The following is a 57671-nucleotide window of genomic DNA, read 5'->3' on the forward strand; positions in this document are numbered from 1 at the left end:
CTGAGCGGCGGTGCGGCGGTCGCCAAGCTGAGGACGGAGGCGGTCGGCGGGCCGGTCGCGCCGTCCTTGGCCGAGCCGACCGTGATCGAGGCCTGGGTCATGGACGTCGACAGTCCCGGAGAGCGCGGCGCGCGGATTGTCGTGGCTCCGGTACGGATCAGGGGTCTTGCGCCCGAGACGACGCCGGTGAGGTTGCGGGCCACGGTACGGGGCGAGCCGCCGGCGCCGGGCGAAGCCGTGCGGCTCTACGGCATTCTGAATCCGCCGCCGGCGCCGGCCAGCCCGGGGGCCTATGACTTTGGCCGCAACGCCTATTTTCAAGGTATGGGCGGGACGTTGTTTTCGCTGGGCGAGACGCGGCCCTCCGCTCTGTCTGAGCCGCCGTGGCGGGTGCGTATGGCGATGAAGATCAACGCCGTGCGCTATGCTCTGGCGCAGCGGATCGTGGCGCGGCTGGGCGAGCGGACGGGCGGGATCGCCGCCGCCATGACCACGGGGCACGAGACTTGGATAGGGCGCGAGGATCTGGACGCCATGCGCGATTCCGGGCTGGCGCATATCCTGTCGATCTCGGGCTTGCACATGGCCATCGTCGGCGGTTTCGTCTTCTTCGCCGTGCGGTTGGGCGTCGCCGCCTGGCCATGGCTGGCGCTGAGGGTGTCGGGCAAAAAGGTGGCGGCGGTCGCGGGTCTGATCGCGGTCGGGACCTATCTGGTGGTTTCAGGCGCGCCGCCGCCGGCCGAGCGGGCGGCCATCACCGCCTCCATCGCCTTCGTCGCCATCCTGCTGGATCGGCAAGCCGTGACCATGCATGCCTTGGCGGTGGCGGCCTTCGCTGTCCTGCTGCTTCAGCCCGAGGCCATCGTCACGCCGGGGTTCCAGATGTCGTTCGCCGCGACGGCGGCGCTGGTGGCCCTGGTCGCGGTCTGGCCGCGCCGGATCAAGGAGATCGCCGCGCCCTGGCCCATCGTGGCGGCGCAAAGGCTGGGCAGCTGGCTGTTGGCCGCCTGCACCGCCAGTCTGGTGGCGGGCATGGCGACGGGGCCGTTCGCGATGCAGCATTTCAATCGGACCGCCATGTATGGACTGGTCGCCAATCTGGGGACGGCGCCGGTCGCGGACTTCATTCTGATGCCGGCCTTGGCGCTGGGCGCAGCGCTGGAGCCGTTGGGGTTGGGCGCGCCCTTCCTGTGGCTGGCGGGGAAGGGCGTCGATCTGATGCTGGTCATCGGCCACTGGACGGCGGGGCTGCCGGGCGCGGTGCGGACCATCGCCAGCGCGCCGGCGGCGGCCTTACCGGTCGCCTTCCTCGGCATCCTGTTCATCTGCCTGTGGCGCGGGCGGTTGCGGTGGCTGGGGCTGCCGCTGGCGGCGGCGGTGTTGATCTGGCCGAGGCCAGCAGCGCCCGACATCTGGATCGGCGACGGCGGGACCAATGCAGCATGGCGTCAGGATGAAGCGGCGATCGTGGCCAGGCCCGGCGTGCGGCAGTTCGCGGCGGATCTGTGGTCGCGGCGTCGGGGACTGGCACTGACGCCGAGGCCGGACGAGGGCTGGACCTGCAAGCGGTCATTCTGCGCACCGGCAACCAGCGAGGCCGGGCCGGTCGCACTGTGGTGGGGCAAGAAGGCGCCGACGGCGGATCAGGTGGACGCGATGTGCCGTTCGGCAGAGGTCGTCAGCAGCCGCGCCGAGCTGGCGTCCTTGCCGTTGTCATGCGGGGGGCGGCTGGTGCTGGACGGCATGGATTTCGCGCGCGGCGGCTCGGTGGAGCTGTGGCGCGTGGGCGCGAGTTGGAGGGCGGTGTGGGCGGCCGACGTGCGGGGACAGAGGCCCTGGACACGTCAGGCCGATCCCGACTTCAGTGATAGCGGCGGATAAGGCCGACAAGCTTGCCCTGAACCGCGACCTGATCCGAGCCGTAGATCTTGGTCTCGTAGTTACGGTTGGCGGGCTCCAGCGCGATCGAGGCCCCCTTCTTGCGCAGGCGCTTCAACGTGGCCTGCTCGCCTTCGACCAAGGCCACCACGATCTCGCCGGACGAGGCGTCGGCGGTCGATTTGATAATGACCATGTCGCCGTTGAGGATGCCCGCCTCGATCATCGAGTCGCCCTCGATCTCGAGCAGATAGTGTTCGCCCGCGCCCAGCATGGTTTCCGGCACCGGATAGCGGGCGGTTTCATGCTCGATGGCGTCGATGGGCGTGCCGGCCGCGATCTTGCCCATCAAGGCCAGTTCGCGAGTGTCATTGGCGGGTTCAGCCGCCTTGGCACGACCGCCGCCCTCGATCACGCCGGGCTTGAAGCCCGCATGGCCGCGCGGCGCGCCTGCGGTCGCCTGTTCCGGCAGCTTGACGACTTCCAGTGCGCGGGCGCGGTGGGCCAGACGGCGGATGAAGCCGCGTTCCTCCAGCGCCGTGATCAGGCGGTGGATGCCCGACTTGGACGCCAGATCCAGCGCCTCCTTCATCTCGTCGAAGGAGGGCGAGACGCCCGTTTCCTGAATCCGTTCGTGAATGAACATCAGGAGTTCGTGCTGCTTCTTGGTGAGCATGGGCGCAAGGCTTCCAGAACAAGGCGTGAACCGTTGAGAATGTTCTGTAAGTGTTCTTGCCTAATGTCAACTTAACGACGGCGTTGGCAATTCAGGCTCGGGCCATTGGAGGATGACGGCCCGGTGTGCATTCTCATGCGTGTCACGACCATATCGTCTGGAACCACGAAGCTTGTGGGCTGACAACGCCTACGCCTTAGCGCAGCAACGCCCTCGTCGCCGCTTCCACATCGTCCTGACGCATCAAGCTTTCGCCGACGAGGATGGCCTGGGCGTGGGAGTCGGCTACGCGCTGGACGTCGTCAGGCGTGAAGATGCCGCTTTCGGCCACCAGCAGGGCCTTGACCGGGCTGAGCATGGACAGGCGCTCGGTGGCGTCGAGGTCGACCTCGAAGGTGCGAAGGCTGCGGTTGTTGACGCCGACCAGATCACCCCCCAGCGCGCAGGCGCGGGCCATCTCGGCCTCGTCGTGGGTCTCGATCAGGGCGTCCATGCCGAAGCGTTCGGCCTCGGCCAGCAGGTCGGCGGCCAGGGCGTTGTCGATCATGGCGAGGATGATGAGGATGCAGTCGGCGCCCAGGGCGCGGCTCTCGGCCACCTGCCAGGGATCGACCAGGAAATCCTTGCGCAGGCAGGGCAGGGCGACCGCGTCGCGGGCGGCGGCCAGGAAGGCGTCGTCGCCCTGGAAGCTGGGGCCGTCGGTCAGGACGGACAGGCAGGTGGCGCCGCCGCGCTCATAGGCCCTGGCGAGCGCGGGCGGATCAAAGTCGGCGCGGATCAGGCCCTTGGACGGACTGGCCTTCTTGATCTCGGCGATCAGGGCGGGGCGGCCGGTTTCCTCGGCGACCCGTTCCAGAGCGGCGCGGAAGCCGCGCGGGGCCGAGGCCTGCGCGGCGAGGGCCTCGATGGCGCCCTGAGAGGTCGCAAGCTTGCGGGCGGCCACGTCGTCGCGCTTGTAGGCGGCGATCTTCGCCAGAACGTCGGTCATGCGGCCTCGGGGTCGATAGGGGTGTTGGTGACGCGCACCAGGGTCTCTAGCGCGCGGGCGGCGCGACCGTCGTCGATGACGGCGGCGGCCAGTTCGGCGCCTTCACGCAGATTAGCGGCGCGGTCGGCCACGACCAGGGCGGCGGCGGCGTTCAGCACGACGATGTCGCGATAGGGACCGGATTCGCCCGCCAGCAGGGCGGTTAGCGCGGCTGCGTTGTATTCAGCGTCGCCGCCGCGCAGGTCGTCCAGCGTCGCCAGCGGCAGTCCGGCGTCGGCGGGGGTGATAGTGAAGCGGCGAACGGAGCCGTCCTTCCACTCGGCCACCTCGGTCGAACCTGTGGTGGTCAGTTCGTCCAGACCCTGACCGTGGACGGTCCAGGCGCGCCGCGCGCCGAGACGGCCCAGGACCTCGACCAGAGGCTCCAGCAGGGCGGGATCATAGACGCCCATGACCTGACGGTTTGCATGCGCCGGATTACAAAGCGGACCGAGAAGATTGAAAACCGTACGGAAACCGATCTCTGCCCGCACCGGCCCGACGTGGCGCATGGCCCCGTGATAGGTCGGGGCGAACAGGAAGGCGATGCCGGCCTGATCCAGAGCGCGGGCCTGTTGCGGGATGGTGGCGTCGAGGTTGACGCCGAGCGCGGCCAGGACGTCGGAGGAGCCGGATTTGGAGCTGATAGCGCGGTTGCCGTGCTTGGCGACCTTCAGCCCCGCGCCTGCCAGAACGAAGGCGGCCGCCGTCGAGACGTTATAGGTGTGCTGGCCGTCGCCGCCGGTGCCGCAGGTGTCGATCACCTCGTCGAAGGGGTGGTCCAGCGACAGGGCGGCGTCGCGCATGGCGGTGGCGAAGGCGACGATCTCGTCCACCGTCTCGCCACGGATGCGCAGGGCGGTTACGGCGGCGGCGACCTGTGACGGGGTCGGTTCGCCGCGCAGGCAGGCGGAGAAGAAGGCGTGGGCTTCGTCCGGCGTCAGAACGCGCCCGTCCACCAGCTTGCCCAGCAGAGGCTTGAAACCGTCCATGGCCTCAGACCGTCGCCAGTCGCTTGACGCCCGCCAGATCGAGGAAGTTGGCGATCATGTCGTGGCCGTGCTCGGTGGCGATGGATTCCGGATGGAATTGCACGCCGTGGATCGGCCGGGTGCGGTGGGCCAGACCCATGATCTCGCCGTCAGCGGTCCAGGCGGTGACCTCCAGTTCATCCGGCAGGGTCTCGCGACGCACGGCCAGCGAGTGATAGCGCGTGGCGGTGAAGGGCGAGGGCAGGCCGGCGAAGACGCTGCGGCCCTCATGCAGGATCGGCGAGGTCTTGCCGTGCATCAGGGTCTTGGCGCGGATCACCTCGCCGCCAAAGGCCTGACCGATGGCCTGATGGCCCAGGCAGACGCCGAAGATCGGCATGTCCAGCGGCGCGGTTGTGATCAGCTGCAGACAGATGCCGGCCTGATCGGGATCGCAGGGACCGGGCGACAGCAACACGGCCTCGGGCTTCAGCGCCCAGGCTTCTTCCACCGTCAGGTCGTCGTTGCGGACGACATGCGTCTGGGCGCCCAACTCCGCGAGGTAGTGGACGAGGTTGTAGGTAAAGCTGTCGTAGTTATCGACGACGAGGATCATGTCAGGGTTCTTAGGACGGGAGGGACGACGCGCCAAGCAAAGGCGGACTGAAAGCGGACGTTAAGCTGTCCGCGCGATACAGGAGCATCGCCATCGGAAGAAATCCGTCTTGACCCGCTTAGAAGCCATACGCGACGCCCAGGCCCTGCTCGACGAGCCGGCCACAGAACAACCCAAGCCGCTGCGGCTGCTGGCGGCGGCGGCCTTCGCCGCGACGGCGGCGGTGATGCTGGCGGGGACCATGGTCGTGGGCCCCGGCGTATCGTTCGACCAGGGCTCCACGGTTTCCAATCCTTAGATCTTGCCGTCGGCGCCCAGGTTCGCGGCGTTTTGGCCGCGAGTCGTTGCGTTGAAACGCCACGAGTCCTCGGCCGCCTTCATCGGAGCGCGGGCCTTGGCCAGGGTCTCGGCGTATTCAGCCACAGGATCGCTATCGGCGACGACGCCGGCGCCGGCCTGAACGAAGATCTTGTCCTTGGCGAACATGGCGGTGCGCAGGACGATGCAGATGTCCGCTTCGCCGTTGGCCGAGATGTAGCCTACGCCGCCGCCATAGCCGACGCCGCGCTTCTCGGTTTCCAGTTCGTCGATGATCTCCATGGCGCGGACCTTCGGCGCTCCGGACAGGGTGCCGGCGGGCAGGGCGGCCAGAAGCGTGTCCACCGCGTCCAGTTTGGGATCGGCGGCGCCATGCACGTTGGAGACGATGTGCATGACCTGGCTGTAGCGTTCGACGACGAAGCTTTCCGTCACCTCGACCGAACCCGGAGATGAAACCCGACCCACGTCGTTGCGCCCCAGATCGAGCAGCATCAAGTGTTCGGCGCGTTCCTTGGGATCGGCCAGAAGCTCGGCTTCGAGCGCCTTGTCCAGTTCCGGCGTAGCGCCGCGCGGGCGAGTGCCGGCCAGCGGTCGGATGGTGACGCGACCGTCCTTCAACCGGACCAGGATTTCCGGGCTGGACCCGGCCAGCTGGAAGTCGACGTAGTCGAGGAAGAAGAGATAGGGCGACGGGTTGCCGCGACGCAGCGAGCGATAGAAGGCGAACGGGTCCTGATCCCACGGCGCCGAGAAGCGGTGCGCCAGCACGACCTGGAAGATGTCGCCGGCGGCGATGTAGTCCTTGGCCTTGGCCACCATGGCGTCGAATCCAGCGGCGTCGACGGGTGAGTGGAAGTCGGGCGCCGGGACCGGTTCGGCTTCGCGCTGGATCGGCAGGGGGCCACGCAGGCGGTCTTCGAAGTCGTCGAGGCGGGCGATAGCCGCCCTGTAGGCCGTGTCCGCATCAGCACCGCTGTCGGGATAGGCGGCGGCGATCAGAACGATCTCGTGCTTCACCGAATCGAAGATGGCGACCAGCGACGGGCGCGCCATGACGGCGTCGGGCAGGTTCAGCGGGTCAGGGTTTGCTGGGCCAAGCGGCTCCAGCAGGCGCACCATGTCGTATCCGAAGACGCCAAACAGACCGGCGGACATGGGCGGCAGATCGTCGGGCAGGTCGAACCGGGTGGCGGCGATCAGGGCGCGCAGGGACTCCAGCGCCGGGCGGTCTTCGGCGGTAAAGCGATCGGCCAAAACCGCATCGCCGCGCGCCATTTCGGCATGACCGTCGCGGCAGCGCCAGACCACATCCGGCGCCAGGGTCACGAAAGAGTAGCGACCGTTGACGGCGCCGCCCTCGACCGACTCGAAGAGGCTGGCGTAGGGACGCCCGTGCCCGACCTTGAGAAAGGCCGAGACGGGTGTCTCCAGGTCGTCGATCAAGCGGCGAACGACGACCTGGGGGCGGCCTGTCATCAGGCCAGAGATAAACGCGTCGCGTTCAGCCTGATGTTCGACGCCTGCGCTCATTTCTTGGCGGGCGCGGGGGCCGGAGCCGCCGGAGCGGCGGCCGGCGCTTCGATGCCCAGAGCGACCAGCGCGGCGGCCGGGTCATTCTTCGCCTTCACTCGTGCGGCGGCGGCAGCGAAGCTCTGCTCGACCATGGCGTTGGCCAGGGCTTGCGTCAGGCGCGGACGGACCTGTTCCACCAGCGGCGCGGCGAGAGCGGGGACGGCAGCGTGGATGGCGTCGACATGGCCGACCACGAAGCTGTTTTCCGACTGCGCGCCTGTAAAGACCTGGCCCTTGCCCTGGCCGAACAGGCCACGAAGGACGCCTTCGCCGAGTTCGGTCTGGCTGGCCTGGCTCTGCTGGACGGCGGTGCGGGTGGTCAGTTGAGCGCCGGCCGACGCCGCCACCTTGGCGATGTCTTCGCCAGCACGGATGCGACCCGCCAGTTCCTCGGCCTTGGCCGACAGGCGGCGAGCGTTTTCTCGCAGCGTCCATTGCTGGGCCAGCGGCGCGCGGACCTCGGCCAGGGTCGGCAGGGAAGCCGGACGAATATCGTCCACGCGGACGGCGAAATACTGACCTTCACCAGCGTCGATGATATCGCTCTCGCCACCCTTGGACAGGGCGTAGGCCGACTCGAAGATCTGGCGCGGAGCATTCAGCGGCTGACCGTCGGGCAGACGGCCGTCAGCGGTGAAGGGCGGCAGTTGCACCAGGCGGGCGCCGACCGATTGTGCGGCGTCGGCCAGGTTTTTCCCTTCCTGACGAGCCTTCTCGTACTTCTCGACCTTGGCGTAGGTCTCGCCCTTGACGTCTTCGGCGCGCAGTTCCTGAATCAGGGCGTCGCGCACGCTTTCAAGAGTCGCCGGAGCACCCGCAGCGATGCCGGTCACCTTGGCGACGGTGAAGCCCAGTCGACCCTGAATCGGGTTGGAAACCTGATTGGCGGGCAGGGCGAAGACAGCAGCGCCGACGGCGGGGTCGCCCAGAGCGCTTTGCGGGGTGTCGACGTAGTTGCTCACTTCGATCTTGTTGGCCGAAGCGACTTCAGCCGGGGTCTTGCCGGCGCGCAGGTCGGCGGCCACACGGTCGGCGGCGGCCTTGTTCGGTACGGTCAGAGTAACGAAGGTGCGCTTTTCCGCATTCGACAGGGCGGCCTTGCGGAACTCGAAACGCTCGCGAATGCGCTCTTCGGTAATCGGCGTCGGCTGGCTGTTGGGGCCGGGGTTGAACAGCACGATCGAGATCATGCGGAACTCGGGGCGACGCAGTTGGGCGGCGTTCTCGTTCAGGAATGCCGTGAGTTGAGCGTCGGTCGGCGCGGGCGCCGAACCGGCCATCGCCTGGGTCACGGTGAACCAGCGACCATCGCGGCTTTCCAGCGCCTGACCCGCCAGGAGCGCGCCATAGATGCGCGGCACGCGCGCGCCGGCGAAGACGCCGGCGCCGAACTGGCTCGCGACATATTGGTCACGCAGATCCTGCTCCAGCATTTCCGAGGTCATGCCCTGAGCGGCCAGGGCCTGCTCATAGCGATCCTGGTCGAACTGGCCTGACACCTGGTTGAAGAAGGCGGGGATCTGGCGGATTTCCTTCAGGACCAACTCCTTGCCGGGACGAATTCCAGCATTCCAAGCCCAGGCGAGGAAGCCCAGGCGCTGCGTCTGGCTTTCCAGGAACTGGGTGTGGATGTTCTCCTTCACCATGTCTTCGAACGACACAGGACGACCGGCCTGCTCCTGAAGATTGGCGCGCACGCGCTCAAAATCCGTACGGAACTGCGGGCCGCCGACGCTGCGCTCACCGGCGTCGATGACGTGTTTCGGACCGAAGCTCGAGAAGACATCTGATTGTGCGCCGACAATCAGGAAGCTGAGGATGATCAAGGCGAACAGGCCCGCAGCCCATTTCGACTTGGAGAAGTTGCGGAACAGCGTGATCATCGAGAGAGAACCTGACGAGGGCCGGCGTCAAAGGGGCGCCACGCTCGCCTATAGGGGTAGTCCCTAGGGCGCCGCAAGCGCACCTCACCCAACATCTTGGCTTCCGCGACAACGGCGCCTAAACAGGCCGCATGAAACAATCTGTGAAGCTGGTCGCCGGCAACTGGAAAATGAACGGTCTGGGCGCGAGCCTGGGCGAGGTCGAAGTCATGGTGAAAGCCTTGCAGGAACAGGCTGCGGCGTGTCGCGTGGCCCTGTGTCCGCCCGCGACTCTCATCGAGCGGATGTCGCGCGTGGTTGAGGGGAGTGCTGTGGAGCTCGGGGGGCAGGACTGCCACGCTGAAGGCTCTGGCGCTTTTACGGGTTCGGTTGCCGGCGCCATGCTGGCCGACGCCGGGGCGACCCTGGTGATTCTTGGACACTCGGAGCGCCGTGCCGGATTTGGCGAGACCGATGCCGATGTCGCCGCCAAGGTCGAGGCCGCCTTGGCCGCAGGTCTGGAACCCATTATCTGCATTGGCGAGACCCTGGCTGAGCGTGAAGCCGGGCTGGCGGTCGAGGTCGTCAGCCGACAGGTCGCCGGTTCGCTGCCGGAAAGCCTGACGGGCAAGGCTTTTGCGGTCGCCTATGAGCCGGTCTGGGCAATCGGCACCGGCTTGACCCCGACGCTGGAGCAGATCGAGGAAGTCCACGCCGCTGTACGCGCCGCCATGGTCGCCAAGCTGGGCGAGGATGGAGGCCGGGTCGCGCCGATCCTCTATGGCGGTTCAGTCAAGCCATCGAACGCGGCGGAAATTCTGGCTGTGGCCGAGGTCGGCGGCGCCCTGGTCGGCGGCGCCTCCCTGAAGGCTGAGGATTTCCTGGGCATTATCCGCGCCGTCTAGGCGAGGATTTCGGACCACTATTCGTTCGGCGTTTGCCCCGGTCCCGCATCGGTGTTAGACGCCGCCGCTTGATCGGCGCATCTGCGCGCCCACATGATTGACACCATGCTCCAGACCATCTTGCTCGTCGCCATGATCCTGATCTCGGTCGCCCTGACGGCCGTGATCCTGCTGCAACGCTCCGAGGGCGGCGCCCTGGGCATGGGCGGAGGCCCGTCGGGCTTCATGACCGCGCGCGGCGCAGGCAATCTGCTGACGCGGGCCACGTCGATCCTGGCGATCGCCTTCTTCATCTGCGCTATCAGCCTGACGGTCGCCGGCAACTTCGCCCGCGGTTCGCGTTCGGTGATCGACGCCGACGCCGTTGGCGCCATCGCACTGGGCAACGAAGAGCAGGCTGCACCCGCCGAACCGGCCACCCCGACGCCGGCCGCTCCGGCCGCGCCGTCGCTGGATGATCTCGAGGCCAGCCTGCCGGCGGCTTCGACCCAGGCTCCCGCTCCGGCGCAATAAACCGCCGACAGCGACGAAATCCCGGAAAGCGCGCCGCAGGGCGCGCTTTCTTCTTTTGTTCAACAGTTGTTTTGCGTCGGGCCATGCTCCCGCCGCGAATCATGGAGTAAGGTGTCCGCCCATGGCTCGCTATGTGTTCATCACCGGCGGCGTGGTTTCCTCGCTAGGAAAAGGCCTCGCCTCCGCCGCTCTCGGCGCTCTTTTGCAGGCTCGAGGTTACAAGGTCCGCCTGCGCAAGCTGGACCCTTATCTGAACGTCGATCCGGGGACGATGAGCCCCTATCAGCACGGCGAGGTCTTTGTGACCGACGACGGCGCCGAGACCGACCTCGATCTGGGCCACTATGAGCGGTTCACGGGCGTGTCAGCCGCCAAATCGGACAACGTCACGACCGGTCGAATCTATTCGACGATCCTGGAGAAGGAACGTCGCGGTGATTATCTGGGCGCGACCGTTCAGGTGATTCCGCACGTCACTGACCAGATCAAACAGTTCTGCCTCAGCCCGGCCAAGACTGATGACGGCGAGGAAGTGGACTTCGTTCTGGTCGAGATCGGCGGCACGGTCGGCGACATCGAGGGCCTGCCCTTCTTCGAGGCCATCCGCCAGCTGGGCCAGGATCTGCCACGCGGCCAATCCTGCTTTGTTCACCTGACCCTGCTGCCGTTCATCAAGACCGCCGGCGAGATGAAGACCAAGCCGACGCAGCACTCGGTAAAAGAATTGCGCTCCATCGGCATTCAGCCGGACATCCTGCTGTGCCGCTGCGAACAACCGATCCCTGCTGAGGAAAAACGCAAGATCGGCCAGTTCTGCAACGTGCGCGAGAGCGGCGTGATCCAGGCGATGGACTCGGCAGACATCTACGCCGTCCCGCTGGACTATCACCACGAAGGGTTGGACAGCGAAGTCCTGGCTCACTTTGGCATCACGGACGCGCGCCAGCCTGATCTGTCGGGGTGGCAAGAGATCGTACGGCGTCGTCTGCACCCGGACGGCGAAGTCACCATCGCCGTGGTCGGCAAGTACACCGTCCTGAAGGACGCCTATAAGTCCCTGATAGAAGCCCTGCATCACGGCGGCGTGGCCAACAACGTCAAGGTCAACATCGATTGGGTCGAGGCCGACACTTTCGAAGGCGACCCCGAAGCGTGCGAACAGCGTCTGCAGGGCGCTCACGCCGTGCTGGTGCCCGGCGGCTTTGGCGAGCGCGGAGCGGAAGGCAAGATCGAGGCGGCGCGTTTCGCCCGTGAGCGCAAAATTCCATACTTCGGCATCTGCTTTGGCATGCAGATGGCGGTGATTGAGGCTGCGCGGAACCTGGCGGGCTTCCCCAAGGCGACGTCGACCGAGTTCGGCCCTGCCGATGAACCCGTTGTCGGTCTGATGACAGAGTGGACGCAGGGCAATCAGCGCGTCCTTCGCCAGCAGGGCGGCGACCTGGGCGGCACCATGCGTCTGGGCGCCTACGACTCGACATTGAAGGCGGGATCAAAGATCGCCGAGATATACGGTGCTACTGAGATCAGCGAGCGCCACCGTCACCGCTACGAGGTGAACATCAATTATCGCGACGCGATCGAGGAGAAGGCCGGACTGGTCTTCGCCGGTCTTTCGCCTGACGGCGTCCTGCCGGAAACGGTCGAACGTCCGGACCACCCCTGGTTCATCGGCGTCCAGTACCACCCGGAACTGAAGAGCCGTCCGTTCAAGCCGCACCCGTTGTTCGCCAGCTTCATCGGCGCCGCCCTGGTGCAAAGTCGGTTGGTCTAGCCGCTCACGCACGCTTGTTGCTGCGTTCATCCAGTGTTGTGCCAATATGGGTCGCAAATCACTGGATGACGCGGATGGCGGGCGAAATTCTCTACTTCTTACACCGGCACTTCAGAAGGTTTTTGGCGCTGGGACTGTTCGCCAGCGTGGGCCTTCTCGGAGCGATCGGCGTGAACGTCGCCCTGCGCCTGCTGCACGCGGGTCTGTAGCTCGCCGCTGCGCCATTCGCAGGGTTTTTTGCTAGTGGTTTGCGCCCTCAAGGTCGGAGAGGATTGGGCAATCGGGGCGATCATCGCCCGCGCAGCAACGGGACAGGTCACGTAGCGAGTCGGCCATCGACTGCATCTCCTTGATACGGGCGTCGAGGTCGGCCACGTGCTTTTCAGCCAAGGCCTTTACCTCACGGCTCGGGCGGTTGTGATCGCGCCACAAGGATAAGAGGCGGCCGATTTCCTCGACAGAAAAGCCGAGGCTACGAGCACGGCGGATGAAACGCAGATCGTTCAGATCGCGTTCGCTGAAGTCGCGATAGTTGCTTTCAGTCCGTTCGGAGGGCCGGATCAGGCCGACGGACTCGTAATAGCGGATCATCTTGGCTGAGACACCCGTCGCTTGAGAAGCCTTGCCGATATTCATCAGACCGTTCCCTCTATCCGGAGTTTGAAGGCGCGCAGGCGCAGGGCGTTCAGCACCACGCTGACGCTGGACAGGGCCATGGCCCCCGCCGCCAGCATGGGCGACAGCATGTAGCCGAAGGCAGGGTACAGGACGCCCGCTGCAACCGGGATCAGCATGATGTTATAGCCAAAGGCCCAGGCCAGGTTCTGGCGGATATTGGTCATGGTGGCGCGCGACAGGCCGATGGCGCTGACCGCGTCGCGCAGGTCGCCGCCGGTCAGGACCACGTCGGCGCTCTCGATAGCCACGTCGGCGCCACCGCCGACCGCCAGACCGACATCGGCTGAGGCAAGCGCAGGCGCGTCATTGACCCCGTCGCCGACGAAGGCGACGCGGCGTTCGCCGGTCTGGAGCGCATTGATGGCGGCGACCTTGCCGTCCGGCATGACCTCGGCGTGGACTTCGTCGATGCCCAGCAGGCGGGCGACGGCTTCGGCGGTGCGGCGGTTGTCGCCGGTGATCATGGCCACCTTCAGCCCCAGACCGTGCATGGCCTGAATGGCGGCGGCCGTGGTCGGCTTGATCGGGTCGGCCACGGCGATGACGGCGGCCAGCTGTCCGTCGATGGCGGCATAGAGGGGCGTCTTGCCCCCGTCGCCAAGACGAGCGGCGGCGTCAGCGAAGACGGCGACGTCGTGGCCCAGCTCGGCCATGTAGCGGTCGGCGCCGACCTCGACGCGGCGGCCCGCCACGACGCCCGCTACCCCCTTGCCGGGCACGGAGTTAAAGTCTTCGGGCCGGGCGACGCTGAGACCCCGCGCGGCGGCGGCTTCGACCAGGGCGCGGGCCACGGGATGTTCCGATTGGCCCTCGACGGCGGCGACGAGGGCGAGGACGTCATCCTCGGCAAAGCCGTCAGCCACGTTCAAGTCGGTCAGCTCGGGGCGGCCCGCCGTCAGCGTGCCGGTCTTGTCGAAGGCGATGACCTCGACCCCTTGCAGGGCCTGCAGGGCCTCGCCCTTGCGGAACAGGACGCCCAGTTCGGCGGCGCGGCCCACGCCGACCATGATGGAGGTCGGGGTGGCCAGACCCATGGCGCAGGGGCAGGCGATGATCAGCACCGACACGGCGGCGACCAGGGCCATGCCAAAGGCCGGATCAGGTGCGAACAGATACCAGACGGCGAAAGTCAGGACGGCCACGCCCATGACCACGGGCACGAACCAGCCGGTGATGCGATCCACCAGGGCCTGGATGGGCAGCTTGGCGCCCTGGGCGGTTTCGACCATCCGGACGATCTGGGCCAGCACGGTTTCGGCGCCAACCTGTTGCGCCTTGAAGCGGAAGGCGCCCGTGGTGTTCAGGGTGCCGCCGACGACCTTGGCGCCTGTGGTTTTTTCGACCGGGATAGGTTCGCCGGTCAGCATGGATTCGTCGATCCAGGACGAACCCTCGGTCACCACGCCATCGACGGGGACGCGCTCGCCGGGACGGACGACGATGATGTCGCCGGCCTGAACGGTGTCGATCGAGACGTCCTGCTCGACGCCGTCACGCACCACGCGGGCGGTCTTGACCTGCATCGACATCAGGCGGCGGATGGCCTGGCTGGTCTGACCCTTGGCGCGGGCCTCGATCCAGCGTCCGACCAGAATCAGCGTGACGATGACGGCGGCGGCTTCGAAATAGACATTGGCCGTACCGGACGGCAGCAGGGCGGGGGCGAAGGTCGCCACAGTCGAGAAGGCCCAGGCCGCGCTGGCGCCCAGCACCACCAGGGAGTTCATGTCTGGCGCGCGGCGCAGCAGGGCAGGCACGCCCTTGCGGAAAAAGATCAGCCCCGGGACGAACAGAACAAAGGTGGCGAGAACGAAACTGATGATCCGCCAGTTCTGCGTGCCGATGGTCTGTTCCAGCCAATCATGCATCCCCGGCACGAAGTGCGAGCCCATCTCCAGCACGAACAGGGGCAGGGTGGCGGCGCCCGCGATCAGGACGGCCCGGCCCAGGTTGCGAATCTCGGCGGCGCGGGCGGTCTGTTCACGGTCGGCGGTGTCGAGGCCAGTCTGTTCCGGCTGCTCCAACACATAGCCCGCCTGCTGCACGGCGGCGGCCAGATCGCGGAAGGCGACGGCTCCCGAGAGGAAGCGGACTGTGGCGCGCTCAGTCGCCAGATTGACGCTGGCGCTCAGTACGCCGGGCACGGCGGCCAGGGCTTTCTCTACGCGACCGACGCAGCTGGCGCAGGTCATTTCGCGCACGGGATAGACCATTTCTTCCTCCATTGGCTCATAGCCAGCGGAGCGGATGGCGGCGGCGACCTCGGCGGGAGACCCGTTCATGTCCATGATGACGCGCGCTCGCTCGGACGCCAGATTGACGTGCGCCTCATTGACGCGGGGCACGGCGCGGATGGCCCTTTCAACCCGGCCAACGCAGCTGGCGCAGGTCATTCCGATCACAGGAAAATCAAGGATTCTGGGGGAGGTGGTGGACATTGGCAGACCCTTTCGTCGTCAGAGCCTCTCCCCTCTAAAGCTTCCTGTCATGGGAAGGTCAACGTCCCGTCGCGATGGTCTATCCAGCCGGCCATGTTGTTTCCGAAAGGATGAGTTGAGCATGGCGAGAAGCGCTCTTGATCGTCGAACGCTGCTGCGCGGCGCGGCCCTGGGCGGCGGCGTCTTCAGCCTTCAGGGGCTGCTGCCAGCCTGGGCGCAAACCGGATCGCCGGGCCTGCGCGCCGATCTGCCGACGCTGACGGGGCCGAACATCGACCTGACGGTGCGCGACAGCAGCTTCACCGTCGGCGGCCGCACCGGCCATGCCTTCACCGTCAACGGCCTGCTGCCCGCGCCTCTACTGCGGATGCGCGAGGGCCAGAACGTGCGGTTGTCGGTGACCAACACCCTGGACGAGGACACCTCGATCCACTGGCACGGCCTGCTGCTGCCGTTCCAGATGGACGGCGTGCCGGGCGTCAGCTTCCCCGGAATCAAGCCGCGCGAGACCTTTGTCTATGAGTTCCCACTCAAGCAGTCGGGCACCTACTGGTATCACAGCCACTCGGGCCTGCAGGAGGCCATGGGCCACTATGGTCCCATCGTCATCGACCCGGCGGGCGTCGATCCGGTCGGCTATGACCGCGAGCATGTTCTGGTCCTGTCGGACTGGAGCTTCATGCATCCGCACGAAATTCTGGCCAAGCTGAAGAAGAGTCCCGGCTACTTCAACATGCAGAAGACCACGCTGGCGGGCCTGCTGGACGGGTCGGACGGCATGGATCTGGCTGAGCGCCGGATGTGGGGCGGGATGCGGATGGACCCGCGCGACATCCTGGACGTCAACGGCACCACCTACACCTATCTGATCAACGGCCACGGTCCGCAGGAGAACTGGACCGGTCTGTTCAGGCCCGGCGAGCGGGTGCGTCTGCGCGTCATCAACGCCTCGGCCATGTCGATCTTCAACGTCCGTATTCCGGGTCTGGCCATGACCGTGGTTCAGGCCGACGGCGAGCACGTCCGCCCGGTCGAGGTGGATGAGTTCCAGATCTCGGTGGCCGAGACCTATGACGTCATCGTCCGCCCGCTTGAGGACCGTGCCTACACCATCGTCTCCGAAGCCATCGACCGTTCGGGCATGGGGCGCGCCACCCTGGCCCCGCGCTTGGGCATGACCGCCGAGGTGCCGCCGCTGCGCCAGATGCCGAACCTGACCATGAGGGACATGGGGATGGGCGGCATGGATCATGGCTCGATGGCCGGGATGGATCACTCGGCGCATGGAGGTGCCGCTGCGCCGATGGACCACGGCGCCATGAGCATGCGTGACCCGAACAACGCCCCGGCTGACATGGCCGTCGGGGTCGGGGTGGACGCCATCGCGCCCGCTCCGGCCAACCGCCTGGGCGACCGCCCGCAGGGGCTTCAGGACGTCGATCACCGCGTGCTGGTCTATACCGACCTGCGCTCGCTGACGCCGAACACGGACACCCGCGCCCCGTCGCGTTCGATGGAAATCCATCTGACCGGCAATATGGAACGCTTCATGTGGGGCTTCGACGGACGCAAGTTCTCGGAGCTGGTCGAGCCGATCCGGTTCGAGCTGAACGAACGGGTGCGCGTGACCTTGGTCAACGACACCATGATGGCCCACCCGATCCATCTGCATGGGCACTTCTTCGAGCTGGTCAACGGCCACGACGGACATCAGCCGTTGAAGCACACGGTCAATGTGGCGCCGGGGGGCAAGGTCACCTTCGACCTGACCGCCAATGCGCCGGGCGACTGGGCCTTCCACTGTCATCTGCTGATGCACATGCACGCGGGGATGTTCAACGTCGTCACGGTTCGTCCGCTGGAAGGAGCCGCCCGATGAGCCGCGCCCTGTTCGCCGCCGTCGCCGTTCTGCCCCTGATATTGGCCGCTGGTTCCGCCGTCGCCCAGAGCCACGAGGGGCACGCAGGCCACCGCTCTCAAGCCGCGCCCGCCCGCCCGTCGCAAGCCCGTCCAAGGCCCGTTGCCAAGCCGCGCGCCGTCGCGTCAAGACCGGCTGCGCCTGCGGCGGCGGCGGACCTGCACGCCGGGCATGACATGAGCGGAATGCAGACCGCTCCGGTGACGACGCCCGCCGTTGATCCGCACGCGGGTCACAACATGGCGCCGGCTCAGGCCGATCCTCATGCCGGTCATGCCATGAACGCGGCCCCCGTGGCTGTGGTGGACCCGCACGCTGGTCACAACATGAGCGGGACATCGGCGGCTCCTGTTCAGACGCCCGCCGGTGACCCGCACGCCGGGCACGACATGTCGACCACGGCCGGCGTTCCCAACATCCCGACCAGCGTGGACGCTGTCGGCGGACGGATGGTCGAGATGCCGCCGCCGGTCGCCGCCCGCGCTGCGCCCGCCCATGCGGCGGACCTGCTGTTCGACCCCGCCGTCATGGCGGCTTCGCGCAAGCAACTGCTGGTCGAGAACGGCGACGTGCGCACGACCGCCGTCATGATCGATGCGCTCGAGGCCGGGTTCGGCGACGGCGAGAAGAGCTATTCCTGGAACGCCCAGGGTTGGACGGGCGGCGACATCAACCGCTTCTGGTGGAAGACCGAGGGTGAGGGCGCCTTTGACGGCAAGCTGCACGACGCTGAGGTTCAGGCCCTTTACAGCCGCGCCGTCGCTCCCTTCTGGGACTTGCAGGCCGGAGTGCGTCAGGACTTCCGTCCTGACGGTGACGACACCACCCATCTGACCGTCGGAGTTCAGGGCGTCGCCCCATATTGGTTCGAGGTGAGCGCCGCCGCCTTCCTATCGACCGAGGGCGATCTGACCGCTCGCGCCGAGGCGGAATACGATCAGCGCATTACGCAGAAGTGGATCCTGCAACCTGCCATCGAGATCGCCCTTTCGGCCAGCGACCTGCCTCAGCTGGAGATCGGCGCTGGCCTGACATCAGTCTCGGCTGGGTTGCGCCTGCGTTATGAAATCCGCAAGGAACTCGCCCCCTACGTCGGCGTCGAGTGGAAACGCTCGCTGGGCGATACGGCCGACTATGTTCGAGCGCGTGACGCCGATCCCGAAGCGGTCAGCTTTGTGGTTGGGGTTAAGGCCTGGTTCTGACATCATCTGCCGATTACGGGAGCGGACGAGGCAATGAGCGAAGCGGGGGATCGGCGTCAGGGCATTCAGTCGGTAGGAATCGGCCTGCGTGTTCTGGAAGTCCTGGCGTCGCAGAACGGCGGCGCGGCGTTGGGGGCCATCGCCCAGGCCTCGGACCTTTCGGCGTCTCAGGCTCACCGCTATCTCGCCAGCCTGATCGCGGCGGGCATGGCGCGTCAGGATGCGGCGACGGGGCGATACGAGCTGGGGCCGGGCGCTCTGCGTCTGGGGCTGGCGGCCCTGTCGCGTATGGACAGTTTCCGCGAAGCGGCGATCGCGCTGGGCGACTATGTCACGGAAACGGGACGAACGGTGCAGATGGGCGCTCTGGGCCCGACCGGGCCGATCGTGGTGCGCTGGATCATGGGGACGCCCGCCATCTCGACCTCGCTGATGGTCGGATCGCCGCTACCGTTGCTGAGTTCGGCCACGGGTCACGTGTTTCTGGCCTTCCGGCCCGAGGCTGCCACGCGGCAGATGGTCGAACGCGAAACCCAACCGCAGTTTCAGCCGGTCGACGTCGAGGCTCTGCGCGCGCGTGTCCAGCGTGACGGTTATTCCGCTGTCCGCGGCGATCTGATCCCTGGTCTACGGGCCACCGCCGTACCGATCTTCGATTTGCAGGGCGAGGCGGTCTTCACCGCCACGGTGCTGGCTACCGACGTGTTCAAGCCGGAACATGACGATCAGGCGCGCGAACGCCTGATCGAAGTGTGCGACCAGATCACATTGGCGACGGGCGGGGTGCGCCCGTCGATCTGAAAGTTCAGGCGGCGGCTTTGCGGAGGTCAGTCGCCGGATCTGCCGCCGTTTCCGCGATCAGGACCTTGCCCATCAGTCGTCGCGCCGTGGCGAAGTCGCGAGGTTGATCCAGGCAGACCGCACCCACCAGGACGCCGTCGCGCAGGTATAGACGTGAGGCATCTCCGCGCGCCACGACTGTATCGCCAGATGCCGGATCGCCCAGGATTTGCAGGTTATGCCCGCACTGGGCCGTCCAGAACCAGGGCGTGGGCTCGGTCTCGGCGGGCTTGCCCAAGATGGCGAGGGCGGCGGCGCGAGCCGAGGTCTGGGCGTGGGCCCAGGTCTCCATGCGGGCGGCGGCGCCGTCGCGGACGCGCGCGGCCAGATCCCCCACGGCGAAGATGCGGTCATCGGCGGGCGAGCGGTAGTCGTCGCCGACGAGAACCCCGCCCGCCACCGGCAGGCCCGCCGCCTCGACCATCTCGGTCGCGGGGATGATGCCAATGCCGACGACGATCAGGTCGGCCTCGACGTTCGAGCCGTCGTCCATCTGCGCCAGAACCGAGCCGTCGGGGGCGTCTTCCAGCGACTGCAGAGACCGGCCCAGTTTCACCTCGACGCCGATACGAGCGTGAGCGGCGGCCAGCCACTCGGCGGCCTCGGCCGGTACGTTGCGCCCCAGCAGCCGCTCGCCCGCCTCGATCACCGTGGCGGTCAGGCCGAGGCCGCGCAGGGTCGACGCCACTTCCAGACCGATCACACCGCCGCCGATCACCAGGGCGCGGGCGTCGGGCTTGGCCGCCGCCGCGATGGCGCGAGCGTCGTCTGCTGTGCGCAGGTAGCGGACGGCCGGATGGTCGGGCAGGGGCAGGCGACGCACCCGACCGCCCATGGCCAGCACCAGCGTGTCGAAGGGCTCGAACGAACCGTCGGCCAGTCGAATCTCTCCCGCATCGCGGTCGATGGCGACGGCTTCGGCGCCCAGTTTCAGGACCACGCCCAGTTCGGCCCAGCGTTCCGCAGGCGCCAGCCAGACCGGATCCGCCTCGGCGCCCGACAGATAATCCTTGGACAGGCTTGGACGTTCGTAGGGGGGGTGAGTCTCGTCCCCAACAATCAGGATGGACTCCGAAAAGCCGAGCTCGCGCAAGGCGATAGCGGTCGCGCCGCCGGCGTGTCCGGCCCCCAGAATGACGATGCGTTCAGCCATTTGTGATCTCCAAATGTCGTTGCACTAGATGCAACGCGTTTGACATAGATCAAAAACCACGACACCAATGCGGTCAACGACGACATGAGATCGCCGCTTCGAATTCTTTGTCCGGGAGCTTTCAGTGAACATCCCCGTACGCCCGCCGGAGGGCGCAACCAGCCGCGCGTGGCCGGCCGACGTCGACGCCGCCGTGCCTTACTGGGTCTATACGGACCCTGCGATCTACGCCGAGGAGCTGCAGAAGATCTGGTACGGACCGCACTGGCTCTACGTTGGCCTGGAGTGCGAGCTGACCGAGGTTGGCGACTGGAAGACGACGACCCTGGGTGAGAAGCCCTGCGTCATGGTCCGCTCGGGCGAGGACGAGATCTCGGTCGTCGAGAACCGCTGCGCCCACAAGGGCGTCAAGTTCTGCCAGACCCGCACCGGTCATTCCAAGGAGCTGATCTGCCCCTATCACCAGTGGTCATACGCTCTGAATGGTGACCTGCAGGGCGTGCCCTTCCGTCGCGGCGTCAAGCGTCAAGGCGGGATGCCGTCGGACTTCGACCCCAAGGATCACAGCCTGAACAAGCTGCGCGTCGAAGTGGTCAACGGTGTGGTCTGGGCCACTTTCTCGGACGAGACGCCGCCCTTCCGCGAGTACCTCGGCGAGAAGTTCTGGAAGCACTACACCCGCGTATATGACGGCCGGAAGCTGGAGGTGCTGGGTTACAACCGTCAGCACATCCCGGCCAACTGGAAGCAGATGCAGGAGAACATCAAGGACCCCTATCACGCGGGTCTGCTGCACGTCTTCTTCGCTACTTTCGGCCTGTTCCGCGCCGACCAGAAGTCCGCCGTCGATATCGACGACGAGGGCCGCCACGGCATCCTGATCTCGCGCAAGGGCGAGCAGGAAAAGTCCGAGGCCATGGCCGACATCCGCAACTTCCAAGGCGATTTGGTGCTGGAAGACCCCCGCGTCATGGACGTGGTGCAGGAATTCCCGGGCGAGGAAACCGTGGGGATGATCACCATCTTCCCCAGCGTGATCCTGCAGCAGCAGGTCAACAGCCTGACCACGCGCCAGATCGTGCCCAAGGGCGTGGGCGGATTCGACTTCCACTGGACCCACTGGTGCTACGCCGACGATACGCCGGAGATGCGTCTGCGCCGCACGCGCCAGGCGAATCTTTTCGGTCCGGCCGGCTTCGTCTCGGCTGACGACGGCGAGGTTCTGGAGATGACCCAGCAGGGTGCTACCGGGTCCCCGGACGAGCACTTCATCCTGCAGATGGGCGGCCGCGAGATCGCGCCGACCGATCACCAGGTCACCGAGACGGCCGTGCGCGGGATGTATCGCTACTGGCGCAAGGTGATGGGCCTGTGAGCGAGATCATGACTATTGCTCGTGACGAAGTCCGCGATCTCTATGACGCCTATTACAAGACGCTCGACGACGTCGATCTGCACGCCTGGCCCGACTTCTTCACCGAGGACTGCCTCTATCGGGTGATCCCGCGTGAAAACTACGATGCCGGCTATACCCTGTGCACCATGCAGGCCGAGAGCCGGGGCATGCTGAAGGACCGGGTGACCGGCCTGACGCGGACCCAGATGTATGCGCCGCGCTACTATCGCCGCTTCCCCACCGCGCCGCGCGTGACGGCTCAGGACGCGGGAGGCGTCAGCGTCCGTCACAACCTGCTGGTGGTGCAGACCCTGGTCGACAAGCAGTCGGACATCATCCTGTCCGCGGTTTGCCATGACCGCATCGTCCGCGACGGCGACCGCCTGCGCTTTTTCGAGCGCATCGTCGTCTTCGATTCCGAAATGATCCCCAACAGTCTGGTGTACCCCGCATGACCGAAGCCGCGACCCTGTCGTGGGTGGCGACTTTGCCGCCCTCGGCCCTTGATGAACATGGCGTGGCCAAGGCCAGCGCCAACGGCCTGAACGTCGCCCTCTATGTTGTGGAAGGCGAGTATTTCGCTACCGCAGACCTCTGCACCCATGGCGCGGCCAGCCTGTCGGACGGCTTCCTAGACGGCGAGCTGATCGAATGCCCGCTGCATCAGGGAACCTTCAATGTGAAGACCGGCGCCCCGGTCGACGCCCCGTGCTCGGTCGCCGTGCGCAGCTTCCCGGTGAAGCTGCAGGACGGCCTGCTGCACGTTGGCATGGAGGGCTGAGATGAGCGAGGTCCTGTCCAACGATCAGCAGTCCCAGCTGAACGCTCTATATGAGCAGATGGAGCCGGAAGGCCTCTATCCACTATGGGAAGTGCTGTCGGCCCTTGTGCTGCCCAAGCCGGACTCTCCGGCCAAGGTGCACAAATGGTCCTATGACAACGCTCGCGACTACCTGATGCGCGCGGGTGACCTGATCAGCGCCAAGCAGGCCGAGCGCCGCGTGCTGATCCTCGAGAACCCCGGCCTGCCGGGCCATTCGGGCATTACGCCCAGCCTCTACGCTGGTCTGCAACTGATCCTGCCGGGCGAGATCGCCCCGGCCCACCGCCACGCCCAGTGCGCCCTGCGCTTCGTCATGGAGGGGGGCGGCGCCTATACCTCGGTGGATGGCGAGAAGGCGGTGATGCAGCCCTTCGACCTGGTGCTGACGCCTGGCGGCCAGTGGCACGATCACGGCAATCCCACCGACACGCCGATGATCTGGCTGGACGGGCTGGATATCCCGACCGTCCGTCACTTCGACGCCAGCTTCGCCGAGGGATATTCGGAAGATCAGTTCCCGGAACAGGCCCCGGCCGGCGACAGTCTGAACCGCTATGGCCGCAACATGCGCCCACTGAAGGGCCACACCGCAGATCGGCGTCCGGCGCATCAACCTCTGTTCCACTACCCCTACGCCGAATGGCGTCCGGCCCTGGACGCCATGGCCGAGAGCGGCGCCGAGATCGACCCGCATCTGGGTCACGCCCTGGAGTTCATGAATCCGATCGACGGCGGGCCGATCATGGCCACCATCTCGGCCCATGTGCGCCTGCTGCCGGAAGGCTTTGAATCCAAACCGCGCCGCTCGACCGACGGAACCATCTTTGTAGTGGTCGAAGGAACTGGCGAAGCGGTCATCGAGGGCGAGACCATCGCCCTGAAGCCGCGCGACATCGTCGTCGTGCCGTCGTGGAAATCGGTCGCCTTCAAGGCGTCCAGCCGACTGGTCCTGTTCGGATACTCCGACAAGGCCTGTCAGGAAAAACTGAACCTGTACAAGGAAGAGAACGCATGAGCCTGCTGTTCCAACCGCAAGCGCCCGTGCTTGCCCCGACCAACACCGGGGACGAATTCCCGGTCCGCCGCATCTTCTGCGTCGGCCGCAACTATGCCGCCCACGCCCGCGAAATGGGTCGCGACCCGGACCGCGAGCCGCCCTTCTTCTTCACCGCCTGGGCCGAGACCGTGGTGCCGGACGGAACGACGATCGCCTATCCGTCCAAGACCGAGAACTTCCACTATGAGGCCGAGCTGGTCGTCGCCATCGGCAAGGGCGGTCGCGACATCGCTGTGGAGGACGCGCTGGACCACGTCTGGGGTTACGCCACGGGTCTCGACATGACGCGCCGCGACCTGCAGTTGGAAGCTCGCGCCCAAGGCCGACCGTGGGACACGGGCAAGAACGTCGAGCAGTCGTCGCCGCTGGGCCTGATCCACAAAGCGGGCGAGGGCTTTGATCCCGAAAACGGCAAGATCGAGCTGACAGTCAACGGCGAGGTCAAGCAGTCGGCGGACCTGGCCGACCTGATCTGGCCGGTGGCGGACATTGTCTCCTACCTGTCGGGTCTGTGGGAGATCCAGCCCGGCGACCTGATCTACACCGGCACCCCCGCCGGCGTCGGCGCCGTGGTCGAGGGCGACGCCATGGTCGTGGCCATCGACGGCTTGACCCCGCTCAACATCAAGGTCGGCCCCCAGGCCGTCTGACCTTTCCAAGCATCATCAACATATGGAGAGGCGCGCGACAGACGCGCCCTCCACGGAGGACTACAAAATGGCAGCCATGGGTGAGGGGGGCGGAAACGCCGTCATCGACCGGGCCAAATTCGGCCCGCTACAGTTCGGCGTCACGGCGCTGTGCTTCATCATCGCCATGCTCGACGGCTTCGACACCCAGTCGATCGCCTTCGTCGCGCCCAAGATCGCCGAGGACTGGGGTCTGGCGCCGTCGGCGTTCGGTCCGATCTTCGCCATCGGCCTTCTGGGCCTGACGGTCGGCGCCTTCACCCTGAGCCCGGCGGCGGACAAGTTCGGCCGCAAGACGGTCATCCTGATCTCGACGCTGATCTTCGGTCTGTTCGCCCTGCTGACGGCGTTCGCCACCTCGATGAACGAGCTGCTGATCTACCGCTTCATCACCGGCATCGGCTTGGGCGCGGCCATGCCCAACATCATCGCCCTGACCAGCGAATACGGTCCGGCCCGCCTGCGCGCGACCCTGGTGACGGTCATGTTCTGCGGCTTCCCGCTGGGCTCGACCATCGGAGGGCTCGTCTCGACCTGGCTGATCGCCACCTGGGACTGGCACTCGGTCTTCGTGGTCGGCGGCGTCCTGCCTCTTCTGCTGCTGCCGGTGCTCTATTTCATGCTGCCGGAGTCGGTGCGCTTCCTCGTCGCCAAGGGCGCGCCGGAGCACAAGATCGCCCCTATCGTGAAGAAGATCGACGCTGACGCCTCGGTCAGCGAGTTCATCGCAGGCCTGAAGCACGAGCAGACGTCGGCGGCCAAGGGCTTCTCGGTCTTCCAGTTGTTCCGTGAAGGCCGCACGCCGGTGACCCTGCTGCTGTGGGTCGCCTTCTTCATGAACCTGCTGGTCATGTACTTCCTGGTGAACTGGCTGCCGACTCTGCTGAAGGGCGCGGGTCTGCCGCTAAGCATGGCCATCCTGTCGACCGCGACCCTGAACCTGGGCGGCGTTGTCGGCGCCATCGTCCTGGGCCGGATGATCGACAAGATCAGCCCCTATGTCGTCCTGGGTTCGGCCTACGCCGCCTCGGCCGCCTTCATCGCCCTGCTGGCCTTCGGCGGCACCAATCTAACGGTTCTTCTGGCCGGCGCGGCCCTGTCCGGCTTCGGCGTCGTGGGCGCCCAGATCGGCTGCAACGCCCTGACGGCGGCTGTCTATCCGACCGCCATCCGCGCCACCGGCGTGGGCTGGGCCCTGGGCGTCGGCCGCATCGGCGCCATCGTCGGACCGCTGGTCGGCGGCGTGCTGCTGGCCGCCGGCTGGACGCCGCAGTCGCTGATCCTGCTGGCTGTCATCCCCGCCGTGATCGCCTCGATCGCGGTCTTCACCCTCGGCGGCGTACGTCGTCGCGCCGGAGTCTGAACCATGATCCTGCACGGTTATTTCCGCTCCACGGCCTCATGGCGGGTTCGTATCGCCCTGGGGCTCAAGGGACTGGAGGCCGTGCAGGTCATCCATCACCTGCGCAAGGGCGAGCAGCGGGCGCCTGAGTATCTGGCGCTCAACCCGCAGGGCCTGCTGCCCGCCTTCGTCACCGACGACGGCGCGGTCCTGACCCAGTCGCTGGCCATCATCGAATATCTCGACGAGACCTCGCCCGAGCCGTCGCTGCTACCCGCTGATCCGGTGCTACGGGCCAAGGTCCGCGCCGTGGCTCAGGCCGTCGCCTGCGACATTCACCCGGTGCAGAACCTCAAGGTGCTGCAACGCCTGCGCGACCTCGGTCTGGGCGAAGAGGTGGTTCAGGCCTGGGCCGCCACCGTCATCGAGGAAGGCCTCGACGCGGTCGACAAGCTGCTGGCCGACCAGCCAGGGCCCTTCGCCTTCGGTGGAGCCCCGACCCTGGCCGACCTGTGCATCGTGCCGCAGCTGGGCAACGCCAATCGCTTCGGCGTCGAACTGCGCTGGCCGCGCCTGCTGGCCATTGAAGCCGCCTGCCTCGAGTTGCCCGCCTTCCAGAACGCCGTGCCGGGCCGACAGCCCGACGCTGAATAATTACCCAATCGAACCGAGCGCGGAGCCAACCGCGCCCTTTCCCGGAGGAAATCCATGAGTATCGCGGCCGCGGCCGCCGCCGCATTGCTTTCGCACCCCCCCATGCCGGCTGTCGCCGAGGTCGAAGCGCCCGTTCAAACCGCGCCGTCGCCGTCATCGGTCGCGCCTACGCCGGCTGCCGCACCCCCGCCGTTCAAGCTGATCAACTATGACGAGGATTACGCCTACTTGGCGGATCCGGCCAAGCGTAACTCGACGTGGGCCCGCTGGAAGCATGTTCCGGTCGGCGGCGAGGGATCGCCCGTATGGGCTAGCTTCGGCGGCGAGCTGCGCCTGCGGGCCGAGAACCGGGAGAATGAGCGGTTTGGCCGCGGACTTCAGGACGGCGATGGCGACTTCCAGACGCGAGCGCGCCTGTGGAGCGAACTGAACCTTGGCTCCTCGCTGCGCGCGTTCGTCGATATCCAGGACGCTCGCAGCTTCGGTCTGGATAGCGGCACGCCGCCGGCTGAGGAAAATCGGACCGACCTGCATCAGGCTTTCGTCGAGGGTGAGGCTGCTGTGGGCGGCGGCGTCCTGCGCTTGCGCGTCGGCCGTCAGGAGTTTGGCGTCGGCGGCTTCCGCCTGTTCGACATGCGCGAGGGCGCCAACGCCCGCAACGCCATGGACATGGCGCGGGTGATCTATGACCGGCCAGACGGGTGGAGCGGCGGCGCTTTTGCAGGTTATGCCCTGCGAGAAGGCAACGCGTCGTGGGATGACGCCACCAACTACGACTACCGTCTTTATGGCGCGATGGCGTCGCGGGTTCTCGGGGCCGGGCCGACGGCGCCGAAGCTGGAACTGCTTTACGCCAACACCGACCGCTCGGTGACGCCCTTCGACCGACAAGTGGCGGGTCGCGACGATCGTGACACCCTGTCGGTGCGTCTGACAGGCAAGGTCGCGCCCTGGGACTATGAGGTTGAGGCCGTCAAACAGTGGGGCTCGTTCCGCGATCTCGATATTGACGCCTGGTTCGTAACCGCCGTGGGTGGTCGGACCTTCGCGGGCGTAAAATGGACTCCGCGCATCGCCGTGCGTGTCGATGCGGGCTCTGGCGACAAGGACCCCAATGATGGCAAGCTGAACAGCTTCAACCCGCTGTTCCCCCAGCCGGCCGCTTTGCGCACGGACCTGGGCTTCGCCAACATGGTGCTGGTGCAGCCGGAAGTGACCGTCCGCCCGACGCCGAAGTTGACCTTGGGGGCCAACACCGCTGGCCTGTGGCGCCAGAGCAAGGAAGACGGACTCTACGCCTTGTCCGGCCTTGTGATCCGCAGCGCCACCGAGGGCCAGTCGTCCTATGTCGGATGGCGCACGGGCGTGTTTGCGCGCTACGCCTTGACGCCGTTCGTGTCGATCATGGGTGTCGCCAACTACACCAAGGCCGGCGACTTCCTGAAAGAGACCGGCACGTCCGAGGATCAGTCCTACCTGGGCACGTTCCTGACCTTCAGGTTCTGACGCAAAGATCAGACTCGGTCCCAGGCTCTAGCTGACTGTTCAGCATGAGTCTGGGACGGCGTCGCCTACGCGGCGGCGCACGAACGGCCGCAGGGTGAAGCGGGTGGGGGATGAGAGCGCGGCGGGCTCGCGGGCCGGAGCTTGGCGGACAGGGTGGGATTCGAACCCACGGTAGGCTCACACCTACGGCGGTTTTCAAGACCGCTGCCTTAAACCACTCGGCCACCTGTCCAGCGCGAGTCACATGACGCGTGCGGAGGCGTGCATAGCGGCAAGTCGGCCGTCACCCAAGCACAAAGCGAACTGATGTCGTCAGGACGCTCAGCCTTTTTTGAAAGCAGGGGAGCGGGTCACCAGCCAGATGCCGATACAGACCAGGATCAGGGCTGCGAGGTAGCTCCATCTCAGCAGATTCTCGCCGAGGAACAGGGCGGACAGGGCGACGCCGAATACAGGGATCAGGAAGTTGAAGGCGGCGATCATTCCGACGGGATTGTGCTTCAGCAGCAGGCTCCAGACCGCGAACGCCACCGAAGAGAGCAGCGCCATGTAGAGCAGCAAACCGCCGGACTGCAGGTCCAGCGCTCCCAGATGGCCCCCGCCCGCCACGCCAACTCCGGTCAGGACGCCGCCGCCGATCGCCAATTGCCACCCCGTCATAATCATCGGGTCGATCTCACTCGAGATACGCTTTCCATAGATCGACGCCGCCGCCAGCACGAAGGCGGCGATAATGACGAAGCCTTCGCCGAGCAGACTGAAATCAAAGCCGAGGCCGCCACCGCCGAGGTTGACGACCACCACTCCGAGGAAACCGATCAGACAGCCGGTCATCTTGCGAGAGCTCAACCGATCGTTCGCATATATGAAGTGGGCGAGGACCACGCTGAAGAAGACGCCGGTGGCGTTCATGATCGAAGACTTCACGCCTGTGGCGTGGGCCAGTCCGACGTAGAAGAAGACGTACTGGATTGCGGTCTGGGTCACGCCCAGCAGGGCGACCTGGCGCATCTGACGTCTGTTCAAAGCCAGGACCGGCTTCTTCATCGTCGCCGCCACGATCAGCAGGATCACGCCAGCCAGAGCGAAGCGCCAGCCAGCGAACAGCATCTGACTTGCAATATCGCCGGGCCCAATATGCAGCAGCGCATAGCCGTTCTTGATGGCCGGATAAGCGCTGCCCCACAGGAAGCAGCAAAGGGTGGCCAGGGCGAAGACCCCCGAACGGGTCTGGTAGAGAGAGGATTTCAAGGCGCTCGCTTCAAGACAGGCACGGGCGCAAAGGCGTCGCCGCGACAGCGGACGCATAGCCCCAAACACCTCGTTAACCAAACCGGAAACGTCCTCACGCATGATCACATCGAGTGAACTGGAGTGCGTAGGCCGTGATGACGAGATTGCTAAGGGGCGTAGTGGTCGCCGCCGCCTTTTCCACCCTGGCGGCCTGCGCCAGTTTGGGCGGTGGCCGGGATGCGCCGTTGCGTGCGCCGGTCGTCACTGATCCCGCGCCCATCGTCTCCGGCACCATGCGGCCCTATCAGATCCGTGGCCGCTGGTATCGGCCGGCCGAACAGCCGAACTACGACGAGATCGGCCTGGCCTCCTGGTACGGGGCGCAGCACAACGGCCGTCCGACGTCGACCGGCGAGCGCTTCGACATGAGCGCCCTGACAGCAGCACACAAGACCTTGCCGCTGCCGAGCCTTGTAGAGGTGACCAACCGCGCGAATGGGCGTCGCGTCATCCTGCGCGTCAATGACCGCGGGCCCTTTGTCGATAGCCGGATCATCGATCTGTCGCGTGCGGCGGCCGAGGAACTGGGTCTGCTGTCGCAGGGCGTGGGCGAGGTGCGGGTCCGCTATGTCGGGCGGGCGCCCCGAACGGGTGGAGGGACGGCGCTGCAGCGAGCCGAGGCCGCGGCCCTTTCAACACCGACGCCCTATGCCGCGCCCGCCGTTCCCTCGCCACCGCCAGCCGCCACGCCGAGCTACTGGGTTCAGGCAGGAGCCTTTTCGGATCGACGCGCCGCCAGGCGAATCGCCGACCGTCTGGGGGATCGCGCTTCGGTTCAGGATGTTCGTGGCGACGGCCAGACTCTGTTCCGGGTGATTGTCGGACCTTGGCCGGACGCCAACGCGGCCGAACAGGCCCGCCAGGCCGTCATTGCACGCGGGTTTGGCGACGCCCTGTTGATATCAGGCGGTTAAGGCTTGCCTGTCGCGCCGCGCTCGCCATTGTGCGCGGGTGCAGCGCGGTAAGTTCATCACATTCGAAGGCGGCGAGGGGGCCGGCAAGACCACGCAGGCGCGCCTGCTGGTCGAGCATCTGCGCTCGTTCGGGATCGACGCCGTCCAGACGCGTGAGCCGGGCGGTTCGCCGGGGGCAGAGGTCATCCGCAACATCGTGGTGGCCGGAGACGCTGAGCGCTGGTCGCCTCGCACCGAGACCCTCTTGATGTACGCTGCGCGTTCGGACCATCTGGAGCGCACCATTCGGCCTGCTCTCGATGCCGGCAAATGGGTCGTTTGCGACCGTTTCGCCGACTCCAGCCGTGTGTATCAGGGCGCGGGCGGCGGCGCGCCGGAAAGCCTGATTGAAGCGCTGGACACGGCTATCGTGGCCGGAGACCAACCAGATCTGACCCTGGTGTTCGATCTGCCTGTCGAAGTCGGGTTGGAGCGAGCCTTCGGTCGCGGCCTGTTCGAGACGCGGTTCGAATCCAAAGGCCTGGCTTTCCATCAAAGGCTGCGCGAGGGTTTCCTCGGCGTGGCGCGCCGTCACCCTGAGCGCTGCGTCGTGATCGACGCGACAGGCGAGCTCGAGGCTGTCTCGGCGCGCCTGTGGAGCGCTGTGTCCGAGCGACTGCTGTGAGCGAACACCCGCGCGACCGGTTCGATCTGGTCCCGGACGTCGCGGCCGAAGATGCCTTTCTGGACGCCTTGGGTCGGGGGCGCCTGCATCACGCCTGGTTGCTGTGCGGGGTGGAGGGCAGCGGAAAGGCGACCTTCGCCTATCGCGCAGCCCGTCGTTTGCTGGGCGCTGCGCCTGACCCGTCGCGGGGACCGCTGGGCGCTGCACCCTACGACCCGGTCAGCCAGCTTGTATCGGCTCAGTCGCATCCTGATTTGCTGGTGATGGAGCGGCTGGTCGAAGGGGGCAAGCAGAAGAAGACCATCTCGGTCGATCAGGCGCGGGACCTGCCAGGCTTCTTCGCCAAGAGCCCGTCCCAAGCCCAATATCGCGTGGCGATAATCGACGCTGCGGATGATCTGAATATCAACGCAGCCAACGCCTTACTGAAAATTCTTGAGGAACCGCCTGAGCGAGGCGTTTTGCTGTTGGTGACGCATGCGCCCGGCCGCTTGTTGGCGACGATACGCTCGCGATGCCGACGTCTCAGTTTCCCGATCTGGACTCCGGAACAGTTGGAGACCCTGGTGCGCAACCGCACAGGCGCCGACCTCGAAGACGCGCGCCTCGCCGCCGACATGGCCGGCGGATCGCCTGGCGCGGCCCTGGCCCTGTCGTCTGGCGCCATGCAGGAAGTCGATGCCTTGGCGCGGAGTTGGGTGCTGGGCGACGCCGTGGACCGCGCGGAACAGATGGCGGCCGCCGACGGTTTTCGCGGGGCTGAAGGCCAGGCGAGGTTCGAGGCCCTGATGGATCGACTGATCGCAGCGGTGAAGGCGCGCGCGCTGGAGGCGCCGGCGGGGCAGGGCGCCCGCTGGGCGGAGTTGTGGACCCGATTGGCTGAACTGCCCGACCGCACGGCGGCCATCAATCTGGACCGCGCGGATGTTCTGGCTGGCGCTCTTGCGGATATCGCTCGCACCAAGGCCCTTCGATGATCATCGACAGTCACGTCAACCTGCACGCTCACCAGTTCGACGAGGACCGCGACGAAGTCATTGTTCGTGCCCGCGAGGCCGGCGTGCGCTTGATGGTCGAGATTTCGGACAAACTGTCGACCTTTGAAGCGACGCATGCCCTTGCCATGGCCCACGATGACATCTGGTGCACGGTGGGCGCTCACCCGCATGAAGCCAAGGACCATTTGGAACTGACGGCTGACCACCTGGTCGCCCTGGCCAAGCGTCCGCGTGTCATTGGCATTGGCGAGTGCGGCCTGGACTTCCACTACGACCTCAGCCCGCGCGACGAGCAGGTGGCTGTCTTCCGCCAGCATATCGACGCCGCACGCCGCACTGGTTTGCCGCTGGTCGTGCACACGCGCGAAGCTGACGAGATCATGGCCGCCATCCTGCGCGAGGAACATGCGCGCGACCCTTTCAAGCTTCTGATGCACTGCTACACCAGCGGCGTTGAACTGGCTGAAACGGCCGCAGGACTGGGCGCCTGGTTCTCCGTTTCCGGGATCGCCACCTTCAAGGCGGCGGAGGATGTGCGAGAGGTCATTCGCCGGATGCCCGAAGATCGGATCATCGTCGAGACAGATTGCCCCTATCTGGCGCCTATTCCTTATCGGGGACGCCGTAATGAGCCGGCCTATGTCGGGCTGGTGCTTCAAAAGCTGGCGGAAATCCGGGGCTGGTCGCTCGAGGAGGCCGACCGACGCACGACCGACGCCTTTTTCGCTCTGTTCGACCGCATACCCCGGCCTGCCGAATGAGCAAGCCGGGTGAACTTGAGATCGTCATTCTCGGTTGCGGCTCATCCGGCGGCGTGCCGCGGGGCGACGGTGACTGGGGCGCGTGTGATCCCAGTGAGCCCAGGAACACACGCACCCGTTGCTCCATGCTGGCTCGGCGTCACGGGCCGGACGGCGTCACGAGCGTTCTGATCGACACGTCGCCGGATCTGCGCCAACAGGCGCTGATGGCGGGCATCGCCCATGTCGATGCGGTCCTTTACACTCACGACCATGCGGACCAGACCCATGGCATCGACGACCTGAGGGTCTTCGCCATTCACGCTCGGCGGCGCATTCAGGCATGGATGGATCCGGCCACACACCACGCCCTGACCCAACGGTTCGACTATATTTTCGAAAGCCAGCATGGCTATCCCGCCATTCTGGAAGCGCAGCGCATTCCGCCGCATGGTGAGCCGTGGTGCGTGGATGGTGCTGGCGGTCCGGTCCCTGTCGTCACCTTCGATCAGGCGCACGGGCCGATCCGGTCCGTCGGTTACAGGCTGGGTCCCGTCGCCTACTCCAGCGACGTGTCCGATCTGGACGAGGCGGCTCTGGAGGCGGTACGCGGCGCTGACCTGTGGATCGTCGACGCCCTGCGATACGCCCCCCATCCGACCCACGCCCACGTCGACCGAGCGCTGGACTGGATCTCGCGGTCAGGTGTCAGGAAAGCCGTTCTGACCAATCTTCACATCGACCTCGATTACAACGATCTACGGCAGAAACTTCCGTCAAATGTCGAGGTGGCCTTCGACGGCTTTCAGGCCGAGTTTGAGCTTCGCCGGTAGCGCTATGTACGTCGGATCGCTTCAAATCCGCCCGTGAAGACGGCTTCCATGGCGTCGCAGATAGCGCCCATTTCCGACGACTTGCACAGGCCGCCGGACAGGACGTCGATACGACCGGTCTGGGCTAGCGACAGGGTCAGCGCGCCCGAGAGCAGGTGATAGAACCAGTAGATCTGCCGCGGGGGTGTGTCAGGGGCAATGCGCTTGAGGACGCCGATGAAGCGGTCAATCACCGGGTCGAAATGCTGGTGCATGGTGTCGCCGCCCCACACCGGGGTGTTGTTCACCTGGGCCACGAGCGCGGCGTAGTTGAGCCACGCCTTGTTGTCTTCGTCGAACAGCAGGAACAGGGGCCGAAGGAATGCGTCAATGGCTCCACCTATGGTCATGGCGTCGCCGTGTTCTGCTTCGTAGCGGTCCAGGCTGTCCAGGCGGAGCCGGTTCACCACCTCGGCGCGGCGACCGAAGACGGTCGAGAACAGGCGGTTCTTGTCGTCAAAATAGTAGTGCAGCAGGGCGGTATCGACGTTCGCTTCCTTGGCCACGGCCTTCAAGGTGACGCCGTGCAGGCCATGGCGCGCAAACAGGGCTTCGGCGGCGTCAAGGATACGGGTCGTCGTCTCCTCGCGCCGTTGGGCCTTTGGCTTGGTCGGCGCCTTGGGTGTTGTCGACGCCTTGAGGCGTGGCCTGGTTTCGGTGGCGGTCATCAAGCGACTTTACCCGAGAACAGGGTTCTGAGGCGATCCCGGATCCGAAGCAGCAGGATCAGCAACCCGCCCTTGCGACCGTGATGGTCCAGCGCCGCCTTCCACCAGCCGCGCTGCACTTCGCCGCCAGGCGTTTCGTTGAACACCATCCAAGCGTCGTCGGCGGGACGATACGCGGGCCAGTCGGCACCCGGCGAACCTGTTTTGGCGAAATCAACCCATCGGGCGTGGATGGCGGTGCTGGTGGCGCGATCAGCGTCGGTCGCCAAGGGCGCGTCGTCAGGGCGATGGTCCAGCGTTTCAAAAATGTGGAAAATTTCAGCCGCGTGGCTAGCGCGGCGCATAGTGTCGCGCCGAGACTCTTCCACATAATCAAAGGCATATAGCCAGGACTTCGCGCGTCGTGGACGCGACGCCACCCAACGCGCCGGCGCAGCGAAGCCGAAGTCGCGGAAGCCGAGGCGGATCAGTTGCTCTTCATCGCCGACGGCCTCGGGATAGAGTTTGGCCGATTTGGCGTTCGGCTTGATCAACTGGCCGAACCGCTTCAGCCCGCCGCCGTAGTTGAGGAGGGAGTCCTCGCCGCTGTTGACCCCGATCATCATCGGCACGTCGGTGAAGTCACCGTTGGCGAAGGCGCTGATCGGGTCCCGTTCCAGCAGACGTCCGTCAATGACCGGACCAAAGGCGCTCTCTACGGCAGTGAGCGAGGCGGACGGAACGGCGCGCAGGGCGCCGGCGTCCGCATTAGTCAGACCTATGGCGGCCGCCGTCGCCAAACCCCGTCGATAGGCGGTCTTCAGCGGCGTGGCGGGCAGCCAGCCGCCGCCGGATTGGACGATAACCTTGTGGAACAACCCGCTCGCTTGCGGTGTCGTCATCAGGGCCAGGATGTCGAGGCCGCCCGCAGATTCTCCGAACAGGGTGATGTTGGCAGCGTCGCCGCCGAAGGCCGCTATGTGCGCCCGGACCCATTCCAGCGCCGCGATCTGATCCAGGAGCCCCTGATTGCCCAAAGGCTCATCAACCGGAGCCTCGGCCGTGAGCGCCGGGTGTGCAAAGAAGCCGAACTGGCCCAGGCGGTAGTTCACGCTGACCAGCACCACGCCGTCGCGGGCGAAAGCGCCGCCGTCATAGAAGGGCAGGGAACCCGCCCCCATCCGGTTCGACCCGCCGTGAAGCCACAGCATGACCGGGGCGGGACGCGTCGTATCGACCGGAGTCCAGATATTCAGGGTCAGGCAGTCCTCGCTGGTCGGCTCGGGCGCGCCGCCAATGGAGACGATGTCGGCCACGTCGGCGGGGCCGGCCTGTGGGGCCGCTGGACCGAACTCCGTCGCCTCGCGGACACCCGTCCATGCAGGGAAGGGCCGCGGTGCGCGCCAGCGCAACTCGCCCACAGGGGCGGCGGCGTAGGGTATGCCGCGAAACACATTCGCCGCCCCATCGCGCAAGCCCCTCAGGCTTCCGGACACAGTGTGAACGACGGGCTGCGTCGCAGCATGAGTGATCTGATCCATGGTCCGTCCCTCCGGGCGCGATCTTCGCCGCGCTTCTTCACTTGAGAATGAACAACGCTCGGTCGGCTGTCGAGCGGCATTGTGAAACATCATTCATGAGCAAATGAATGATGTTGACAGCGGGGCTGTTCGCGGACCACCGTCGGACCAACACAGATCAGCGGCGATCAAACGACCGCGTGGAGAGGAACCGAGAATGCGATCGACAGCACAATTGCGCCTGGCGCTGATGACCAGCGCCTTCATCACGGCCTCGCTTTGCGCGGCGCCCGCCCTGGCCCAGCAAGCGACGGACACCGAGCAGGTGTCCAGCATCGACGATATCGTTGTGACGGCCCGGCGACGCGAGGAAACGCTCAAGGACGTGCCGGTGGCCGTCAGCGCCATCAGCGCCGAGCGTCTGGATGAGACCGGAGCCGCCGATATCACCACCCTGCAACAGCAGACGCCGAACGCCACCGTACAGATCGCTCGCGGCACGAACTCGACGCTCACCAGCTTCATCCGGGGTGTTGGCCAGCAGGATCCGCTCTGGGGCTTTGAGCCTGGCGTCGGCCTTTATGTCGATGATGTCTATGTGGCCCGTCCGCAGGGCGCCGTGCTGGACATCTTCGACATCGAGCGTCTGGAGGTCCTGCGGGGACCGCAGGGCACGCTCTATGGTCGAAACACCATCGGCGGTGCGATCAAGTACGTCACAAAACGCCTGGGTCAGGACCCTGAACTGGACCTTAGGGCAGCGTACGGTAGCTACAATCAGCTAGATCTGATCGCTTCGGGTTCGACCCCGCTGAACGACACCCTGCGGATCGGCGGCGCGATCGCGCGTTACACCCGCGACGGCTACGGGACCAACCTGACCACTGGCGCTGAGCACTACAACAAGGACGTCACCGCAGGGCGCCTGAGCGTTGAATGGACGCCCAGCGATGACCTGTTCTTCCGCCTAGCCGGCGACATCACTGAGGATGAGTCCAACGCCCGTCACGGCTATCGCCTCAAGGCGCCGATGACCGATGGCATCTATGACACCCGCGCGGGCATCGGCGACGAGGGCTATGTCCGCACGCGCGGCCTCTCCTTCACCGGCGAGTGGAACGTCAATGACGCCATGACCTTCAAATCCGTTACGGCCTGGCGCGATGGCGATACGAAGGGCGATGGCATCGACTTCGACGGTCTGCCGCAACCGATCCTCGACATTCCCGGCTATTACGCCGACAGCCAGTTCACGCAGGAATTCCAACTGCTGTTCGAAGGCGAGCGCTGGCAGGGCGTGGCGGGCCTCTTCTACATGGACGCCTCGGCCGAGGGAGCGTTCGACACCGTCATCGGCCTTTATCCCAGCATGGGGCCGGGGCTGCCCGCGGGTCTGACGACCTATACCGGCGGCAAGGTGGACACCGAAAGCTTCGCCGTCTTCGCCGACTTCAGCTACGATCTGACGGACCAACTGTCGCTGTCGGTTGGCGGTCGCTGGACCCAGGACAAGAAGAGCGTCGACCAACTCCGCCAGAACTATCTGGGCATCAAGAGCCCGTTCTTCGGCAATAACGCCGCCATCCCCGCCGGCGCTCCTGCCACCGACTACACCAACTTGGACACATATTCGGAGTTCACGCCGCGCATCAGCGCCAGCTACAAGTTCACGCCGGAACTGACGGGCTACGCCTCTTACGGACGGGGCTTCAAGTCGGGAGGTTTCGACATGCGCGGCGACGCCTCCCTCTATCCCGAGACGATCAACGGCTATCAGCCGGAGTTGGTGGATACCTACGAGATTGGCCTGAAGGGGTCGCTGCTGGACCGCCGCATCAACTTCGCCACCGCACTGTTCAAGTCGGACTACACGGACCAGCAGATCACGTCGCAGTTCTTTATCCCGCCGGCCTCGGTCGTCAGCTTTGTGGATAATGCGGGCTCCAGCGAAATCTGGGGCTGGGAGTTGGAAGCCAGCGCGCGCCTGACCGACAGCTTTGTCCCGCGCCTGACGCTGGGTTATCTGGACGCCAAGTTCAACGAGTTCGTCACCTTCAACCCTCTGACGGGCCAGCGTGAGAACATGGCCGATCAGCGGGCGTTCCAGAACACCCCGGATTGGACCGCAAATATCGCGCTGCCCTACAGCTTCGATATGGGAGATCGCGGTTCGCTGATCTTTACGCCAATGGCGTCCTATCGTGGCGCGACCCAGATGTTCGAGACGGCCATACCCCTGCTCGATCAGGGCGCATACTGGCTATACGACGCCACTCTGATGTGGACGGCGCAGGATGACCGCTATCGGGTCAGCCTGGCTGGCCGCAACCTGTCCGACGAACGCTATCGCGCGGGCGGTTACAACTTCCCAGGCGCGATTACGGGTGACTCCGTCATCGGCTTCTACGGTGCGCCTCGCACTGTCACTCTGAGCGTTACGGCGTCGTTCTAGATCGCCTGATGCCTCTCCCGCAGGAGCAACGCCTGTGGGAGAGGTATTGTGTTAGTCCTCGTCGTCGGCGCCGATGACGGCGCTCGCGACCAGATCGCGCCACGTAGGATCGGTGTCATCGACTAGATCAACGTCGTCCATCAGAGCGACCGCGCCGCTGCCGTCGGGCAAAACCAGGCCGAGAACCTCCATGGCTTCGCCATCGGATCCGATATGCGTCTCGGCCTGAACGGCGACCGCCGCCTGTTCGCCATCGTCCTCCCACCAGATGAGCGGTTGGGGCAGGTCCATCTCGATCGGTCTGGCGTCGTCAGTATCGGCCAGAGCGAAAATGGCCCGACGCGCCTGAACATCCTCCAAGGTTGCAACCGCGCCGATGAAGGGCGTCAGGCGTGACCAGTCGTCGACGTCGAAGCCGCCGCCGTCGTCATCATAGTCATCGAAATCCTGGCTCATGCGCCGCTCCTCATTGTCAGGTCTCTCTAGCGCCGTCGGCATTTGAAGTAACCAACGAACCTTGAGGCGGACGGCAGAGGCAAGGCTGCGCCTTTAAATGAACATTGAAATTCATCGCATTTGTCACAGGCGGTCCTTATAGCCACGCTTATTGAGGGAGCGTTGCGTTGATCGGTCACGAGCATGAGGTAGGGCGGACCCTGGCGGCCCAGAACCAGGTGCTTCTGGCCTATGTTCGGCGAAGACTGACCACGGCAGGTGACGCCGAGGATGTCGCGCAGGAGGCGATCATGCGCGTTCTGGCGCGCGCTCGCGAGACCCTGATCACCGATCCATTATCCTACGCCATGCGAGCGGCGCGGAACATCCTGATCGATCGCGGCCGCCGCGTCGCCAACATGCCGCTGGATGACCTGGAGGCGGCAGATGTTCCCATCGATAGCGGGGCAACGCCGCTTGAGGCGCTGGACATGAGTGAGCGATTGAGATTGTGTCAAAGCGCGCTGGAGGCCATGCCGCCTCTGCGACGCGAAATTTTCCTGCGGCGTCGCGCCAGCGACGAATCCTACGAAAAGATCGCCTTCGATCTGAAGCTGTCGGTAGAGGCGGCGCAGAAACACTATAGCCGCGCAGCCCAGACCTTGCGCCAGACGGCGGAGGGCCGCCATGTCGACTAAGGTCGTGAACTCCAGGGATGACCGCGAGGCGGCGTTGTGGGCTGATGCGCGACGCGAGGCGAGTTGGTCCAGCGCCCGACAGGCGGCTTTGGATCAATGGCTGGACGGGCGACCTGACCGTGCGGACCTTTTGCGCAGACATGAGGCGCTGATCGATGACGCGGCCGTCATCTGGGCGACGCAGCGCGTGTTGCGTGCGCGACCGGCGCGACGACGCTTCGTGTCCTGGCCGCGCGGCGCTGTGGCGGGAGCTGGGCTGGCTGGCGTCATGGGAGCGATCGCTTTGATGATCGTCGGTCTGCCTCAGGGGGATCTTATCGTGGGCGCCCGTGGCGTCCCGCAACCCATCGCTCTGGCGGATGGCTCGGCGGTTCGACTGAACGGCCAGAGCCAGGTGCGGGTCGATCTTGGTGCGAATGAACGTGTCCTGCACCTCAAGGGTGAGGGGTTTTTCGAGGTCGCGCCGGACAAGACGCGGCCCTTTTCCGTTGAGGTGGACGGCACGCGCGTCATCGCCGTCGGAACGCGTTTCAATGTCGATCAGCGCCAGACGCCCGCAGGCAAGGTGGTCGAGGTCGTGGTGTTTGAAGGGGTCGTCAAGGTCGTCTCCGATCGAGGCATGACGATGAGGGTTCTCGCTGGCGAGCGGGCCACAGTGTCTGGCGGCGTCGTCGAACACGCACCCTTGGCGCGACCGGAGGCTGAGACTGACGTGCCGTCGTGGGCCAAGGGGTGGCTAGAGTTTGAGGAAGCGACCCTGGCGAGCGTGGTCGAGGAGATGGAACGCACGACCGGCGTCAAGGTCAGGCTGGCCGATCCGACCGTGGCGCGCGCCATGATCAGCGGTCGTTTCGCCTATGATCGGCCCGAGAACGCTCTTGCGGCCATGGTAGGAATTCATGGCTTCAAACTGACTCGTCTGGGAACGGATCATTTTGAGATTTCCGAAGGTTAGGCAACGTTGAGGGCAAGTTTTCATGACGGCTGTCAGGAGTTCTTTCGTCGCCGTCTAACCCCGTAACGATCAAGTTCGATCGCAGGGGATTTACCGAATGCCTATCTACAAGACCGGCCTTCTGACAGCGGCTGCGGTCGCTGTTCTTACGTCCGTCGCCGCACCAGCCTACGCTTGGCAGGCCGCCAGTAACATCGAAGCGCGCGTGGCCGTCGCTATTCCCGCCCAGGATCTGGGTCGGGCGCTTCAGACCCTGTCGCGCGATACGGGGCTGCAGATCGTCTTCGATCCCGGCCTGACGCGCGGGCGGACCTCCAACGCCGTTTCGGGGGCGATGGCTCCGCGCGAAGCGCTACGTCGCATGATCGCCGGCTCGGGCGTCGAGGCGCGCGACGTGCGCGGCGTTCTGACCCTGGTGCGCCAGTCCGCGGACGCGAGCGCCACGGCTCCCGACGCATTCGAAGTCGAGGACGTGCAGGTGGTCGGTTATGCGGCTGGTCTGCGCCGGTCGCTGGACGCCAAGCGTCAGGCCGACTTCATCTCGGACGTGATCAGCGCCGACGACATGGGGGATCTGCCGGCCAACAACGTGGCCGAATCCCTGTCGCGTCTTCCGGGCGTCAACGCTGTGCGCAACCACACGACGGGCGAGGGCGACCGCATCACCATTCGCGGCCTGTCGACCGAGCTGAACAACTACACCATGAACGGCGTGCGCATGGGTGGGGCCGGTTCGCCGGGCGACAACTTCTATCGCGGCGTCCGCCTCAGCTTTCTGCCGCCCGAAGGCATCGACTCGATCACCGTCATCAAAAGCCTGACGCCGGACCGCGACGGCGACGCCCTCGGCGGCACGATCGACATTCGTACGCCCACCGCTTTCGATCATGATCCGGTCTATGGCGTCGTGTCGGCCTCGGTCGGCATGCTGGACAAGTTCGACGACGAAAAATCGGGTGAGCTCTCAGGCTCGTTTGGACGCCAGTTCAACGACAACTGGGGCCTGTTCGTCACCGGCAGCTGGTCGCGTCGCAAGTCGCAGTTCGAAGAGAATGGGGTGGACGGCGATAACCAGCCCTCCGTCTGGTACGCCGACAGCGAGACCATGGGCTGGGACACCGACACTTTCGTCATGCGCGGCATGAACATCGGTTTCGGCGAGACCGAGGTTGAGCGTCACGGCTTGAACGCCAGCCTCGACTACCGCGGCGTGGATCACGATTTCCACCTGCGCGGCCAGTTCAACGAGTACACGAAGGAGGAGTTCGGCAATCGCCTGAACTTCCGCAACGACACCGGCCGAAACTCCGCTCGTCTGAGCCAGGTCGACAAGACCATGACCGGCCTGCTGCGTCCCGAGGACGCCGTGATCGGCACGGACGCCAAACTGGGGCGCATCTACAACTACACCACGGCCCAGATTGTGGACCGCGACAAGGACGGCCGCATCACCGACGCTGACCGCTCGACGCGCTCCTATTATACTCTGGACGGCGCCTCGGGGACCTGGGACCCGCAGGGCTTCCGCCTGCGTCGCTTTTGGGAAGGCTCGCGTGAGACGGGCACGGTGATGTCCCTCAACCTCGGCGGCGTCAGCCGCGTGGGCGACTTCACGGTCGACTACGACGTCTCCTACGCCAAATCGGAGGACAACACCGACGACAGCTACGAGATGGAGTTCCGCAGCGACAAGTACGGCTGGTTGGGCAACAAGGGGGTCAACGTCACCAACTTCGGCGACAGTCGTTTCCCCAAGTGGGTGCTGAACGACGCCGGAATGGCGGCGATCCACGATAACAGCCAGTATGACTTCAGCGGTCTGTCGGGTGAGATCGGCGGCGCGCAGGAAGAGTTGTGGCAGGGCCAGTTCAACGTCGAATGGCGCCCCGTCTCGACCTGGCTGGAAGCCGTCAAGGCGGGCGGCAAGTACTATAGCTCCAAGCGCTCGACCTATAGCGGCGAGTTCATGGACCTGGACGCCAGCGGCACCCTGGCCGACTTCTCGCGCTTCTATGGCAAGGAAGTCACCAGCCTGTTCGACGGCGAGTATTCGGGCCTCTATCGCCTAGGCACGGTGATCGACAACGACGCCATGCTGGCCGAACTGCAGCGCGCGATGGAAGGTCAAAGCGACTTCTTCGACGGCTTCGCCACCGATCCCGCCAACGCCGAACTGAGCGGCGAGGACAGCTTCACCTTCAAGGAGAACATCTTCGCCGGCTACCTGATGGCGACGGCCCGCTTCGGTCAGGCGCAGATTCTGGGCGGCGTCCGGGTGGAGAGCACCAACAACGAGATCGACGCCTATATCCTGGATGAGGTCCAGGGGGCGCACTTCGCCACGGATAAGAGCGACTTCGTCAACGTCCTGCCGTCGATCCACCTCAACTATGATCTGGATGACCGGACCAAGGTCCGCGCCGCCATCTGGACCAGCTTCGCCCGCCCGGACATCGCCCGTATGTCGTCGGCGCGCGAGTATGGCTACGACAGCGACCCGGACGGCGACGGCACGGTGAACCCGAAAAGCGAATGGCTGTTGGTCGCTATCGAACAGGGCAACCCGGATCTGAAGCCGATGAAGGCGGTCAACTACGACCTCTCCATCGAACGCTACAACGGCGACACCGGCGCCTATTCGCTGGGCCTGTTCTACAAGGATATCGAGAACTTCCTGTACCGTTCCTCGTCGTCGAACATCCGCGACGGGACGGCGGGCGTGAACACCGGTCCCGATGGCGTCACGATTTCCAAGCCCAACAACGGCAAGTGGGCGCGGGTCTACGGCGTCGAGATGAGCGCCCAGCAGGTCTTCCACTGGCTGCCCGGTCCGTTGGCCGGGCTTGGAGCCAGCGTCAATCTGACTTTGCAGAAGTCGGAGGCTGAGACCGGCATTTCCTGGCATCCAGAAGGTTACACCTTGCCGCTGATGGAGACGCCGGAGGCGGTCGCCAACGTGCAGATCTTCTGGGCGCGGGACGGCTGGGAGGCCTATGCCGCCTACAGCTATCAGTCGGAATTCCTCGAAGGCATCCAGGACTTCGGCAACAATCCCTATGAGCAGGACTACGAGTTCGTGGACCTGAACGTGCGGCGCAAGCTGTGGAACGGGGCGACGGCGTCGCTGCAGGTCCAGAACCTCTTCGACAACCACACCTACTGGTACACAGCCGGCGCCAGCACGGGCTCCAGCCGCGCCTATATCAAGAACGGGCGGTCGATCTCGGTCGGCCTGACCTACGTCTTCTGATCGGGGAGGGGATCATGAAAACGACCCACGCCCTGATGCTCGGGGCCGCGCTTGCGGCCCTGGGCGGACAGACGATGGCGCAGACCGCCGAGCGTCCGCTGCGCCCTGAACCCGCGCCAGTCCAGGCTTCCGACCGGCCAGTGGTCCCTCCGACCGAGCAGCCGGAACGGATCATCCTCAACCTGACAGCCGACCCGGCGCACGAGATGGCCGTAACCTGGCGTACTGCACCGGGCGCCGTCGGCTTCGTTGAATTCGCTGAGGCCCAGGATGGTCCGGACTTCATCCAGCAGGCGGTGCGCATGACGGCTGTCACGGATGACGCGACCATCGCCGTGCGTGAAGCGGCCGAGTTCCGTGCGGCCTATCATTCGGCGGTGCTGAAAGGGCTGAAGCCTGAGACGGTCTATGCCTATCGCGTCGGCGACGGCGCGCGCTGGTCGGAATGGCTGCAGTTCCGCACTGCGGCGGCGACGGCCAAGCCCTTCACGTTCGTCTACATGGGGGACATGCAGAACAACATTCTCAGCGAGGCGTCTCGCACCATGAGGATGGCCTTCCGCAAGGCCGGGGACGCCGCCTTCGTCATCCACGCGGGCGATCTGATCAACCGGCACGACAGCGATAACGAATGGGGCGAGTGGTTCGCCGTCGGCGGCTTCCTGTACGCCCAGACGCCGCAGATGCCGACGCCGGGCAATCATGAATACGGACGCGGTCCCGTGCTGAACCCTCAGTGGCGGCGTCAGTATACTCTGCCTGAAACCGGGCCCGCAGGCGTGGAGAAGCTGAAAGAGACGGCCTGGACCGTCGACTATCAGGGGTTGCGACTGATCTCCGTCGACGCGCCCCTGTTCCACGGGGACGAGGCGATGCGAGCCGAGATGGTGCGCTGGCTCGACGGCCTGTTGGCGAACAATCCCAATCGCTGGACAGCGCTGTTCTTGCACTTCCCGCTGTTCTCGATCGATCCTGATCGTGACAATTCGCGGGTGCGCGACGCCCTGAAGCCGTTGATCGACAAGTACGGCGTTGATCTGGTGCTACAGGCCCATGATCATGGTTATGCGCGAGGGGCCATCGGCACGGGCCCGATGCTCAACGCGGGGCCAGCCCGGCCGTCCGATCATGGCTCGACCTATGTCGTGTCGGTCGCCGGTCCCAAGATGTACCCGGTGGCTGATCTCGGTTGGGCTACTCGATCGGCCTCGCGGACCCAGACCTTCCAGACCCTGGACGTATCGCCGGACGCAGTGACCTATCGCGCTTTCACCGCGACCGGCCGCGAACTGGACGCCTTCCGCCTGATCAAGGGCGCTGACGGTGTGTCGAGGATCGAGACACTGGCTGTCGACCAAGACCGCTAGTCCCTTCTAGTTGGAATGAAATGAAGGGAGGCGTCGGTTCCGGCGCCTCCCTTTCTTATGTGGTGAATGCCGTTTGTTCCCGGAGGGGTCGTCATTGAACTGAGGTGTCAGCTTCACTGTGGATTTGCGGGGGCGTCGCCGGCCCGACATCGACGCCCACTACGCCTCCCCGGACCTTCAAGGGGGATGTGCGATGATGAAGTCAGTGAAAAACAAGGCTGGCCTGCTGACGGGGGCGGCAATGCTCAGCCTGGCCACGGCAGGCGCGGCTCACGCTCAGAGCGTGGCCCAGGATCATGTCTCGACGGTTGACGACGTGATCGTCACCGCCCAGCTGCGTGCGCAGGACCCGATCGAGGTGCCTTTCGCCCTGACGGCCTATAGCGGTCAGTTTCTTGAGAACCTGGGCGTTCAGGAGTTCGAGCAACTGTCGGCCTTCGTGCCGGGCTTCCTGGTGCAGAACCAGTCGCCGAACAATCCGGGTTTCGTGATGCGCGGCATCACTTCGGATTCCGGCGCCGCCACCGCAGAGCCTCGCGTCTCAGTGTTCCAGGATGGCGTGTCGATCTCCAAGTCGCGCGGCTCCTACGTTGAGCTGTTCGATCTGGAGCGCGTCGAAATCGCAAAAGGTCCGCAGTCGACCCTCTATGGCCGCGGCGCTCTGATCGGAGCGGTCAACCTGGTTCAGAACCGTGCTCGTCCGGGCGAGTTCGACGCCGAGATGCGCGCCGAGGCCGGCAGCGAGGGATATCGCCTGGTCGAAGGCTTCGTGAATGCGCCACTGGGCGATGACGCGGGCCTGCGTCTGGCCACGCGGATGAAGACCCGTGACGGCTCGGTCGAAAACCTGCTCGGCGGCGAGGACTACAACGGCATCGAGACCAAGGCCTTCCGCCTGTCCGGCGCATGGACGCCCACCGACACAATACGCGCCGACCTGATCGCCAACTACCAGACGGACAACGCGAGCGGCACCTCATTCAAGTCGATCGCCTATGATCCGGCCGACCCGATCACGGGCGTCGTTCTGGGTGGCCGCGCGCCGTGGGAGGGCGCTGCCCTGACGCCAGGCGCGGCCTTCGATGGCGGCAAGAGCCTTGGCCTGGATCGCGAGGTCTGGGGCGTGACGGGTCTGGTGAAGTGGACGCTGTCGCCGTCGCTAGCGCTGAACTCCACCACGGCTTATCGCCAGTTCGACTCGTATGAAACCTTCGACGCCGACGGTCTGTCGCTGCCGCTTCTGACCGCAGCCGAGGAGGCCTATGGCGAGCAGTGGAGCCAGGAGTTCCGTCTGAACTGGGACAATGGCGGACGCCTGTCGGGCTTCGCTGGCGCCGGCTGGTTCCATGAGGAAGGCTATCAGCGCACGCCGACCCAGTTCGACGAGCGTATCGCTCTGGCTCAACTAGCCGGATTGTTGGACGGGTCGCCGACGACGGTGGGTCACAACACCCTGCCGATCTCGGCCTATCCGATTGTAGCCACGCAGTTCCTGCAGGCGACGCTGACGCCGCTGGGGGCAGGGGCTCTTGCCGCGCCGATCGCCGCGAACCTGAAGCCGGCCCATATCGAGATTCCCATCAACAGCGCCGAACTGACGTCCTACGACCTATTCGCGGATCTGACGTTCAAGGCTACCGACCGGCTCGAGTTCGCAGGCGGCGTCCGCTACACGCGCGACGAAAAGACCACGGGTTACGCCAGTTCGGTCGCCAACGGCCGTTCCATCGCGGGCGGGCTGCTGGCTGTGCTTCAGGGCGCCGTGCCGCCGGCCCAGGTTCCGGCCCTGCTGGGCGGCCTCGCCAATCCGAACGCAGTCAATCTGCCGGCGACGCTTCTTCCGCTGTTCGGCCTGACGGCGCAACCGACCGCCAACAACGGCGACTTCGTCTATGACGATCACGAGGACGACGGCTTCACCTGGCGCCTGACGGCGCGCTACGTCCTGTCGGAGGACGCCAGCCTCTACGCCAACTACGCGCGCGGCCGTCGCCCTGAGGTCCTGAGCGTCAGCGGCCCTGCAACACCGTTGGGCGCTCCGACCTTCAAAGTCATCGAGGCAGAGACGGTCGACAGCTTCGAGATCGGCGCCAAGGCGGCGCTGATGGATGGGCGTCTGCGGCTGGACGGCGCGGTCTTCCACTACGCTTACGACAACTTCCAGACGACGGTTCAGGAAGGCACGCGCTTCATCACCACCAATGCGGGCGAGGCCAGCGCCTACGGCTTCGAGGGGCAGGTTTTCTGGGCCGCCACCAACAACTTCGACCTGTTCGGCACCTATGGCTACAACCACTCGCGGTTTGAAGCGGGCCTGTATGACGGCAACCGTTTCCGTCTGTCGCCCGATAACATGGCGTCGATCGGCGCCATCTGGCGTCTGCCGGTCGCGGGCGGCGAGGTCGAGGTGCAGCCGACATACACCTGGCAATCCAAGGTCTTCTTCGACGACAACAACGACATCCCGGCGCTGCAGACCCAGAACTTCGTCCCGGACACGATCCAGGACGAGTATCAGGACAGCTACGGCCTGCTGAACCTGCGGATTCGCTATGCGCCGTCCTCGGGCAACTGGGGGGTGGAGGCCTTTGGCGAAAACCTGCTGGACGAGGAGTATATCAAGGACGCTGGCAACACCGGCGACGCCCTCGGCCTGCCAACCTTCATCGCCGGACGCCCCGCCAGCTATGGCGTGGCCTTCACTGTTCGCTACTGAGGGCTGGCGGCATGACCATGAACCGTCGCGGCCTTCTGGGTCTGTTCGGGGCCGGGGCGGCCATTGGCGCGACGCCGGCTATGGCGGAGGCGGCTTCGGCCTCCTTCGCCCACGGCGTCGCCTCCGGCGATCCGGGAACGGACCGGGTGATCCTGTGGACGCGCGTCACGCCAGCGGAGGGTTCAAGCGGCCCGATTTCGGTGGCCTGGCGCGTGCTGGAAGGTGAGGCGACTGTCGTTTCCGGCCGGTTCGACACCGGACCGGAGCGCGATTACACCGTCAAGATCGATGTCGCCGGGCTGCGCCCTGGCCGCGACTATCGCTACGACTTCGCCGTGGGCGAGATCCGCTCGCCGGTCGGGCGCACCCGCACCCTGGCTGCTGAAGGCGAGACGTCTGTCAATCTGGCGGTCGTGTCGTGCCAGTTGTACCCTGGCGGCCTTTTCAACGTCTATGAAGCCATTGCAGCCCTGCCGTCGCTGGACGCCGTGGTGCACCTTGGCGACTACATCTATGAGTACGGGGCCGAGGCGGACGCCTATGGCATGGCCACCGGCGCAGCGTTGAACCGCCTACCCGAGCCGCGTCATGAGATCGTGACTCTGGCCGACTATCGGACCCGTCACGCCCAGTACAAGACCGACGCCGACCTTCAGGCCGCCCATGCCCGTGCGCCCTTCATCTGTGTCTGGGACGACCATGAGACGGCCAACGACGCCTGGCTGCACGGCGCCGAGAACCACCAGCCTGAGACCGAAGGTGACTTCGCCGTCCGCAAGGCGGCCGCGCTAAAGGCCTATTATGAGTGGATGCCGATCCGCGAGGCGGCACCCGGTGCGCTGAAGGAGGCCATCCACCGCAGCTTCCACTTCGGCGATCTGGCCAGCCTGATGATGGTCGAGACGAGGCTGACAGGGCGCACGGAACCGCTCGACTACAGCAAGGATCTGACCGCCAAGGACGGTCCCGACGGCGAGCCTGTGCTGGACCTGGATGCGTTCCGGGCCAGACTCAACGACCCGGCGCGCGATCTGATGGGGCCTGATCAACGCGAATGGCTGACGCGTGAACTGAAGGCTTCAAAAGCGGCCGGCCGTCCGTGGCAGGTGCTTGGCAATCAGGTCGTAACCGCTCGCGTGGCAGGACCCGACGTGTCGCGCACCATGACGCCCGCGCAGATCGAGGGCCTGATGGCCCAGGTCCCCGAAGCTTTCCGTGAGCAGTTCGAGCAGGCCCTGTTCCTGTTCAAGATGGGGCTGCCGTTCAATCTTGACGCCTGGGACGGTTATCCGGCGGGACGCGAGCGTCTCTATGCCGCCTTCGCCGACGCCGGAGTGCAGCCGATCGTCCTGGCTGGCGACAGCCACGCCTTCTGGGTCAATGAGCTGAAAGACGCCGGCGGCGTCCGTCGCGCCGTGGAGTTTGGAACCAGCGCGGTCTCCAGTCCTTCGATCGGCGACGCCATAGGCGGCTTCCCGCTGGGCGCGGCCTTGATGCAGACCAATGACGAGGTCGCCTTCTGCGACCAGTCCGCCAAGGGCTTTGTGCTGCTTTCCCTGACGAAAGACCGCGCCGACGCGACGCTGATGGCGGTCTCGACCATCTTCGCCAAACCGTTCGAGGTATCGCCGTTGAAACGGTTCAGCGTGCGCCCGGATGGCGGATTGGTGGACGAAACTGGATCGAGCCCGGCATCCCAGAGCACGACCTGATCAGCCTGCCGCGACTATGCCGTCGCGCAAGTTCAAGCGATCTGGAACGTGGGCGGCGGCAGGCTAAGACGGCTGTCGTCCACGTGAGTCTGGCGGAAGAAGCGGACGATCAAGGGTTGGACCTCTGGGTGCGCCTCAAAGACGTTATGGCCGGCGTTCTCGACCAGCACCTGCGTCTTGTTCTGGAACTGGGCGGCCACCTCGGCCTGTTCTTCCAGTGGCGTCCTGCCATCGAGAGAGCCTGCGACCAGAAGGGCGGGGGTTTCGATACGGATTGGCGCCCGGAAGTCCGCGCCCAGATCGACGCCAGGAATAGCGCCCAGCAGATGCGGCATGGGCATGTTGAAGGCGTCGCCCAGAACGGCGGTTTTCGCCTCCCTGGTGACCAGCGTCAGACGTTCGGGCGAGATGCCTGAGGCCAGATCCATCGCTTCGGACATGCCTCCGAGATTGAAGAAATGGTGAGGCGGCGGGAATAACGGCGGCAGTACGTCGGTCTTTCCGGCATCGAGCGCCAGGTAGATTTTCGGCAGCATGGACAGAGACGGCGGATTGGCGACCATGGCGGAGGCCATGTACTGGATGCCGAAGCCGCCGATCTGCATATCAATCGCGCCGTTCTCAGCGGCCAGGGCCACCGTCGCTGGATCGCCCTCAAACCGCTCGTGCACGCGGCGCATCAGGGCAGGCATATTGGGTATAGCGGCGCGAACGGTCGGGTCCTGTCCCATCAGCTGATCCACACGGTCGAGGAACATATCTATATGGGCCGGACGCTTGACGGTCTGATCCTGCCCTTCAAGGCTGGCCAGGGCGACGCGGCCGATCGAATTCGGGTGGCGCTTCAACACCGACAGGGCCAGGTGGGTGCCGTAGCTGATGCCCCACAGATTGACTTTCTCCACGCCTAAATGGCGGCGCAGGTCTTCGATGTCGTCGGCGTTCTGTTCGGTGTTGTAGCCGGTCATGGCGATGCCGGCGCGGGTCCAGTCGATCCAGGCCTTCTGCATTTCCTCGCGGTACCAGGCAGTGATCCCGGCGTGGGTCATGGCGGGGAACGGCGTGGTCGTGGCGCGCTCGGGAATATGGCCCGAAAGCCCAACCCCGCGCTGATCCAGTGCGATGACGTCGGCTACTTCTCTCAAGGCCATGAAGATAGGGAAGCGCGGCCCCATGGCGGTGTGCACGCCAGACCCGCCGGGTCCGCCTGCAAGATAGACAATGGGCGGTCCAGGATTCTTCGCTGTCGAAGCGAAGCGCACATAGCCGATGCGAATGCGGCGCGAGCCCGGAATGCGGCGATCCTCGGGAACCTCGAAGAAGCCGCGTTCAGCGTCGACCTCCTCGCCGCTGCCAGCCTTGAAGCGGAAGGGACCGGCTTCGGGCTTGGCGTCCAGCGCCACGGCGGTTTTCGACAGAAGCGCCAGGCCGGGGAGCGAAAGGCCGGCGGCGGCGAGGATGGAGCGGCGGTTCAATGATGTGTGGGTCATGACCAGGGTTGAAGCAGGCTTTCCGGCGCAGTGGGGCGCGGTTCGGCGAATGACGCTTCCTGGTCGGTGAATGGCAGCGCTTTCCGGTGAATAGCGATAGGGTCGCCGCCATGTGGCGCATTCTTCTCATTGCGATTCTCTGGACCTCGCTGCCGGCGGCGTTACGTGCGCAGGATCAGGACTATGGGTGGGAGGTCTGTCGGGGGGAAACAGGCCTTGCTGGACCCGTCCTGCACGACTGTCGCTTGATCGAAGGCGTCATCGATCCACAGGGACGCGACCTGTGGTTACGGGCCGTGGTGCAGCGTCCCGGCGGCGACGAACCCTCCGCCCTCTATGTCGTCGGCGCCGCCTCGTCCGAGATTTGGCTCAACGGTCAAAAGCTGGGCGTGAACGGACGACCGGGCGCCTCGGCAGCAACGGAGGCGCCGGGGCGCTATGAGGTGGCCTTTCCAATCCCCGAACGACTATGGCGCCCGGCTGGCAACCTAGTCGTCGTTCATATGTCATCCTTCCACGGGGTTGTCCGTCTGGACAATCCCGTCGGGGGAATCATGGTCGCCCCCTATCCTTGGCCATCGCGTACGATCCCTGTGGCGACCGCCTTTATCGCTGCTGGGGCTCTGTTCGCCGCCGCATTCGGCTTCGCCGTCATCTACAGTCTGCGGCGTACGGGTTCGAGCCTGGCGCTGGCGGCCCTGGCCGGAGTTGCGGGCCTGCAGGCGATACTGGAGAGCCTGCGAGCGCTGGTTCCCTATGCTTATCCGGTTCACGGCTTGCGACTGGTCGGCATCTGGATTCTGAGCGCCGTCTTTGCGGTCCTCCTCGTGTCCTATGTCGTGTCGCGGTTCTGGCCGCAGGCGCGCCGTCCGTTCGTTCTTCTCGCTATTGCAGCCGTGGCCGTGACCAGCCTGGCTCAGGGTTTTGATCTGAAGACGTTGCTGGCCCTGATTACCGGCTTAACGCTGTCGGCCGTTGTGGCCGCGGTCGCCGTGCGCCGTCGTCGGCCCGGAGCGCTGCTGATACTGGTCTATCTCGCTGTCTTCATTTCGGCGGGCCTGCTCTTTCCAGGCCTGCTCGTCGACCTGTCCTACTTCCTGTTCGCCACCGGTCTTCTCCTTCCTCTCCTGATGGCCGACGTGGTGCGGCTGGGCCGCGCCGATCAGGCGCGCGAGGCTGCGTTGACCCGCGCCGCCGCGCGGCCGAACTGCCTGACTGTCGCATCGGCCCGCGGCGTCGAGCGGGTGCCCTTGAGCGATATCCTGGCTGTGGTTGGGGCGGACGACTATGTCGAGCTACGCCTGAGGAAGGGTCGGCGACTGCTGCACGCCGCCCGCCTTGACCGACTGGAAGCCGAGTTGCCGTCTGTCTTTCTGCGGGTGCACCGCTCGGTCATCGCTAACCTCGCTCATGCACGAGGCTTCGAACGTGAAGACGGACGAAACCGGCTGCTGATGGATGAAGGCCTTCCTCTTCCCATCAGCCGAAGCCGCGTGTCCGCTGTGCGAGACGCCCTTGATGATCGGGCTGTAGTCGAACCCGCGAGCATATAAGCCGACGCCGTCCGTGCCGTGACAGCCTCAGCCCTTGCAGTCGATTGGAGACCGTGGCGAGATGCCGGCGAGCCGCGATGGGAGAGGGCGTGTTGGCGGGATTGGGCGGGAAGCAGCGCTTGTGGGGCCTGGCGCTTGTCGCGCTGGTGATCGTCGCGGGGCTGTCATTGATGGGCCTCGAGCTTCGGCGAGAGTTCGACCGCGTTCGGACGCTACGCGCCGAAGCCGAGCAATCCCACCTGGCGCGCCAGGAACTCCAGGCCGTCTTTTCGCTGATGCAGGACGCGGAGACAGGCCAGAGAGGCTACATCATCACCGGGCAACCGCAGTTCCGACGGCCTTACGAACGCGCGGTCCGGATGCTCGACAGCGAGTTGCCGCGGTTGCGCGCCGCCTATGCCGACGACGTGCAGCAGGCGCAAAACGTTCGTGTGCTGGAACAGCTGATAGATGAGAAACTGGCCGCGACCGCCCGCGCGCTGGATGCCTATGCCGTCGGAGGGCGAGAGGCGGGTCTGGCCATGGTGGCGACCGGCGAGGGCAAGGCCGCCATGGATCGTATCCGCGGCCAGATCGATCGGATGACCGCCCTCGATGCGCGACAACTGGCCGAACTAACCGATCACGTCGAGCGGCGCAGCAGATTCACGGAAGCCATCGTGAGCGCCGTCGTCCTTGCGCTGATCCTGGTTGTCGGTGCGAGCGCCTTTCTATCGATCCGCTACATAGCCACCCGACGCGTCTTGCTGGCGACTATTAGAGCGACGGCCGCACGTCAGGAGGCGATCTTCGACAGCGCCATCGACGCCATTCTGACGCTCAACCCCAGCGGAACGATTGAGACGATGAACACTGCGGCGACCAGAATGTTTGGCTGGTCGGCAGCGGAGTTAGGAAGACGCGACGTATCGGTTCTCATGGAGGGAGAGCAGGGCGACAAGGGCCTGATCGCCCAGATCCGGGCGCGAGGCGCTGAGGCGTCGACCGGCCTGATTAGCGAGCTGACGGCCAAACGACGTGACGGCACGCGGTTCCCGGTCGATGTCGCTTTCAGCCCGATGAGCCTGCCGACCGGCGTGCATCTGGTTGCGGTTGTGCGGGACATCACGGAACGTCGGCGGGTCGAGCAACTGAAGCAACAGTTCGTCTCCACCGTCAGCCATGAGCTTCGCACGCCGCTAACGTCCATCGCAGGGTCGCTGGGCCTGCTTTCAGGAGGCGCGGCAGGCGAGTTGCCGGAACGTGCGACGCGCCTGATCGCAATTGCTCATGCCAACAGCCAGCGCCTGGTGCGTCTGATCAACGACATCCTTGATGTCGAGAAGCTGGAAGCCGGAGAGATCAGTCTCGATATCCAGGCCGTCGATATGAGGGATATTGCGGAGCGGTCGCTTGATAGCGTTCAGGGGCTGGCGGACCAGGCTGGGTGTCGGCTGGACCTAGCCGACGGCGACGCCGCTCCTGTGATGGGCGATCCTGACCGCCTGGTTCAGGTCGTGGTCAATCTCCTGTCCAACGCCGTGAAGTTCTCGCCAGCAGGGGGGCGGGTCCAAGTCAGCGTCATGCCGGAATCCCGGATTGTGCGACTGAGCGTTCGGGACGAAGGCCCCGGCGTGCCCGACACCTTCAGGTCTAGAATTTTCACCAAGTTCGCTCAGGCCGACGGTTCCGACACCAGACAGCGGGGTGGGACCGGCTTGGGGCTGGCCATCGCCAAGGAGATCGCCGAGCGTCACGGCGGCCGGCTCTGGTTCGAGTCGGCGCCCGGTGCAGGCGCAACCTTCCATCTCGACCTTCCATTGGCCGGTGAAAGTACAACCTCGAAATCGGTCGGAGGCCCCCGCCTTCTGATCGTGGAGGATGATCACGATGCCGCCGAAATCCTGCGCATCATGCTGGTGCAGGACGGGTTCGAGACGCACATCGTGGGGAGCGTTTCAGAGGCGTTGGAGGCCGTGGACGCGGAGGCTTTCGCCGCCATTCTCGTGGACCTGCAGTTGCCGGACGCTGACGGCATCAGCCTGATCCGGGCCCTGAGAGCGCGCGCTGACACGTCGGACACCCCGGTCGTCGTGGTGTCTGCCGATGTGGCGCGAGGCAAGGCGCGGGGACGTTCGCTGGAAGTTGTGGACTGGCTGGAAAAGCCGTTCGATCAAGGGCGTCTGAGGACCGCCATCCGGTCAATCCTGGATCGGTTGGATCGCCGTAACCCCGTCATTCTGCACGTCGACGACGACCCGGATATTCTTCAGGTGACAGCCGCGACGCTTTCGGGCGTCGCCGACGTCGTGGCCGCTACGAGTCTGGCGCACGCGCGAGAAAGCCTGAGGCGGGTGAAGCCGGATCTGGTCATCCTGGACCTGGGACTGCCCGACGGATCCGGCCTTGAGTTATTGCCCAGCCTGGGCGAGGGCGAGGCGGTCATCCCGGTCGTGGTCTATTCCGCCCAGGAACTCGACGCCGCCCTGGGCGCTCGAGTTGAGGCCGTTCTGGTGAAGTCTTCGGCCTCCCTGACCCATTTGGCGCGCACGGTACGCCGCCTGACCTTTGACAGGACCAAACGCTGAAGGAGACGTCATGACCCTCGCCTTGATGCATGTCGATGATGAACCGGATATCCGCGAAGTGGCGGCCATGGCGTTGGAGCTTGATCCGAACCTGTCGCTGGTCAGCGTCGGATCGGGCCAGGAAGCGTTGGATCTTATTGCTGCTGGTCAGGCGCCGGACGTCATCCTGCTCGACTTCATGATGCCCATCATGGATGGGCCGGGCGTCCTCAAACGTTTGCGAGCCATGTCAGGACAGGAGCTTACGCCCGTCATCTTCATGACCGCGAGGGCCCAGACCAGCGAGGTCGATCAGTTGAAGGCCTTGGGGGCGATCGGCGTGATCGTCAAACCCTTTGATCCCATGACGCTGGCTGACCAGGTGCGCGGCTTGCTGGCGGAGGCAAAGGTTTGAGCGCGGATGCTCTCGAACCCTTGCGGCTGCGGTTCCGGCAACGAGCAGGAGAGGAAAGCAGGCATCTCGCCGACGCCCTAGCTCGTGGCGATATATCGGAAATCGAACGCCTGGCTCACGGGCTGGCCGGCGTGGCTGGCCTTTTCGGCTTTGCCGATGTCGGCGCGCAGGCTCTGGAGATCGACGGGGAATTCGCTCGCGGGGAGGCCCTGTCTCTCGACAAGGTGCGAGCACTGATCATCGCGCTGGAACGGCTGAGCCCCTATTCGTAATCAATGCTGATCGGCAGCGAGGCGCGACCGCTCGCAGGGGACTTCAGCCGCCCGGTAATCTGCAGCATGTCGTGACCGTCCACGTCCATGCGAGCAACGCGGCTGGACGACACGTCGCCAGCGTTGACACTCCAGATGCGCAGATCATCAACGACAGCCTCGCCGTTTGGCGACCGCAGAATCGCGGGCGCTCGAATGCGATACACTCGCCCTGGATCCCCCGCGATCCGGATGATTGCAGGCGCGCCGGCCAGCGAGCGCGCTTCGATTCCCAAAGGGCGCTGTACCGTGGAGGTCAACTGGATGGGCCTGACCGACGCTATGCTCAAGCTGCGAACGACATTCAGGCTGGCGGCTGCGGGCTCTCCCGCCGCGGCAGCCTGGGGCGCGAGCATGGCAAGGGCTGTCGCAGAAAAGATAAGGAAGAAGCGTCCCATGGTCATTGCACCAGTTGTACCGTCACGACGTAGTCGAAGCCATAGGTCCCGCTGGGAGCGTTGGCGGCCAGGGTCACGTCCATGCCGAGTTGGAAGGTTGCGGTGCTCAGTAGTCCGAGCGGGTTGATGTCAAACGTCAGCGTGGCGCCTTCCGCCGGCGCCGATCCGCTGCGATAGGTCGCGCCGTTCAGGGTTCCCATGCGGAAACGCGTGATGGTGGCGGAACTGCTGCCTACCGGGGTGATGGTGATCCGAACGTAGCGTAGCGCGCACAGACCGGACAGGTTCAGCAGACCGCAGTTGATGCTGAGCGTAGGCGTGGTGACAGAGCCGCTGGTCAGGCGGATGGCGTTCCCGGACGTGCGGGTGACCGCACCAGTACTGGAAATACTGAAGGTGGTCGGCGTCGTGCCACGAATGGTGACGCCTAGGGTCGGCGCGCTCGCCGGAGATCGCGTCACCGTCGCCTGGGCATGGGCTACGCCTGAAACCGCCATGGTGAGCAGGGTAATGAGGATGATCGGCCACCGGTTCATTGCGAGGCCTCCCCAGCTATCCGCACCTTGAATGATCCGGCATCCAAGAACCCGCCTGCGGCCGGCACAATGACCTGGACAGGTTCGATCAGAACGACAGACAGGGCGCGCGCCTGATCGGGGTCGAGACGCAAATCATAAAGGCCGGGACGTAACTTCTCGAAGAAGACGACCCCGGAGTGATCACTCCGCCCCGCGATCGCGGGATCACCATTGCGAGGGGCCAACTCGATGGCGAGCGCGGCGATCGCACGTACATCGCCCTCGGTCTGGACCAGCATCGCCTGAAGCTGGACTTCGGCGCTGCGCTGCATCGGATAGTCGATCTGGGCGGCGCGGCCGGGCCGAGGCACAATCCGGAACGCATCTGGTCCCCCGATGAGGAAGGGATCATCGATCGCTTCGGCATTCACGCGGATCTGGGCGGACGGCACGTCTCCCAGGCCCGTTGCGTAGGCCCGCCCTTGGGCATCAGTAGTCGCCGCGCCTGCCGGGGTGTCGGTGATCAGCCCGGCGACGCCTGCCTCGTCGGGTTGGCGCACGCGATCGCCATTGTCATCCACCCAGGCGTTGATGGCGATAGAACCGCCGCCCGCCACACCCGGTCGCGTCATGCGGTATCGTTGCGGCCCTGGATCATAGCCGAAGCCGAATCCCATCTGCAGGCCGAAGCGCCAATCCTGACGCTCGGTCTCATAAGCCAGGTTCAGCGCGAGGTCGAAGCGAGGCGCACGCCAGAGATGGGAGGCTTGCAGGCTTGTGGTCGCTTGCGGTCCCAGCGTGCGAACAGCGCCCAGACGCAGGGCAGCGCTGTCGGTGATCTGCCAGTCGGCGGTGATGTAGGCCGTGTCCAAAGCGGGGTCGGGCGAAGCTTCATACGTAACGCCGGCTCTCGTCTGAATGCGGGCGGAGACCAAGGTTGTCATGTCGAAACTTCCCAGCCAGCGCCGCGCCGACACCGCTCCCATCGTTTCGGCCTCGTAGGCGATACTGCTCGAGGCGTAGAGGCGGCCGATGGGTGCAGACGCCCGAAGTTCGACATTCGTCAATCGCCGCCCATCGGCCTGAACCAGGCGACGCGCGTTCAGCGAAACAGGGACAGTCAGCCCATTGGGACCAGACCACTGGCCGTCGGCTCTCAGGTCCGTAGCGCGCCGCAAGGGCGCCTGGTCCGTCACGCCTAGCTGGCGGGTTTCATCGACAAACCCGCCGCCGTACTCGGAATGGCGACCGAGCAGCGAAACACCGCCAAGCCGGGTCGCCAGTGCAGCGGTCGCGCCCCGGCCGCTTTTATTGTCGATGGCGACGTCAAACTGGGTGGCGAAGACGCCGAGGGACCCTCGCACGCCCAATGCGCCCATCGTGCGGGTTTCGCGGC

General features: G+C 65.4%; 50 protein-coding genes and 1 tRNA gene (2 of these 51 only partly in view). 33 read left to right on the top strand and 18 right to left on the bottom strand.

Annotation, left to right across the window (positions count from 1 at the left end; all coding sequences use genetic code 11):
* Positions 1 to 1881, top strand: the 3' portion of a protein-coding gene (locus tag B4A39_RS14585) for a ComEC/Rec2 family competence protein (RefSeq protein WP_292037283.1). Its footprint begins 231 nt before the window's first position; only the last 1881 of its 2112 coding nucleotides appear in the window; the start codon falls outside the window, past its left edge; the stop codon is at positions 1879 to 1881.
* Here B4A39_RS14585 and lexA read toward each other — a convergent pair.
* The 4 genes from lexA to B4A39_RS14605 form a co-directional block, all read right to left on the bottom strand.
* Entirely contained in the window at positions 1862 to 2554 is a 693-nt protein-coding gene (gene lexA, locus B4A39_RS14590) for a transcriptional repressor LexA (RefSeq protein ID WP_292037284.1), read from the bottom strand. The genes B4A39_RS14585 and lexA overlap by 20 nt on opposite strands.
* Before the next feature lie 196 nt (positions 2555 to 2750).
* Positions 2751 to 3542 carry an indole-3-glycerol phosphate synthase TrpC gene (gene trpC / locus B4A39_RS14595; protein ID WP_292037285.1) on the bottom strand — a complete coding sequence of 264 codons (792 nt, stop codon included), beginning with the start codon at positions 3540 to 3542 and terminating at the stop codon, positions 2751 to 2753.
* Positions 3539 to 4573: an anthranilate phosphoribosyltransferase gene (trpD, locus tag B4A39_RS14600; protein ID WP_292037286.1), complete on the bottom strand. Its 1035-nt coding sequence runs from the start codon at positions 4571 to 4573 to the stop codon at positions 3539 to 3541. The genes trpC and trpD overlap by 4 nt, the downstream gene beginning before the upstream one ends.
* Before the next feature lie 4 nt (positions 4574 to 4577).
* Positions 4578 to 5168: an anthranilate synthase component II gene (locus tag B4A39_RS14605; protein WP_292037287.1), complete on the bottom strand. Its 591-nt coding sequence runs from the start codon at positions 5166 to 5168 to the stop codon at positions 4578 to 4580.
* A gap of 109 nt (positions 5169 to 5277) precedes the next feature.
* On the opposite strand from B4A39_RS14605, the gene B4A39_RS14610 reads away from it, so the two are divergent.
* Entirely contained in the window at positions 5278 to 5466 is a 189-nt protein-coding gene (locus B4A39_RS14610; RefSeq protein WP_114817024.1) for a hypothetical protein, read from the top strand.
* Here the strand turns inward: B4A39_RS14610 and trpE are convergent.
* Complete coding sequence (gene trpE, locus B4A39_RS14615; protein ID WP_292037288.1) at positions 5463 to 7019, bottom strand: anthranilate synthase component I; 1557 nt, start codon at positions 7017 to 7019, stop codon at positions 5463 to 5465. The genes B4A39_RS14610 and trpE overlap by 4 nt on opposite strands.
* The gene (locus tag B4A39_RS14620) at positions 7016 to 8944 is read right to left on the bottom strand and encodes a peptidylprolyl isomerase (RefSeq protein ID WP_292037289.1); all 1929 of its coding nucleotides are present in this window, start codon (positions 8942 to 8944) and stop codon (positions 7016 to 7018) included. The genes trpE and B4A39_RS14620 overlap by 4 nt, the downstream gene beginning before the upstream one ends.
* Before the next feature lie 131 nt (positions 8945 to 9075).
* Here B4A39_RS14620 and tpiA point away from each other — a divergent pair, with 131 nt between their 5' ends.
* The 4 genes from tpiA (at position 9076) to B4A39_RS14640 (ending at position 12324) form a co-directional block, all read left to right on the top strand.
* Positions 9076 to 9828: a triose-phosphate isomerase gene (tpiA, locus tag B4A39_RS14625; protein WP_292037290.1), complete on the top strand. Its 753-nt coding sequence runs from the start codon at positions 9076 to 9078 to the stop codon at positions 9826 to 9828.
* Positions 9829 to 9933: 105 nt separating this feature from the next.
* Positions 9934 to 10341 carry a preprotein translocase subunit SecG gene (gene secG, locus B4A39_RS14630; RefSeq protein ID WP_292037291.1) on the top strand — a complete coding sequence of 136 codons (408 nt, stop codon included), beginning with the start codon at positions 9934 to 9936 and terminating at the stop codon, positions 10339 to 10341.
* A 121-nt stretch (positions 10342 to 10462) separates the two neighbouring features.
* A complete protein-coding gene (locus B4A39_RS14635; RefSeq protein ID WP_292037292.1) occupies positions 10463 to 12115 on the top strand; it encodes a CTP synthase in 1653 nt (550 codons plus the stop codon).
* Between the two features lie 74 nt (positions 12116 to 12189).
* Entirely contained in the window at positions 12190 to 12324 is a 135-nt protein-coding gene (locus B4A39_RS14640) for a hypothetical protein (RefSeq protein WP_292037293.1), read from the top strand.
* 31 nt (positions 12325 to 12355) lie between these two features.
* Here the strand turns inward: B4A39_RS14640 and cueR are convergent, their stop codons facing one another.
* Complete coding sequence (gene cueR, locus B4A39_RS14645) at positions 12356 to 12751, bottom strand: Cu(I)-responsive transcriptional regulator (protein WP_292037294.1); 396 nt, start codon at positions 12749 to 12751, stop codon at positions 12356 to 12358.
* On the bottom strand, positions 12751 to 15231 hold the full coding sequence (locus B4A39_RS14650) for a heavy metal translocating P-type ATPase (RefSeq protein WP_292037295.1): 2481 nt from the start codon (positions 15229 to 15231) through the stop codon (positions 12751 to 12753). The genes cueR and B4A39_RS14650 overlap by 1 nt, the downstream gene beginning before the upstream one ends.
* Positions 15232 to 15352: 121 nt before the next feature.
* On the opposite strand from B4A39_RS14650, the gene B4A39_RS14655 reads away from it, so the two are divergent.
* Genes B4A39_RS14655 through B4A39_RS14665 form a run of 3 tightly spaced genes read left to right on the top strand, consistent with a single transcriptional unit; the run spans position 15353 to position 19152 of the window.
* On the top strand, positions 15353 to 17110 hold the full coding sequence (locus tag B4A39_RS14655; protein WP_292037296.1) for a copper resistance system multicopper oxidase: 1758 nt from the start codon (positions 15353 to 15355) through the stop codon (positions 17108 to 17110).
* Entirely contained in the window at positions 17107 to 18351 is a 1245-nt protein-coding gene (locus B4A39_RS14660; protein WP_292037297.1) for a copper resistance protein B, read from the top strand. Before B4A39_RS14655 ends, B4A39_RS14660 begins: the two co-directional genes overlap by 4 nt.
* Positions 18352 to 18384: 33 nt before the next feature.
* Entirely contained in the window at positions 18385 to 19152 is a 768-nt protein-coding gene (locus B4A39_RS14665; RefSeq protein WP_292037298.1) for an IclR family transcriptional regulator, read from the top strand.
* A 4-nt stretch (positions 19153 to 19156) separates the two neighbouring features.
* On the opposite strand, the gene B4A39_RS14670 is transcribed toward B4A39_RS14665, so the two are convergent.
* On the bottom strand, positions 19157 to 20344 hold the full coding sequence (locus B4A39_RS14670; RefSeq protein WP_292037299.1) for an NAD(P)/FAD-dependent oxidoreductase: 1188 nt from the start codon (positions 20342 to 20344) through the stop codon (positions 19157 to 19159).
* Positions 20345 to 20468: 124 nt separating this feature from the next.
* On the opposite strand from B4A39_RS14670, the gene B4A39_RS14675 reads away from it, so the two are divergent.
* The 8 genes from B4A39_RS14675 (at position 20469) to B4A39_RS14710 (ending at position 27811) form a co-directional block, all read left to right on the top strand.
* Complete coding sequence (locus tag B4A39_RS14675; protein WP_292037300.1) at positions 20469 to 21719, top strand: aromatic ring-hydroxylating dioxygenase subunit alpha; 1251 nt, start codon at positions 20469 to 20471, stop codon at positions 21717 to 21719.
* A gap of 8 nt (positions 21720 to 21727) precedes the next feature.
* On the top strand, positions 21728 to 22195 hold the full coding sequence (locus tag B4A39_RS14680; protein ID WP_292037301.1) for an aromatic-ring-hydroxylating dioxygenase subunit beta: 468 nt from the start codon (positions 21728 to 21730) through the stop codon (positions 22193 to 22195).
* Positions 22192 to 22521 (top strand): non-heme iron oxygenase ferredoxin subunit, encoded by a 330-nt coding sequence (locus B4A39_RS14685; RefSeq protein WP_292037302.1) that lies wholly within the window; start codon positions 22192 to 22194, stop codon positions 22519 to 22521. The genes B4A39_RS14680 and B4A39_RS14685 overlap by 4 nt, the downstream gene beginning before the upstream one ends.
* A gap of 1 nt (position 22522) precedes the next feature.
* On the top strand, positions 22523 to 23578 hold the full coding sequence (gtdA, locus tag B4A39_RS14690; RefSeq protein WP_292037303.1) for a gentisate 1,2-dioxygenase: 1056 nt from the start codon (positions 22523 to 22525) through the stop codon (positions 23576 to 23578).
* The gene (locus tag B4A39_RS14695; RefSeq protein WP_292037304.1) at positions 23575 to 24270 is read left to right on the top strand and encodes a fumarylacetoacetate hydrolase family protein; all 696 of its coding nucleotides are present in this window, start codon (positions 23575 to 23577) and stop codon (positions 24268 to 24270) included. The genes gtdA and B4A39_RS14695 overlap by 4 nt, the downstream gene beginning before the upstream one ends.
* A gap of 67 nt (positions 24271 to 24337) precedes the next feature.
* A complete protein-coding gene (locus B4A39_RS14700) occupies positions 24338 to 25672 on the top strand; it encodes an MFS transporter (protein ID WP_292037305.1) in 1335 nt (444 codons plus the stop codon).
* 3 nt (positions 25673 to 25675) lie between these two features.
* Entirely contained in the window at positions 25676 to 26305 is a 630-nt protein-coding gene (gene maiA / locus B4A39_RS14705) for a maleylacetoacetate isomerase (RefSeq protein ID WP_292037306.1), read from the top strand.
* A gap of 54 nt (positions 26306 to 26359) precedes the next feature.
* Positions 26360 to 27811: an alginate export family protein gene (locus B4A39_RS14710; RefSeq protein ID WP_292037307.1), complete on the top strand. Its 1452-nt coding sequence runs from the start codon at positions 26360 to 26362 to the stop codon at positions 27809 to 27811.
* Between the two features lie 142 nt (positions 27812 to 27953).
* On the opposite strand, the gene B4A39_RS14715 is transcribed toward B4A39_RS14710, so the two are convergent.
* Positions 27954 to 28043 (bottom strand) — tRNA-Ser (locus tag B4A39_RS14715).
* Positions 28044 to 28132: 89 nt separating this feature from the next.
* Positions 28133 to 29062, bottom strand: coding sequence for a DMT family transporter (locus tag B4A39_RS14720; protein WP_292037309.1), 930 nt, complete (start codon positions 29060 to 29062; stop codon positions 28133 to 28135).
* A 137-nt stretch (positions 29063 to 29199) separates the two neighbouring features.
* Between B4A39_RS14720 and B4A39_RS14725 the strand changes: the two genes are divergently transcribed.
* The 5 genes from B4A39_RS14725 to B4A39_RS14745 are packed head-to-tail and all read left to right on the top strand — an operon-like array spanning position 29200 to position 33253.
* Entirely contained in the window at positions 29200 to 30018 is an 819-nt protein-coding gene (locus B4A39_RS14725; RefSeq protein WP_292037310.1) for a septal ring lytic transglycosylase RlpA family protein, read from the top strand.
* A 37-nt stretch (positions 30019 to 30055) separates the two neighbouring features.
* A complete protein-coding gene (gene tmk / locus B4A39_RS14730) occupies positions 30056 to 30682 on the top strand; it encodes a dTMP kinase (protein ID WP_292037311.1) in 627 nt (208 codons plus the stop codon).
* Positions 30679 to 31659: a DNA polymerase III subunit delta' gene (locus tag B4A39_RS14735; RefSeq protein WP_292037312.1), complete on the top strand. Its 981-nt coding sequence runs from the start codon at positions 30679 to 30681 to the stop codon at positions 31657 to 31659. Before tmk ends, B4A39_RS14735 begins: the two co-directional genes overlap by 4 nt.
* Positions 31656 to 32441 (top strand): TatD family hydrolase, encoded by a 786-nt coding sequence (locus tag B4A39_RS14740; RefSeq protein WP_292037313.1) that lies wholly within the window; start codon positions 31656 to 31658, stop codon positions 32439 to 32441. The genes B4A39_RS14735 and B4A39_RS14740 overlap by 4 nt, the downstream gene beginning before the upstream one ends.
* A complete protein-coding gene (locus tag B4A39_RS14745) occupies positions 32438 to 33253 on the top strand; it encodes an MBL fold metallo-hydrolase (protein WP_292037314.1) in 816 nt (271 codons plus the stop codon). Before B4A39_RS14740 ends, B4A39_RS14745 begins: the two co-directional genes overlap by 4 nt.
* Before the next feature lie 2 nt (positions 33254 to 33255).
* Here B4A39_RS14745 and B4A39_RS14750 read toward each other — a convergent pair whose 3' ends face one another.
* Entirely contained in the window at positions 33256 to 33960 is a 705-nt protein-coding gene (locus B4A39_RS14750; RefSeq protein WP_292037315.1) for a TetR/AcrR family transcriptional regulator, read from the bottom strand.
* Entirely contained in the window at positions 33960 to 35480 is a 1521-nt protein-coding gene (locus B4A39_RS14755; protein WP_292037316.1) for a carboxylesterase/lipase family protein, read from the bottom strand. Before B4A39_RS14755 ends, B4A39_RS14750 begins: the two co-directional genes overlap by 1 nt.
* Before the next feature lie 196 nt (positions 35481 to 35676).
* Between B4A39_RS14755 and B4A39_RS14760 the strand changes: the two genes are divergently transcribed.
* Positions 35677 to 37911 (top strand): TonB-dependent receptor, encoded by a 2235-nt coding sequence (locus B4A39_RS14760; RefSeq protein WP_292037317.1) that lies wholly within the window; start codon positions 35677 to 35679, stop codon positions 37909 to 37911.
* 51 nt (positions 37912 to 37962) lie between these two features.
* Here the strand turns inward: B4A39_RS14760 and B4A39_RS14765 are convergent, their stop codons facing one another.
* Entirely contained in the window at positions 37963 to 38367 is a 405-nt protein-coding gene (locus tag B4A39_RS14765; protein ID WP_292037319.1) for a hypothetical protein, read from the bottom strand.
* Between the two features lie 167 nt (positions 38368 to 38534).
* Between B4A39_RS14765 and B4A39_RS14770 the strand changes: the two genes are divergently transcribed.
* The 6 genes from B4A39_RS14770 to B4A39_RS14795 all read left to right on the top strand — a co-directional run bounded on the left by B4A39_RS14770 (position 38535) and on the right by B4A39_RS14795 (position 49044).
* Positions 38535 to 39044 carry an RNA polymerase sigma factor gene (locus B4A39_RS14770; protein WP_292037320.1) on the top strand — a complete coding sequence of 170 codons (510 nt, stop codon included), beginning with the start codon at positions 38535 to 38537 and terminating at the stop codon, positions 39042 to 39044.
* Positions 39034 to 39999: a FecR family protein gene (locus tag B4A39_RS14775; protein ID WP_292037321.1), complete on the top strand. Its 966-nt coding sequence runs from the start codon at positions 39034 to 39036 to the stop codon at positions 39997 to 39999. The genes B4A39_RS14770 and B4A39_RS14775 overlap by 11 nt, the downstream gene beginning before the upstream one ends.
* A 97-nt stretch (positions 40000 to 40096) precedes the next feature.
* Positions 40097 to 43249 (top strand): TonB-dependent receptor, encoded by a 3153-nt coding sequence (locus B4A39_RS14780; RefSeq protein WP_292037322.1) that lies wholly within the window; start codon positions 40097 to 40099, stop codon positions 43247 to 43249.
* Positions 43250 to 43263: 14 nt separating this feature from the next.
* Entirely contained in the window at positions 43264 to 44616 is a 1353-nt protein-coding gene (locus B4A39_RS14785) for a purple acid phosphatase family protein (RefSeq protein WP_292037323.1), read from the top strand.
* A gap of 196 nt (positions 44617 to 44812) precedes the next feature.
* Complete coding sequence (locus B4A39_RS14790; protein ID WP_292037324.1) at positions 44813 to 47332, top strand: TonB-dependent receptor; 2520 nt, start codon at positions 44813 to 44815, stop codon at positions 47330 to 47332.
* Between the two features lie 11 nt (positions 47333 to 47343).
* Positions 47344 to 49044 (top strand): alkaline phosphatase D family protein, encoded by a 1701-nt coding sequence (locus B4A39_RS14795; protein ID WP_292037325.1) that lies wholly within the window; start codon positions 47344 to 47346, stop codon positions 49042 to 49044.
* A 32-nt stretch (positions 49045 to 49076) separates the two neighbouring features.
* Here the strand turns inward: B4A39_RS14795 and B4A39_RS14800 are convergent, their stop codons facing one another.
* Complete coding sequence (locus tag B4A39_RS14800) at positions 49077 to 50534, bottom strand: alpha/beta fold hydrolase (RefSeq protein WP_292037326.1); 1458 nt, start codon at positions 50532 to 50534, stop codon at positions 49077 to 49079.
* A 245-nt stretch (positions 50535 to 50779) separates the two neighbouring features.
* Between B4A39_RS14800 and B4A39_RS14805 the strand changes: the two genes are divergently transcribed.
* The 4 genes from B4A39_RS14805 to B4A39_RS14820 all read left to right on the top strand — a co-directional run bounded on the left by B4A39_RS14805 (position 50780) and on the right by B4A39_RS14820 (position 55320).
* Positions 50780 to 52087 carry a LytTR family DNA-binding domain-containing protein gene (locus tag B4A39_RS14805; RefSeq protein ID WP_292037327.1) on the top strand — a complete coding sequence of 436 codons (1308 nt, stop codon included), beginning with the start codon at positions 50780 to 50782 and terminating at the stop codon, positions 52085 to 52087.
* Positions 52088 to 52176: 89 nt separating this feature from the next.
* Positions 52177 to 54654, top strand: a complete 2478-nt coding sequence (locus B4A39_RS14810; RefSeq protein ID WP_292037328.1) for a response regulator — start codon at positions 52177 to 52179, stop codon at positions 54652 to 54654.
* Positions 54655 to 54664: 10 nt separating this feature from the next.
* Positions 54665 to 55048 carry a response regulator gene (locus B4A39_RS14815; protein WP_292037329.1) on the top strand — a complete coding sequence of 128 codons (384 nt, stop codon included), beginning with the start codon at positions 54665 to 54667 and terminating at the stop codon, positions 55046 to 55048.
* A gap of 20 nt (positions 55049 to 55068) precedes the next feature.
* Entirely contained in the window at positions 55069 to 55320 is a 252-nt protein-coding gene (locus B4A39_RS14820) for an Hpt domain-containing protein (RefSeq protein ID WP_292037330.1), read from the top strand.
* Here B4A39_RS14820 and B4A39_RS14825 read toward each other — a convergent pair.
* The 3 genes in view from B4A39_RS14825 to B4A39_RS14835 are tightly spaced (at most 2 nt apart) and all read right to left on the bottom strand, a layout consistent with a single transcriptional unit that may run on beyond the window.
* Positions 55311 to 55757, bottom strand: a complete 447-nt coding sequence (locus B4A39_RS14825) for a hypothetical protein (protein ID WP_292037331.1) — start codon at positions 55755 to 55757, stop codon at positions 55311 to 55313. The genes B4A39_RS14820 and B4A39_RS14825 overlap by 10 nt on opposite strands.
* Positions 55758 to 55759: 2 nt before the next feature.
* Positions 55760 to 56293, bottom strand: coding sequence for a hypothetical protein (locus B4A39_RS14830; protein ID WP_292037332.1), 534 nt, complete (start codon positions 56291 to 56293; stop codon positions 55760 to 55762).
* Positions 56290 to 57671, bottom strand: partial view of a hypothetical protein gene (locus tag B4A39_RS14835; protein WP_292037333.1) — the 3' portion only. Its footprint extends 1249 nt past the window's final position; 1382 of the gene's 2631 nt are visible here — the last part of the coding sequence; its start codon lies beyond the right edge, outside the window; the stop codon is at positions 56290 to 56292. Before B4A39_RS14835 ends, B4A39_RS14830 begins: the two co-directional genes overlap by 4 nt.

Source organism: Brevundimonas sp. UBA4553, from assembly GCF_002387245.1.
GTDB lineage: Bacteria > Pseudomonadota > Alphaproteobacteria > Caulobacterales > Caulobacteraceae > Brevundimonas.

Coding starts and splice junctions, on each gene's coding strand:
- lexA (WP_292037284.1), bottom strand. CDS start 2,554: ATGCTCACCAAGAAGCAGCACGAACTCCTGATGTTCATTCACGAACGG.
- trpC (WP_292037285.1), bottom strand. CDS start 3,542: ATGACCGACGTTCTGGCGAAGATCGCCGCCTACAAGCGCGACGACGTG.
- trpD (WP_292037286.1), bottom strand. CDS start 4,573: ATGGACGGTTTCAAGCCTCTGCTGGGCAAGCTGGTGGACGGGCGCGTT.
- B4A39_RS14605 (WP_292037287.1), bottom strand. CDS start 5,168: ATGATCCTCGTCGTCGATAACTACGACAGCTTTACCTACAACCTCGTC.
- trpE (WP_292037288.1), bottom strand. CDS start 7,019: ATGAGCGCAGGCGTCGAACATCAGGCTGAACGCGACGCGTTTATCTCT.
- B4A39_RS14620 (WP_292037289.1), bottom strand. CDS start 8,944: ATGATCACGCTGTTCCGCAACTTCTCCAAGTCGAAATGGGCTGCGGGC.
- tpiA (WP_292037290.1), top strand. CDS start 9,076: ATGAAACAATCTGTGAAGCTGGTCGCCGGCAACTGGAAAATGAACGGT.
- secG (WP_292037291.1), top strand. CDS start 9,934: ATGCTCCAGACCATCTTGCTCGTCGCCATGATCCTGATCTCGGTCGCC.
- B4A39_RS14635 (WP_292037292.1), top strand. CDS start 10,463: ATGGCTCGCTATGTGTTCATCACCGGCGGCGTGGTTTCCTCGCTAGGA.
- B4A39_RS14640 (WP_292037293.1), top strand. CDS start 12,190: ATGGCGGGCGAAATTCTCTACTTCTTACACCGGCACTTCAGAAGGTTT.
- cueR (WP_292037294.1), bottom strand. CDS start 12,751: ATGAATATCGGCAAGGCTTCTCAAGCGACGGGTGTCTCAGCCAAGATG.
- B4A39_RS14650 (WP_292037295.1), bottom strand. CDS start 15,231: ATGTCCACCACCTCCCCCAGAATCCTTGATTTTCCTGTGATCGGAATG.
- B4A39_RS14655 (WP_292037296.1), top strand. CDS start 15,353: ATGGCGAGAAGCGCTCTTGATCGTCGAACGCTGCTGCGCGGCGCGGCC.
- B4A39_RS14660 (WP_292037297.1), top strand. CDS start 17,107: ATGAGCCGCGCCCTGTTCGCCGCCGTCGCCGTTCTGCCCCTGATATTG.
- B4A39_RS14665 (WP_292037298.1), top strand. CDS start 18,385: ATGAGCGAAGCGGGGGATCGGCGTCAGGGCATTCAGTCGGTAGGAATC.
- B4A39_RS14670 (WP_292037299.1), bottom strand. CDS start 20,344: ATGGCTGAACGCATCGTCATTCTGGGGGCCGGACACGCCGGCGGCGCG.
- B4A39_RS14680 (WP_292037301.1), top strand. CDS start 21,728: ATGACTATTGCTCGTGACGAAGTCCGCGATCTCTATGACGCCTATTAC.
- B4A39_RS14685 (WP_292037302.1), top strand. CDS start 22,192: ATGACCGAAGCCGCGACCCTGTCGTGGGTGGCGACTTTGCCGCCCTCG.
- gtdA (WP_292037303.1), top strand. CDS start 22,523: ATGAGCGAGGTCCTGTCCAACGATCAGCAGTCCCAGCTGAACGCTCTA.
- B4A39_RS14695 (WP_292037304.1), top strand. CDS start 23,575: ATGAGCCTGCTGTTCCAACCGCAAGCGCCCGTGCTTGCCCCGACCAAC.
- B4A39_RS14700 (WP_292037305.1), top strand. CDS start 24,338: ATGGCAGCCATGGGTGAGGGGGGCGGAAACGCCGTCATCGACCGGGCC.
- maiA (WP_292037306.1), top strand. CDS start 25,676: ATGATCCTGCACGGTTATTTCCGCTCCACGGCCTCATGGCGGGTTCGT.
- B4A39_RS14710 (WP_292037307.1), top strand. CDS start 26,360: ATGAGTATCGCGGCCGCGGCCGCCGCCGCATTGCTTTCGCACCCCCCC.
- B4A39_RS14725 (WP_292037310.1), top strand. CDS start 29,200: ATGACGAGATTGCTAAGGGGCGTAGTGGTCGCCGCCGCCTTTTCCACC.
- B4A39_RS14740 (WP_292037313.1), top strand. CDS start 31,656: ATGATCATCGACAGTCACGTCAACCTGCACGCTCACCAGTTCGACGAG.
- B4A39_RS14745 (WP_292037314.1), top strand. CDS start 32,438: ATGAGCAAGCCGGGTGAACTTGAGATCGTCATTCTCGGTTGCGGCTCA.
- B4A39_RS14750 (WP_292037315.1), bottom strand. CDS start 33,960: ATGACCGCCACCGAAACCAGGCCACGCCTCAAGGCGTCGACAACACCC.
- B4A39_RS14755 (WP_292037316.1), bottom strand. CDS start 35,480: ATGGATCAGATCACTCATGCTGCGACGCAGCCCGTCGTTCACACTGTG.
- B4A39_RS14760 (WP_292037317.1), top strand. CDS start 35,677: ATGCGATCGACAGCACAATTGCGCCTGGCGCTGATGACCAGCGCCTTC.
- B4A39_RS14765 (WP_292037319.1), bottom strand. CDS start 38,367: ATGAGCCAGGATTTCGATGACTATGATGACGACGGCGGCGGCTTCGAC.
- B4A39_RS14775 (WP_292037321.1), top strand. CDS start 39,034: ATGTCGACTAAGGTCGTGAACTCCAGGGATGACCGCGAGGCGGCGTTG.
- B4A39_RS14780 (WP_292037322.1), top strand. CDS start 40,097: ATGCCTATCTACAAGACCGGCCTTCTGACAGCGGCTGCGGTCGCTGTT.
- B4A39_RS14785 (WP_292037323.1), top strand. CDS start 43,264: ATGAAAACGACCCACGCCCTGATGCTCGGGGCCGCGCTTGCGGCCCTG.
- B4A39_RS14790 (WP_292037324.1), top strand. CDS start 44,813: ATGAAGTCAGTGAAAAACAAGGCTGGCCTGCTGACGGGGGCGGCAATG.
- B4A39_RS14795 (WP_292037325.1), top strand. CDS start 47,344: ATGACCATGAACCGTCGCGGCCTTCTGGGTCTGTTCGGGGCCGGGGCG.
- B4A39_RS14800 (WP_292037326.1), bottom strand. CDS start 50,534: ATGACCCACACATCATTGAACCGCCGCTCCATCCTCGCCGCCGCCGGC.
- B4A39_RS14815 (WP_292037329.1), top strand. CDS start 54,665: ATGACCCTCGCCTTGATGCATGTCGATGATGAACCGGATATCCGCGAA.
- B4A39_RS14825 (WP_292037331.1), bottom strand. CDS start 55,757: ATGGGACGCTTCTTCCTTATCTTTTCTGCGACAGCCCTTGCCATGCTC.
- B4A39_RS14830 (WP_292037332.1), bottom strand. CDS start 56,293: ATGAACCGGTGGCCGATCATCCTCATTACCCTGCTCACCATGGCGGTT.